The organism is Pedobacter xixiisoli (genome assembly GCF_900215335.1).
In the GTDB taxonomy this organism is placed as follows: domain Bacteria; phylum Bacteroidota; class Bacteroidia; order Sphingobacteriales; family Sphingobacteriaceae; genus Pedobacter; species Pedobacter xixiisoli.
In genome coordinates this window covers 115344-169965 of the sequence record NZ_OCMT01000002.1, presented here as the reverse complement: position 1 = coordinate 169965, position 54622 = coordinate 115344, and the positions used below count along the sequence as shown (strand labels likewise).

General features: G+C 42.1%; 68 protein-coding genes and 2 pseudogenes (2 of these 70 only partly in view). 31 read left to right on the top strand and 39 right to left on the bottom strand.

All coding sequences use genetic code 11. The annotated features are described in order from the left end of the window. The 6 genes from glgX to CRO54_RS06830 form a co-directional block, all read right to left on the bottom strand. Positions 1-806: the 5' portion of a glycogen debranching protein GlgX gene (gene glgX, locus CRO54_RS06855; RefSeq protein ID WP_097130281.1), read on the bottom strand. The gene continues 1258 nt to the left of window position 1, outside the view; 806 of the gene's 2064 nt are visible here — the first part of the coding sequence; the start codon lies at positions 804-806; the stop codon falls past the left edge of the window. A gap of 52 nt (positions 807-858) precedes the next feature. Continuing rightward, positions 859-1083, bottom strand: a complete 225-nt coding sequence (locus tag CRO54_RS06850) for a DUF3606 domain-containing protein (protein WP_171047853.1) — start codon at positions 1081-1083, stop codon at positions 859-861. A 96-nt stretch (positions 1084-1179) separates the two neighbouring features. Beyond that, positions 1180-2106 (bottom strand): NAD(P)/FAD-dependent oxidoreductase, encoded by a 927-nt coding sequence (locus CRO54_RS06845; protein WP_097130276.1) that lies wholly within the window; start codon positions 2104-2106, stop codon positions 1180-1182. 3 nt (positions 2107-2109) lie between these two features. Further along, positions 2110-2604 carry a CinA family protein gene (locus CRO54_RS06840; protein ID WP_097130273.1) on the bottom strand — a complete coding sequence of 165 codons (495 nt, stop codon included), beginning with the start codon at positions 2602-2604 and terminating at the stop codon, positions 2110-2112. 434 nt (positions 2605-3038) lie between these two features. Then, complete coding sequence (locus CRO54_RS06835; RefSeq protein ID WP_097130271.1) at positions 3039-3287, bottom strand: hypothetical protein; 249 nt, start codon at positions 3285-3287, stop codon at positions 3039-3041. A 7-nt stretch (positions 3288-3294) separates the two neighbouring features. Then, a complete protein-coding gene (locus CRO54_RS06830; protein ID WP_097130267.1) occupies positions 3295-4107 on the bottom strand; it encodes an inorganic diphosphatase in 813 nt (270 codons plus the stop codon). 164 nt (positions 4108-4271) lie between these two features. On the opposite strand from CRO54_RS06830, the gene CRO54_RS21155 reads away from it, so the two are divergent. Together CRO54_RS21155 and CRO54_RS21150 are read left to right on the top strand one after the other, a co-directional pair. Beyond that, positions 4272-5021 (top strand): nucleotidyltransferase family protein, encoded by a 750-nt coding sequence (locus CRO54_RS21155; RefSeq protein ID WP_097132297.1) that lies wholly within the window; start codon positions 4272-4274, stop codon positions 5019-5021. Further along, entirely contained in the window at positions 5022-5771 is a 750-nt protein-coding gene (locus CRO54_RS21150; protein WP_097130265.1) for a metallophosphoesterase family protein, read from the top strand. It begins immediately after the preceding gene. A 57-nt stretch (positions 5772-5828) separates the two neighbouring features. On the opposite strand, the gene CRO54_RS06815 is transcribed toward CRO54_RS21150, so the two are convergent. Further along, positions 5829-6296: an ankyrin repeat domain-containing protein gene (locus CRO54_RS06815; RefSeq protein WP_097130263.1), complete on the bottom strand. Its 468-nt coding sequence runs from the start codon at positions 6294-6296 to the stop codon at positions 5829-5831. Positions 6297-6547: 251 nt separating this feature from the next. Between CRO54_RS06815 and CRO54_RS06810 the strand changes: the two genes are divergently transcribed. The 6 genes from CRO54_RS06810 to CRO54_RS06785 all read left to right on the top strand — a co-directional run bounded on the left by CRO54_RS06810 (position 6548) and on the right by CRO54_RS06785 (position 10612). Beyond that, complete coding sequence (locus CRO54_RS06810) at positions 6548-6718, top strand: DUF3606 domain-containing protein (RefSeq protein WP_097130260.1); 171 nt, start codon at positions 6548-6550, stop codon at positions 6716-6718. A gap of 8 nt (positions 6719-6726) precedes the next feature. Continuing rightward, complete coding sequence (gene ligD / locus CRO54_RS06805; protein WP_097130259.1) at positions 6727-9468, top strand: DNA ligase D; 2742 nt, start codon at positions 6727-6729, stop codon at positions 9466-9468. Between the two features lie 17 nt (positions 9469-9485). Continuing rightward, positions 9486-9749, top strand: coding sequence for a DUF3606 domain-containing protein (locus CRO54_RS06800; protein ID WP_097130257.1), 264 nt, complete (start codon positions 9486-9488; stop codon positions 9747-9749). A 145-nt stretch (positions 9750-9894) separates the two neighbouring features. Beyond that, positions 9895-10077: a DUF3606 domain-containing protein gene (locus CRO54_RS06795; protein ID WP_097130255.1), complete on the top strand. Its 183-nt coding sequence runs from the start codon at positions 9895-9897 to the stop codon at positions 10075-10077. Positions 10078-10108: 31 nt separating this feature from the next. After that, complete coding sequence (locus tag CRO54_RS06790; protein WP_097130253.1) at positions 10109-10345, top strand: hypothetical protein; 237 nt, start codon at positions 10109-10111, stop codon at positions 10343-10345. Between the two features lie 18 nt (positions 10346-10363). Further along, positions 10364-10612, top strand: a complete 249-nt coding sequence (locus CRO54_RS06785; protein ID WP_097130251.1) for a hypothetical protein — start codon at positions 10364-10366, stop codon at positions 10610-10612. Between the two features lie 100 nt (positions 10613-10712). Here CRO54_RS06785 and CRO54_RS21475 read toward each other — a convergent pair. Further along, a pseudogene (locus tag CRO54_RS21475) lies at positions 10713-11540 on the bottom strand (manganese catalase family protein). Between the two features lie 81 nt (positions 11541-11621). Next, a complete protein-coding gene (locus tag CRO54_RS06775; protein WP_097132296.1) occupies positions 11622-11870 on the bottom strand; it encodes a hypothetical protein in 249 nt (82 codons plus the stop codon). Between the two features lie 247 nt (positions 11871-12117). Here CRO54_RS06775 and CRO54_RS06770 point away from each other — a divergent pair, with 247 nt between their 5' ends. The 5 genes from CRO54_RS06770 to CRO54_RS06750 all read left to right on the top strand — a co-directional run bounded on the left by CRO54_RS06770 (position 12118) and on the right by CRO54_RS06750 (position 16859). Beyond that, positions 12118-13260 (top strand): zinc-dependent alcohol dehydrogenase, encoded by a 1143-nt coding sequence (locus CRO54_RS06770; RefSeq protein ID WP_244904285.1) that lies wholly within the window; start codon positions 12118-12120, stop codon positions 13258-13260. Positions 13261-13264: 4 nt separating this feature from the next. After that, a complete protein-coding gene (locus tag CRO54_RS06765; protein WP_097130248.1) occupies positions 13265-13747 on the top strand; it encodes a hypothetical protein in 483 nt (160 codons plus the stop codon). 33 nt (positions 13748-13780) lie between these two features. Beyond that, positions 13781-14155: an SPW repeat domain-containing protein gene (locus CRO54_RS06760; protein ID WP_097130246.1), complete on the top strand. Its 375-nt coding sequence runs from the start codon at positions 13781-13783 to the stop codon at positions 14153-14155. A gap of 62 nt (positions 14156-14217) precedes the next feature. Continuing rightward, positions 14218-14400: a hypothetical protein gene (locus CRO54_RS06755; protein ID WP_097130244.1), complete on the top strand. Its 183-nt coding sequence runs from the start codon at positions 14218-14220 to the stop codon at positions 14398-14400. 137 nt (positions 14401-14537) lie between these two features. Beyond that, positions 14538-16859: a mechanosensitive ion channel family protein gene (locus CRO54_RS06750; protein WP_097130242.1), complete on the top strand. Its 2322-nt coding sequence runs from the start codon at positions 14538-14540 to the stop codon at positions 16857-16859. A 28-nt stretch (positions 16860-16887) separates the two neighbouring features. On the opposite strand, the gene CRO54_RS06745 is transcribed toward CRO54_RS06750, so the two are convergent. The 5 genes from CRO54_RS06745 to CRO54_RS06725 form a co-directional block, all read right to left on the bottom strand. Continuing rightward, positions 16888-17556 carry a DUF6766 family protein gene (locus CRO54_RS06745; RefSeq protein WP_097130240.1) on the bottom strand — a complete coding sequence of 223 codons (669 nt, stop codon included), beginning with the start codon at positions 17554-17556 and terminating at the stop codon, positions 16888-16890. Between the two features lie 13 nt (positions 17557-17569). After that, a complete protein-coding gene (locus tag CRO54_RS06740; RefSeq protein WP_097130237.1) occupies positions 17570-19096 on the bottom strand; it encodes an FAD-dependent oxidoreductase in 1527 nt (508 codons plus the stop codon). A 68-nt stretch (positions 19097-19164) separates the two neighbouring features. Continuing rightward, entirely contained in the window at positions 19165-19674 is a 510-nt protein-coding gene (locus CRO54_RS06735) for a ferritin-like domain-containing protein (RefSeq protein WP_097130235.1), read from the bottom strand. A 138-nt stretch (positions 19675-19812) separates the two neighbouring features. Then, positions 19813-22014: a hypothetical protein gene (locus CRO54_RS06730; protein WP_097130233.1), complete on the bottom strand. Its 2202-nt coding sequence runs from the start codon at positions 22012-22014 to the stop codon at positions 19813-19815. Next, complete coding sequence (locus CRO54_RS06725; protein ID WP_097132295.1) at positions 22011-22763, bottom strand: SDR family oxidoreductase; 753 nt, start codon at positions 22761-22763, stop codon at positions 22011-22013. Before CRO54_RS06725 ends, CRO54_RS06730 begins: the two co-directional genes overlap by 4 nt. 208 nt (positions 22764-22971) lie before the next feature. On the opposite strand from CRO54_RS06725, the gene CRO54_RS06720 reads away from it, so the two are divergent. From CRO54_RS06720 to CRO54_RS06710, 3 genes are all read left to right on the top strand, one after another. Then, a complete protein-coding gene (locus CRO54_RS06720) occupies positions 22972-23238 on the top strand; it encodes a hypothetical protein (protein WP_138765775.1) in 267 nt (88 codons plus the stop codon). Between the two features lie 129 nt (positions 23239-23367). Further along, positions 23368-23721 (top strand): hypothetical protein, encoded by a 354-nt coding sequence (locus tag CRO54_RS06715; RefSeq protein WP_097130229.1) that lies wholly within the window; start codon positions 23368-23370, stop codon positions 23719-23721. Positions 23722-23787: 66 nt separating this feature from the next. Continuing rightward, positions 23788-24783 (top strand): SDR family oxidoreductase, encoded by a 996-nt coding sequence (locus CRO54_RS06710; protein ID WP_097130227.1) that lies wholly within the window; start codon positions 23788-23790, stop codon positions 24781-24783. A gap of 87 nt (positions 24784-24870) precedes the next feature. On the opposite strand, the gene CRO54_RS06705 is transcribed toward CRO54_RS06710, so the two are convergent. Further along, entirely contained in the window at positions 24871-25494 is a 624-nt protein-coding gene (locus CRO54_RS06705; RefSeq protein ID WP_097130225.1) for a DUF4142 domain-containing protein, read from the bottom strand. 1230 nt (positions 25495-26724) lie between these two features. On the opposite strand from CRO54_RS06705, the gene CRO54_RS06695 reads away from it, so the two are divergent. Genes CRO54_RS06695 through mobC form a run of 3 tightly spaced genes read left to right on the top strand, consistent with a single transcriptional unit; the run spans position 26725 to position 30453 of the window. Beyond that, positions 26725-27132, top strand: a complete 408-nt coding sequence (locus CRO54_RS06695; RefSeq protein WP_097130220.1) for a plasmid mobilization protein — start codon at positions 26725-26727, stop codon at positions 27130-27132. After that, positions 27117-28373: a relaxase/mobilization nuclease domain-containing protein gene (locus CRO54_RS06690; protein WP_097130218.1), complete on the top strand. Its 1257-nt coding sequence runs from the start codon at positions 27117-27119 to the stop codon at positions 28371-28373. The genes CRO54_RS06695 and CRO54_RS06690 overlap by 16 nt, the downstream gene beginning before the upstream one ends. A 7-nt stretch (positions 28374-28380) precedes the next feature. After that, positions 28381-30453 (top strand): conjugal transfer protein MobC, encoded by a 2073-nt coding sequence (gene mobC, locus CRO54_RS06685; RefSeq protein ID WP_097130216.1) that lies wholly within the window; start codon positions 28381-28383, stop codon positions 30451-30453. A gap of 38 nt (positions 30454-30491) precedes the next feature. Here mobC and CRO54_RS06680 read toward each other — a convergent pair whose 3' ends face one another. Together CRO54_RS06680 and CRO54_RS06675 are read right to left on the bottom strand one after the other, a co-directional pair. Continuing rightward, positions 30492-30929: a hypothetical protein gene (locus tag CRO54_RS06680; protein WP_097130214.1), complete on the bottom strand. Its 438-nt coding sequence runs from the start codon at positions 30927-30929 to the stop codon at positions 30492-30494. Positions 30930-31603: 674 nt separating this feature from the next. After that, on the bottom strand, positions 31604-31837 hold the full coding sequence (locus tag CRO54_RS06675) for a hypothetical protein (protein WP_138765773.1): 234 nt from the start codon (positions 31835-31837) through the stop codon (positions 31604-31606). A 628-nt stretch (positions 31838-32465) separates the two neighbouring features. Here CRO54_RS06675 and CRO54_RS06670 point away from each other — a divergent pair. Next, positions 32466-32933, top strand: a complete 468-nt coding sequence (locus CRO54_RS06670; protein ID WP_097130210.1) for a JAB domain-containing protein — start codon at positions 32466-32468, stop codon at positions 32931-32933. Between the two features lie 42 nt (positions 32934-32975). Here the strand turns inward: CRO54_RS06670 and CRO54_RS06665 are convergent, their stop codons facing one another. After that, positions 32976-33521 (bottom strand): GNAT family N-acetyltransferase, encoded by a 546-nt coding sequence (locus tag CRO54_RS06665; protein WP_097130207.1) that lies wholly within the window; start codon positions 33519-33521, stop codon positions 32976-32978. Between the two features lie 53 nt (positions 33522-33574). Further along, positions 33575-34084 carry a hypothetical protein gene (locus tag CRO54_RS06660; RefSeq protein WP_138765772.1) on the bottom strand — a complete coding sequence of 170 codons (510 nt, stop codon included), beginning with the start codon at positions 34082-34084 and terminating at the stop codon, positions 33575-33577. A 253-nt stretch (positions 34085-34337) separates the two neighbouring features. On the opposite strand from CRO54_RS06660, the gene CRO54_RS06655 reads away from it, so the two are divergent. From CRO54_RS06655 to CRO54_RS06630, 6 genes are all read left to right on the top strand, one after another. Continuing rightward, positions 34338-34808 (top strand): LexA family protein, encoded by a 471-nt coding sequence (locus CRO54_RS06655; RefSeq protein WP_097130201.1) that lies wholly within the window; start codon positions 34338-34340, stop codon positions 34806-34808. Position 34809: 1 nt separating this feature from the next. Further along, a complete protein-coding gene (locus CRO54_RS06650; protein WP_171047852.1) occupies positions 34810-36039 on the top strand; it encodes a Y-family DNA polymerase in 1230 nt (409 codons plus the stop codon). A 33-nt stretch (positions 36040-36072) separates the two neighbouring features. Then, positions 36073-36648, top strand: a complete 576-nt coding sequence (locus tag CRO54_RS06645; RefSeq protein WP_138765771.1) for a hypothetical protein — start codon at positions 36073-36075, stop codon at positions 36646-36648. 194 nt (positions 36649-36842) lie between these two features. After that, a complete protein-coding gene (locus CRO54_RS06640; protein WP_097130193.1) occupies positions 36843-37655 on the top strand; it encodes an SOS response-associated peptidase in 813 nt (270 codons plus the stop codon). Positions 37656-37739: 84 nt separating this feature from the next. Continuing rightward, on the top strand, positions 37740-37970 hold the full coding sequence (locus CRO54_RS06635; protein ID WP_097130191.1) for a hypothetical protein: 231 nt from the start codon (positions 37740-37742) through the stop codon (positions 37968-37970). Between the two features lie 10 nt (positions 37971-37980). After that, positions 37981-38883 carry a DUF72 domain-containing protein gene (locus CRO54_RS06630; RefSeq protein ID WP_097130189.1) on the top strand — a complete coding sequence of 301 codons (903 nt, stop codon included), beginning with the start codon at positions 37981-37983 and terminating at the stop codon, positions 38881-38883. Position 38884: 1 nt separating this feature from the next. Here the strand turns inward: CRO54_RS06630 and CRO54_RS06625 are convergent, their stop codons facing one another. The 10 genes and pseudogenes from CRO54_RS06625 to CRO54_RS06580 all read right to left on the bottom strand — a co-directional run bounded on the left by CRO54_RS06625 (position 38885) and on the right by CRO54_RS06580 (position 43864). Then, positions 38885-39226 carry an MGMT family protein gene (locus CRO54_RS06625; RefSeq protein WP_240775052.1) on the bottom strand — a complete coding sequence of 114 codons (342 nt, stop codon included), beginning with the start codon at positions 39224-39226 and terminating at the stop codon, positions 38885-38887. Positions 39227-39264: 38 nt separating this feature from the next. After that, positions 39265-39498, bottom strand: a complete 234-nt coding sequence (locus tag CRO54_RS06620) for a hypothetical protein (protein ID WP_138765770.1) — start codon at positions 39496-39498, stop codon at positions 39265-39267. 237 nt (positions 39499-39735) lie between these two features. Then, the gene (locus CRO54_RS06615; RefSeq protein WP_097130185.1) at positions 39736-39921 is read right to left on the bottom strand and encodes a DUF3606 domain-containing protein; all 186 of its coding nucleotides are present in this window, start codon (positions 39919-39921) and stop codon (positions 39736-39738) included. Between the two features lie 65 nt (positions 39922-39986). Beyond that, on the bottom strand, positions 39987-40763 hold the full coding sequence (locus CRO54_RS06610) for a DNA-formamidopyrimidine glycosylase family protein (RefSeq protein WP_097130183.1): 777 nt from the start codon (positions 40761-40763) through the stop codon (positions 39987-39989). Positions 40764-40818: 55 nt separating this feature from the next. Beyond that, complete coding sequence (locus tag CRO54_RS06605; RefSeq protein ID WP_144371960.1) at positions 40819-41223, bottom strand: hypothetical protein; 405 nt, start codon at positions 41221-41223, stop codon at positions 40819-40821. Between the two features lie 86 nt (positions 41224-41309). Further along, a complete protein-coding gene (locus CRO54_RS06600; protein WP_097130178.1) occupies positions 41310-41543 on the bottom strand; it encodes a hypothetical protein in 234 nt (77 codons plus the stop codon). A 252-nt stretch (positions 41544-41795) separates the two neighbouring features. Continuing rightward, the gene (locus CRO54_RS21470) at positions 41796-42059 is read right to left on the bottom strand and encodes a DUF3606 domain-containing protein (protein WP_097130176.1); all 264 of its coding nucleotides are present in this window, start codon (positions 42057-42059) and stop codon (positions 41796-41798) included. A 146-nt stretch (positions 42060-42205) separates the two neighbouring features. Further along, positions 42206-42862, bottom strand: a pseudogene (locus tag CRO54_RS21465) (DNA polymerase domain-containing protein); the annotation flags it as partial. After that, positions 42822-43136, bottom strand: a complete 315-nt coding sequence (locus CRO54_RS06585) for a DNA polymerase ligase N-terminal domain-containing protein (RefSeq protein ID WP_097130174.1) — start codon at positions 43134-43136, stop codon at positions 42822-42824. The gene CRO54_RS06585 and the pseudogene CRO54_RS21465, both read right to left, overlap by 41 nt. Before the next feature lie 29 nt (positions 43137-43165). Continuing rightward, positions 43166-43864: a type 1 glutamine amidotransferase domain-containing protein gene (locus CRO54_RS06580; protein WP_205943960.1), complete on the bottom strand. Its 699-nt coding sequence runs from the start codon at positions 43862-43864 to the stop codon at positions 43166-43168. A gap of 400 nt (positions 43865-44264) precedes the next feature. Between CRO54_RS06580 and CRO54_RS06575 the strand changes: the two genes are divergently transcribed. Continuing rightward, positions 44265-44786, top strand: coding sequence for a DUF421 domain-containing protein (locus tag CRO54_RS06575; protein ID WP_097130169.1), 522 nt, complete (start codon positions 44265-44267; stop codon positions 44784-44786). A gap of 632 nt (positions 44787-45418) precedes the next feature. Further along, positions 45419-46057 (top strand): response regulator transcription factor, encoded by a 639-nt coding sequence (locus CRO54_RS06570; RefSeq protein ID WP_097130167.1) that lies wholly within the window; start codon positions 45419-45421, stop codon positions 46055-46057. Positions 46058-46246: 189 nt separating this feature from the next. Here CRO54_RS06570 and CRO54_RS06565 read toward each other — a convergent pair whose 3' ends face one another. After that, complete coding sequence (locus CRO54_RS06565) at positions 46247-46786, bottom strand: YciE/YciF ferroxidase family protein (protein ID WP_097132293.1); 540 nt, start codon at positions 46784-46786, stop codon at positions 46247-46249. A gap of 221 nt (positions 46787-47007) precedes the next feature. Here CRO54_RS06565 and CRO54_RS21140 point away from each other — a divergent pair, with 221 nt between their 5' ends. After that, positions 47008-47175 (top strand): hypothetical protein, encoded by a 168-nt coding sequence (locus CRO54_RS21140; protein WP_171047849.1) that lies wholly within the window; start codon positions 47008-47010, stop codon positions 47173-47175. Between the two features lie 62 nt (positions 47176-47237). Here CRO54_RS21140 and CRO54_RS06560 read toward each other — a convergent pair whose 3' ends face one another. From CRO54_RS06560 to CRO54_RS06540, 5 genes are all read right to left on the bottom strand, one after another. Further along, positions 47238-47498: a SemiSWEET family sugar transporter gene (locus CRO54_RS06560; RefSeq protein WP_097130165.1), complete on the bottom strand. Its 261-nt coding sequence runs from the start codon at positions 47496-47498 to the stop codon at positions 47238-47240. Next, positions 47491-47982, bottom strand: coding sequence for a low affinity iron permease family protein (locus CRO54_RS06555; protein WP_097130164.1), 492 nt, complete (start codon positions 47980-47982; stop codon positions 47491-47493). Before CRO54_RS06555 ends, CRO54_RS06560 begins: the two co-directional genes overlap by 8 nt. A gap of 362 nt (positions 47983-48344) precedes the next feature. Then, on the bottom strand, positions 48345-48953 hold the full coding sequence (locus CRO54_RS06550) for an alpha-ketoglutarate-dependent dioxygenase AlkB family protein (protein ID WP_097130162.1): 609 nt from the start codon (positions 48951-48953) through the stop codon (positions 48345-48347). 240 nt (positions 48954-49193) lie between these two features. Continuing rightward, positions 49194-50057: a DMT family transporter gene (locus tag CRO54_RS06545; RefSeq protein WP_097130159.1), complete on the bottom strand. Its 864-nt coding sequence runs from the start codon at positions 50055-50057 to the stop codon at positions 49194-49196. A 125-nt stretch (positions 50058-50182) separates the two neighbouring features. Next, positions 50183-50536 carry a response regulator transcription factor gene (locus tag CRO54_RS06540; RefSeq protein ID WP_097130154.1) on the bottom strand — a complete coding sequence of 118 codons (354 nt, stop codon included), beginning with the start codon at positions 50534-50536 and terminating at the stop codon, positions 50183-50185. A 301-nt stretch (positions 50537-50837) separates the two neighbouring features. On the opposite strand from CRO54_RS06540, the gene CRO54_RS06535 reads away from it, so the two are divergent. Together CRO54_RS06535 and CRO54_RS06530 are read left to right on the top strand one after the other, a co-directional pair. After that, positions 50838-51341 carry an RNA polymerase sigma factor gene (locus CRO54_RS06535; RefSeq protein WP_097132292.1) on the top strand — a complete coding sequence of 168 codons (504 nt, stop codon included), beginning with the start codon at positions 50838-50840 and terminating at the stop codon, positions 51339-51341. A 130-nt stretch (positions 51342-51471) separates the two neighbouring features. Then, the gene (locus CRO54_RS06530) at positions 51472-51663 is read left to right on the top strand and encodes a cold-shock protein (RefSeq protein WP_097130152.1); all 192 of its coding nucleotides are present in this window, start codon (positions 51472-51474) and stop codon (positions 51661-51663) included. A 556-nt stretch (positions 51664-52219) separates the two neighbouring features. Here the strand turns inward: CRO54_RS06530 and CRO54_RS06525 are convergent. From CRO54_RS06525 to CRO54_RS06510, 4 genes are all read right to left on the bottom strand, one after another. Beyond that, a complete protein-coding gene (locus tag CRO54_RS06525) occupies positions 52220-53326 on the bottom strand; it encodes a PAS domain-containing sensor histidine kinase (protein ID WP_097130150.1) in 1107 nt (368 codons plus the stop codon). Positions 53327-53520: 194 nt separating this feature from the next. Then, entirely contained in the window at positions 53521-53808 is a 288-nt protein-coding gene (locus tag CRO54_RS06520) for an FAD-dependent oxidoreductase (RefSeq protein WP_097130148.1), read from the bottom strand. Between the two features lie 436 nt (positions 53809-54244). Then, positions 54245-54460: a hypothetical protein gene (locus tag CRO54_RS06515; protein WP_097130145.1), complete on the bottom strand. Its 216-nt coding sequence runs from the start codon at positions 54458-54460 to the stop codon at positions 54245-54247. A 54-nt stretch (positions 54461-54514) separates the two neighbouring features. Beyond that, positions 54515-54622: the end of a DUF1810 domain-containing protein gene (locus CRO54_RS06510; protein WP_097130144.1), read on the bottom strand. It continues 312 nt past the right edge of the window; the window shows 108 of its 420 coding nt (coding positions 313-420); the start codon falls outside the window, past its right edge; it ends in the stop codon at positions 54515-54517.

Here is a 54622-nt window from a genome sequence, read left to right as displayed (position 1 = left end):
AAAATGACTTCGATGCCTGCTTTATGCAGTGCTTTCACCATATCTTTAAATTCTTTTACCTGTTCTCCATTTCTACCAGTGGCCGCATACCTGTTATCTGGAGCAAAAAAGCCGATGGTGTTGTAGCCCCAATAGTTTGTTAAGCCTTTTTCAATTAAATGGCGGTCGTTAATGAATTGATGGATAGGCATCAGTTCAATGGCGGTAATTCCTAGCTCTTTTAAGTATTTGATGATAGCTGGATGTGCAATAGCGGCGTAAGTACCACGAATTTCTTCGGGTACCGATGGATGACGGAAAGTTAATCCTTTGACATGCGCTTCGTAAATAACCGTTTCATTGTAGTGCGTTTGGGGTTTTTCTACACCTTCCCAATCGTAAGTTGTATCTACCACTACAGATCTCAACATATAAGGCGCACTGTCCCTTTCATCTTTCACTAGATCATCCTCACCTAAGGTATATCCAAACAGACTATCATCCCATTTGAGATCTCCAGCAATTGCTTTGGCATATGGATCGAGTAGTAATTTTGAAGAATTGTATCTCAGGCCATTGCTTGGATTGTAAGCACCTTGTACGCGATAGGCATAGTGTTGTCCGGGCGTAATGCCTTCGACATAACCATGCCAAATGGAACGAGTTTTCTCCGTTAATTTAATGCTTTTTTTCTCCTTTTGGCTGTCATGATCGAAGAGGCAAAGTTCAACCGCGTCGGCATTAGCAGCAAAAAGGGCAAAGTTCACTCCATTTCCGTCCCAAGTTGCTCCTAGGGGAAAGGGAGAGCCAGATGGATTGTTGTTCATTTCACTTCTTTCGGCTGGTGTAAATTATAAACAGAATTATTAGAAGTTAGTTTTAATGAGTTTGAAGGTGTTTTTGTTGATGTTGCGCTGCTGGTTTATAGCCATTTTTTAGATAGGCTGAAATGCAGGCAATACTATTATTGCAGCAAGCACGAACAGCCGTTTTGATAGCTGCTGGTGTTACCTGAAATATTTCTGCCCAAAAATTAATTTGATCTTCTTGCGAGCAATCCAGTAATAAATCTGGATCGATGGTTTGATAAACTAGCTTTTTCATTTCAATTTGGTTAATATCTGTACCTAAAAGGATTGAGAACAGCAATTGTTTAATAGCGATGAAAAACGGGTAGTTTTGCATTGCTATCTGCGTTGTTTACTTGTCCAGACAACTGGTTTTGTCACCTGCTACTTCTGTCATATACGCTTCGCTAAGGGCTTTGTTAATGATGGCTCCCGCAAGATTACCAGAAGCTACCGCAGAAGCTATACTTCGCATCAAACTGGTACAGTCACCGCAAGCATAGATACCTGCAATACTCGTCTGCTGATTTGAACCAATGTATATCAGGTTTTTATCTGTCATCTTCAGGCCGATGGCTTCGGGTAGATCACTATGTTGTTCGAAGTTAGGATCGGTGTACAACACTTCGATATCCAACCTGTTTCCATTGTCGAAAGTAACCGCACTAAGTTGTCCATTTAGATGATGAATGCTGCTGATCTCTTGATTAATCATTTTCACCTTATCGCCAAATTCAAAATCTTGATCGCCATTTCTACCAATCAATGTTAAGTTTGGATGCATGGGAGAAAGCAAATTGACGAGCTGCCTGGCGCTTTCGCCCACTGCATAAATGGCGGCAGTTTTACCGCTAAATTCGTAACCGTGACAATAAGGGCAATGCACTATGGATATGCCCCAACAGTTGCTATAGCCCGAAATTCTTGGCAAGATATCTCTCACGCCAGTGGCAAACAATACCTTTTTTGCAGAGAAGGAGTGACCGGCTTTAGTGAATACTTCAAAATCGCCATCGGTTCCCTGTAGCTTGATTACCTGATCGTTTCTAAAATTGACACCAGTGTAAGCTAATACTTGCTGCCTAGCGACTTCTAGGATCTTTTTTGGAATATTACCATTTTGAGTTAGGAAATTATACGATTTTGGAGCGGTCTGGTTACATGGATTTCCAGCATCTATGATCATTACTTGTTTAGATAAGCGACCGAGTGAAAGGGCAGCGGATAATCCGGCATAACTGCCACCTATAATGATGGTATCGAATTGAGGTTCTCGCATAATTTATTTTGACAGGAGCTGCATTAGTGATTCTTTAAGCAAAGTAGCTGTGTGTATGGTGGCTTGTCTTACAATCTCTTCCTGATTTCCTTGAAAAACCCTTCTGTCTTCAAAAAGTTTATTTTCGCCAAACATGCCGCAAAAGAACATGGTACCCACGGGCTTTTCTTTCGTTTCGCTACCTCCCGAGCGGGTTAATCCAGTAATACCAATATGTATATCAGCTTTAATAATGGTCATTAAGCCTTTAGTGATTGCAAAAGTAACCTCAGCAGATTCGGGAGTAAACTCTTCCAACAATTTGGCATCTACTTTAAGTAGTTCTTCTTTTACGCAAGCATCATAACAGGCCAGTCCACCTTTTAGAAAATCTCCGGATTGTTCGCTTAAACTGAAATTAGCGGTAAGTTGCCCTGCGGTAGCACTTTCTGCACAGGCAATGGTCAGTTTATTTTTCGCCAATAATTGGCCACATTCTTCGAAAATATTGTGTTCCATAAATTTTGATGAAGGAAATGCCGTGCCTATTGATCCCTGTCAGCTATTGGGTAGGCACGGCAATGATCCTGTGTTTAATGCTCTATAAATGCTTTTGCGCTGTGTGTTGTTTACTAAAATGAGTAAATAGGTATTATTGTGACTGTTGCGAGTATAAAACTCCAGCAGAAGATGGGAATACGTGATCTTTAAATTGTGCTAACTTTCTTAACAAAGGGCTGTTCTAATGGTGTTGGTCAATAAAGACCGTATTTATTTACTAAAATATGTTGTTATGTTATTACCTTTAGTAGTTGGGATTTTTATTGTTGTTTAGCAATTATTCTTTTCGTAGTTAATAATAGGAAGAAACGATAAGGTTATGAATTTGGTTCTGCGCTGAAAGTTACCATGTTGCCTTCTATCTATTGAGGAGCTAGGTGCATTCGGTTTATTTAACTTGCGCTTCCTTTATGATCCCAATGGTCTTTAATGATTTTTCCAGTGTGATCCGTTGCTAATCTTCTAGCATATCGTTCACCTTTAATTTTTCCGTTCTCCATTTTCTTGCCGATAAAAAGCAACACCGGACGACCTATTTCATCTGTTCTAAAATCAATATCATAATGACCAAATTTCAATGAAATAAAAGTATTTGCTTCATAGGTTTTATTCAAAATCTTTAATAAAGTTGGTTTAATCATAGCTGTATTATTTAACTTGCTTAGATGGACCGTAGGTAATCATTACTTCGGTCTGGTTAAATTTCTTCTCCAGATTTGCCTTCAGCTGTTGCCAATATGGATGGTCTATACAAGCGAGCATTAGCTGGTAAACTACTACAGTCTGTTGTACCGTCGCATCCTTAGTTTTCCAAAAGCCCTCTGCAGGTAGGCGAGAGTACACTGTTAAACCATTAAATTTTTTAATCAATTCACGGTTTAATTCCTCAAAAAGGATTTTATCGAAAGGCTTGCCACTACTGTCTGTCTGTGGTAAAACAAGCTCTAATTTAAATTTGATTTCTTGCTCGGTACTGGCCTCGTTAACGAATTTCATAGCTTCGGTGTGATCTAGCTTTCCCGTAAACTTTAATTTTTTACCAGTAGTGGCATGATCGTTAATTAAGAAAGATTTGAGATTTTCTAACACGATGCTTGGAAGTTCAGAAAGATTTCTGATTTGTTGCACACCGTCAGCTATGGGCAAGACTAAAAAATGTTGTATCGTTATCGATGTTCCGTCTTCTTCTATTTGCGTAGAAAGTAAACCACCAACTACACGACAACGGATTTTACAGCCTACGAAAGTATGGCAATCGCCAATTATGATAGCAGAAAGTGGGTCCCCATTGGTTCCTGTAGTACTTCGGATATACCCAAAATCACAAGGGAAAGACATTCCTTTTGGCATTACCCTCTCCAAGTAGAAATTATCTAATTCATGATCATTTCTATACACGTTACAACTTCCTTTTGGGTTTTCTACAACTACAGTAATCGTTGGCTGCTTTTTCATATTCATTCGTTGTTCGTTTAATATTTAAACATTGACGTTTGTTTGGCAACGTAGCATAAACGGGTGTTAATCGAAAAATGGTAGGTATATCGCTCTGTGCAAACACGTATTGGCCACCAAACCTTTGGCCATTTGTTTTGGTTAGCTTAAAGCAATTAGGATACGAAAAGATGAGACTACTAGATAAATATACCATGGATGATGAAGCTGCATTTTTTTATAGTGAAGCTGTGCAACTGTTAGATAAGAGCGAAAAGCCGTTTCTGTTAGGCGGCGGAATGGCGGTGGTTAATCACACAGGAATGGAACGTTGTAGTAAAGACTTGGACATTTTTATCAAACCTTCGGATTACATGTCGATTTTACAATTGTTCTCTGAAAACGGTTTCGAAGTTCAGGTTTACGATGTAAGATGGTTGGCCAAGATATTTAGAGGCGGTTACTACATCGACCTCATTTTTTCTTCGGTTAACAACATTTGTAGGGTAGACGACAGTTGGTTTACCAGGGCAGCTAAAGGTAAGTTTGGGGATGAGGAAGTACTTTTTCTATCAGCTGAAGATCTGATTTGGTGCAAAAGTTATATCTGGAATAGAGAACGTTTCGACGGTGCCGATATCAATCACTTATTATTATCGGTAGGTGAACAACTAGATTGGAAATACCTTTTAGAACGCTTAGATCCGCACTGGCATTTGTTATTAGCAGAAATCTTACTCTTCCAATTTGTTTATCCTAACGATTACCGAAGGATTATTCCTCAGTGGTTGTTTGATGAATTAATGATCAGGGCCAATCAACAATACCAACTACCGGCACCTTTACAAAAGGTTTGCCGTGGTCCGTTAATTGACAACACGCAATACAGCATCGATATCAAACAACTGGATTATAAATCTTGTACTATAATGACGATCTAAATGGAAAATCAAATAAGAATTGCGGCATTGGCCGATATACACGTTACACAAAATGATAAGGGAAAATGGGATGCTAGTTTTGCAGAAATCTCTGAAAATGCAGATATCATAGTGATAGCTGGCGATCTTACTGATACAGGAGATGAACACGAAGCAGAAATATTAGCAGAATCGCTTCGCGGATGTCATATTCCCGTAGTTGCGGTATTAGGGAACCACGATTACGAAAAAGGAAAGCAAAAGGAAATTAGAGCAATACTCCAGAAAGCCGGTATACATTTGTTGGATGGTGAGGCTGTGGTAATAAAGGGAGTTGGATTTGCCGGCGTAAAAGGCTTTGGTGGTGGTTTTGGAAAGTTTATGTTATCTATGTTCGGCGAACCAGCTATGAAAGCTTTTGTGCAAGAAACTGTAGATGAGGTATTGAAATTAGACAGAGCGTTAGCGGCGTTAGATAAAAACGAAGACCCAATTCCGAAGATTGCGTTAATGCATTATTCGCCATTGGCTGAAACTATTGCAGGAGAGCCCACTGAAATATTTCCTTTTTTAGGATCATCTAGGTTGGCAGAACCCCTATCTCGGAGGCAGGTAGATGCGGTTTTTCATGGACATGCCCACTGTGGAGTGCTTACTGGAACTTTAGACAAAGTAAGTGTTTATAATGTTGCGTATCCAGTTTTGAAGAAGCAGGGTTACACCAAAGGTTATCTCATATTAGAGGTACCAATTAAAACTGTAGAAGCATAATTTAACAAATTTTTTAGGCATACTGAAGCGTCTTACCCAGTTTAAGGTACAATAAGGTTAAGCTTCCAATAGCGCTAACACTTCAGTATTGCCTTGTTGTTGTGCTAAATCAAGTGCTCTTAATCCTAATCCATTGCAAACTTCAGTATCTGCTCCAGCAACGAGCAGTAGTTTAACCAAATCACTTTGTCCAGCCATAATTGCCAACATCAGGGCAGTCGCACCATCAGCACGTTGCTGATTTAAATTTGCGTTATTTTTAATCAGTGGTTCTGCAATAGCTACATTTCCCGTAAATGCTGCCCACATCAAAGCGCTGTTTCCTTCATCATCTGCTTCGTTCACGTTTGCACCTTTCTCAATTAATAGCTTTACCATATCTGGTTGATGATATTTGCTCGCTAAAATCAAAGCAGTATCGCCTTTGCTATCTTTTTGATTGAAATCAACATCCGATAGTTCTTCTAAAACATGCGTACTGCCCGAACGAGCAGCGTGCATCAGCATTTCAACTTCTAATTCCATATAAAATGATTTAATTGTTGTGTTCTCGTTTTAGAAACAATGATGGTCATACTTAGTTTGCTCGATGATTATTGAAGTTTTTAACCAAGTAGTTTGCTAAAACTTTCGCTGTTTTATACCTGAATTTTTCGACAAATACCTATTCATTGCCTAGTCAGCAGTAGCAGCCTTAAGAATGTAAACTTTTTTTAAGTGCCAATGTTTCTTCTCTGTATCAATTAACATCATTTGAAAAACAGAATTATTCCAATATGAACAACGAAAATAGTGTACAAAATAATCAGATCTGCGTTGATGTTGCCAAACCTTATGAACTGTGGGATTGGGCGGATAAACTTAAAGTAAGTGCACACAGTTTAAAACAAGCCGTGTTAGAAGTTGGCGGTTCTCTGAACAAAGTAAGAGCGTATCTAAAAAAATAAAATTGTCTATGGGATTGGATAAATATGCGAAGAAGCGAGATTTTACTAAAACAGCCGAACCAAAATCTGGAAAAAGTACGGATAAGGATAAGCTGATTTTCGTCATTCAAAAGCATGATGCGTCTCGTTTGCATTACGATTTCCGCTTGGAAATGGAAGGTATACTTAAAAGTTGGGCAGTGCCGAAAGGCCCAAGTCTAGATCCCAAAACCAAAAGATTGGCGATGATGGTGGAAGATCATCCATTTGATTATAGAACTTTTGAAGGTATCATCCCTAAAGGAGAATACGGCGGTGGGACTGTGATTGTTTGGGACCAAGGTTGGTACGAACCTTTAGAAACCATTAAAGGCAAAAAAGCCCAAGAAAAGCATCTACTTTCTCAACTGAAAGATGGTTCGGTAAAAGTAAAATTACACGGGGAGAAGCTCAACGGCGAATTTGCCTTAGTTCGAACCAATGGAATGGGCGAAAACTCGTGGTTATTGATTAAGCACGACGATGATTATGCCGCCAAAAAGGATGTGACTAAATTGGATACATCTGTGCTATCGGGTAAAACCATTGCAGAAATGGAAAAATCTGCCGGTGCTGTTTGGACCGACAAAGGCGAGCAAAAAATCGAAGCAAAACAGCCTAAGCCTTCCAAAAAATCGACCAAGAAAATTAGTGTAGAAAAAGATGCGGAAGTTGGCAATGCCTCTGCAAAGTTGGATAGTGCTAAAATTCTGAAATCGGCTCCTAAAGGTGCAATACCGAAAGCAATTAAACCCATGTTGGCAACTTTAGTTGACGAACCATTTGACAACGAAGAATGGCAGTACGAAGTAAAATGGGATGGTTACCGTGCGCTGGCCACACTCAATAAAGGCAAGGTCGAACTGCTGTCTCGCAATAACAAATCATTCAACGATCGTTTTTATCCAATTTACAAGCTGCTGCAAAATTGGAACATCAATGCGGTGATTGACGGTGAGCTACTGGTGCTAAATGAAAAGGGGATTTCGAATTTCGGTACGTTGCAAAATTGGCGTAGCGAAGCTGATGGTGAACTTGTTTTCTATGTGTTCGATATCCTTTGGTACGAAGGTAAAAACCTTACTGGACTAACTTTGGTAGAAAGACAAGCGATTTTAAATGAAGTGCTGCCTACAGACGATGACCGCATACGGATTTCGAAAGTATTTGATACCAGCGGTATTGATTTTTTTGATGCAGCTGATCGTATTGGACTGGAAGGGATCATGGCTAAAAGCAAATCGAGTACTTATTTGGTGAACAAACGAAGTAAAGATTGGTTAAAGATTAAGGTTTCTAAACGTCAGGAAGTAATTATTGCAGGTTTTACCCGTAACGAAGACACGTCTAAATTATTTAGCTCCTTGATTTTGGCAGTGTGGGAAAATAAACAGTTGACCTACGTTGGTAAAGTGGGTACAGGTTTCTCAGATGCTGATCAGAAAAAAATGATGGCGCAGTTTGAACCGTACATTGTTAAGAAAAGCCCTTTCACAGTAGCACCCGATATCAATAAACTATCCCGATTCCAGCATAGACAACTCAATGCAAAAGCAACTTGGATGAAACCTGAACTGGTTTGTGAAGTTGCTTTTACCGAAGTTACAGATGATGGCGTATTTCGCCACCCTTCTTTCCAAGGTATGCGCAGTGATAAAGATGCTAAGGAAGTGATCCGTGAAAACGCAGCCGATACCGAAGAAATTGTAGCGCCAACTAAAGAAAAATCCAATGGAGAAAAAGGAACGTCTAAAAATATTGATACTGAACTTGTACGTCCTCCAAAGGAGACTGTCCCGAAAACTTTACTCAACCCAAAAGAGCAAACCCAAGTTAGAAAAGTAAAGGGCAAGGAGTTGAAATTCAATAATCTGGCTAAGCTTTATTGGCCAGAAGATGGCGTAAGTAAAAGAGATATGTTCAATTACTATTACGCCATGGCAGATTTTATCCTGCCTTATCTCAAAGATCGACCTTTGTCGCTCAATCGCTTTCCTGGCGGTATTCATGGCAAAAGCTTTTACCAAAAGGATGTGAAAGGCAAAGCACCAGATTGGGCGAAAACCTTTCCTTACTCTACTAGTGATGGCGAAGCAAAAGAATATTTAGTTGGCGATGACATTGCTACCTTGCTATGGACAAATACATTGGGCTGTATTGAAGTTAACCCTTGGTTTTCGAGAGTTCAGTCGCCAGATCATCCAGATTACTGTGTGATAGATCTCGATCCCGACAAACATCACTTTGACAAGGTAATTGAGGCTGCAAATGTAGTTAAGAAAGTATTAGACGCGATTGATGTGCCGTGTTACGCCAAAACTTCAGGTTCTACCGGTATCCATATCTATATCCCTTTGGGTGGTAAATACGATTACGATCAGAGCCAGCTTTTTGCAAAAATTATTGTCACTATTGTGAATAAGCAAATTCCAAGTTTCACCTCTTTAGAAAGGATGATTGCTGCACGTAAGGGAAAAATGTATCTCGATTTTTTACAGAACAGACCTGGAGCTACCATTGCTGGTCCTTACTCGCTCAGACCAAAACCACGTGCAACAGTTTCTATGCCTTTAGATTGGGATGAACTTAAGCCCGGTTTAAAAATGACCGATTTTACCATTTTCAACGCTTTTGAACGAGTGCAGCAGAAGGGCGATATCTTCAAAGGTGTGCTAGGTAAAGGAATTGATTTGGAAAAAGCCATATTGAAAGCGAAAGAAATTTATCCTTAAACATAAAGCTAGAAAAGATGATAGATGAGCAAAAACAATTTGATGGAGAGGAAGATATTCCTGATCCAGACGAGTTTAAATACCTGCATCCTATTGAAGATGATAGCGATACTTTAGAACCACTTCCAGATGAAAGTGAATTTAGAGAGATCAATGCCGATGATCCAGATGATTTAAAATATTGGGCAGATCAATTTCAAATTAGTGTAGAAGAACTCAAAGCTGCAATTGTAATGAACGGTACTGCAGTGCGTGAAATTAAAAGCTACTTGAGTGTATAGTTTTTAATAATCAATAACCAAATAATCAATATCCAATAATTGAGTGACCAAGCTATTAAAATCATCAATAATCAATAAAAAAAATAATCGAACGAACTGGCAATTAACCATTAATCATTAACAATTAACCATTATTTATTATATCATGGCAAAGCAAGGTAGAAGTACAGATAAGAAAAAAGTAAACTCATCACAAGATTATGAACTTTCTCATGTGGCAGAAAAAATGGGGGTGAGCATTCAGCAAGTTGTTGGTGCTAAACGTGCTACAGGTTCAAACGATCGTAAAATGATTGAAAAATACATCACTGATAAGAAGAAAAGTTAGTCGTTGGAGTATCAATATAAAAAACAGCGAAATGGAAAATGAGAAGAAAAAGGGCAGTATTAATGAAGCGATTAAGGCTGTAGATGAAAATAAGCATCAAGATTTAATTAAGGAAAACTTAGGAAATGAACCTGAAGAACAAACTGAAGGACAGGATAACAAGTATAAACTCGAAGGCTACGAGGACAAACGACCAGAAGATCCTTCAATTAAAAAAGGTTGGACAGTAGACTCCAATACGAGTAGAGGACCTCAAGATATAGATTAGATAATTTTATTAAAGTTTATGGCAAAGGCAAATGATAGATACATTTTAGAACAAACTTATGACGGGAAGGGGTGGATTGCCGCTAACATCAATGGTGACATGATCATTTCTTGGAATAACATGAACTTTATGAAAACTATTCATGTCATGTTTTCCAGTACGCCAGACGATGAAAATGAAAAAGAACAGCATCTAAAAGAAATGGAGGTTTTAGTGAAGTGGTTAAGTCAACACCATTTTGAAAAGCTTTACAAGGAATTCGAGTAGCTAATGTTATAATTGAAAAGAGCCGTGATAATATAAATCACGGCTCTTTTTATTATTAGAGTTTTTGGTTGTAATTACTCCATTGCGCTTCGCCTTCAGGTTAGCAGGAAATCACCTCTTCACTTTTAAGTTTGCTCATTTTAACGTCGAGTTCTTTGGTTCTTTCCAATTCACCTTCTTTCGAATCTGGTAGCTCGCTTAAGCCCTCGGTATCTTGAACATAAGCGATTGGGTCTGGTACATATTCCCAGTCTTTGCCCATACCAGGCATTTCGCCTTCATTCCAAGGTCCTCTTGCGCCTTCAGTTGGCGACATGTTGAAATACTGCTGCGTAAACCTTGGGTCTGGCTGCAATACCCCTGGCGGAAAATTAGGTGCTATGGTTGATAATGCCCCTTCGAACATCTTGTAATGCGCAATTTCCCTCGTCATCAAGAAAGAAAGTGTATCCTTCACATAAGGATCGTCTGTAAACTTCATCAAGTGCTCATAAACTAACTTTGCTCTAGATTCCGATGCTAGATTGCTTCTCAAATCTACGGTCAAATCTCCGTTAGAATGTATGTACGAAGCGCACCAAGAAATTCCTTGACTATTGGTTAATCTCGGCGCACCACCACTTAATATGTCAAATTACGGGTTGGCTTTTAGTGCCTGATGAATGAGCGACTCTCTAGCATCGCTGCCTTCCATGGCTTGCATAATCTCAGATTGATCTGCGGCATCTTTCAGCTCGCCATTAACTCCCTTTAGCAGCATTTGGATAGTTGCACCCACAATTTCTAAGTGACTTAATTCCTCGGTTGCAATATCCATCAACATATCATACTTATCAGGATGTGGCATTTTAGCTGCAAAAGCTTGTGTGAAATATTGCATTGCAGCGGCTAGCTCGCCATTTTCCCCACCAAATTGCTCTAGTAAGATATTCGCAAAGCGAGGATCTGGCCTAGAAACCCTCGCATTAAATTGTAAAATCTTTTACGTGATAAAACATAAGATTTTGAATTAAGGTTGGTCATATTGATCGTGACCTTGAGTTTTAACAATCTTGTTATACACACCAAATAGTAGAAATGGGGCAGCCCATTGTCCGATAAATAGTGCCAAATGCTTTTTACCACAACATTTTAAGGCAAGCGAAACACCCATTGCCGCAATAGCAGCTCCTAAATAAGCATCTGATGGTAGTTTGGAGGTGTAGTGTTCTATCTCCTTGGTCATTTGTCCCTCTTGGGAATTGTTCGTCGTTTCCATGTTTTGAGTTTTATTGATAACTAATAGGACTAAAAGACTAAGTGCAACGTCTTTGTTTCTCTTTTTACCAAAACACGTATCGGCCTTCGATTTTTCGCTTTTTGCGTGCAAAATACGCTTGGTAATTGCGGTGTTTGCGGGTTTTACCAATAGACTACGGCTTCAAGAAACAAATCTGCTAAGCTGTTGTATGAAAGAGGAGTAAGTTGTAAACAATCTTAACCTAAAAAGATAAAATATGCTAGCAATGGAATATCGCGGACCTTACAGGGTTCGCACTGTTGAAAAACCAATGCCTCAAATACTTCATCCAGAAGATGCCATTATCAGAGTAACTCGTAGTTGTATCTGTGGATCTGATCTTCACTTGTACCATGGTATGGTACCCGATACTAGAGTGGGGTCTACCTTCGGACATGAGTTTGTAGGTGTGGTGGAAGAAATTGGACCATTGGTTCAAAAATTGAAAGTTGGCGATCAGGTTTTAGTGCCATTTAACATCGCCTGTGGCAAATGTAATTTCTGTAAACAAGGCTTGTTTGGTAATTGCCATGAATCTAACCCTATGGCTACTGCGGTTGGAGGAATATTTGGCTATTCGCATACTGCTGGTGGCTACGATGGCGGACAGGCAGAATACGTGCGAGTGCCTTATGCAGATGTAGGTCCAACGGTTATTCCGCCAGATATGGATCCAGATGATGCCGTTTTACTTACGGATGTGGTGCCTACTGGCTACCAAGCAGCAGAAATGGGTGGTATTAAAGAAGGAGATACGGTAGTAATTTTTGGAGCTGGCCCAATTGGAATTATGGCCGCCAGGTGTGCTTGGTTCTTTGGTCCTTCACGAGTAATCATCATCGATCACGTGGATTATCGCTTGGAGTTCGCCAAAAATTATGCTTACTGCGAAGCTTACAATTTCAAGGATATGGAAGATCCAGTGGTGTTCTTAAAAAAGACAACTGACTGGTACGGTGCCGATGTATGTATCGACTGCGTAGGCTGCGAGGCCGAGGGAAATTCTTTACAGACTTTTAGCGGTAAAGTAACACTGATGCAAGCCGGTACAGCTACTGCGCTACAATGGGCCATCAACTCCGTTAAGAAAGGCGGTATTGTCTCTATAGTTGGAGTTTACGGACCACCATTTAATTTGATCCCTATTGGGAACGTGCTGAACAAAGGTCTAACTATTCGAGCAAATCAAGCTTCTGTAAAACGGTTGCTGCCTAAACTGATTGCCCATGTACAGGAGGGAAGGTTAAATCCTAAAGGTTTAATTACCCACAGAGTGCCGTTGGAAGAAGTGGCAGATGCATATCGTTTGTTTTCGTCAAAATTAGATAACTGTATTAAAACCGTGCTGATCCCATCGGCCAAATCCTAAGATAATGAAAAAGCAACATCAAGACTATAAAAATATTCCGGGTTGGGGCATGGATGCCGATCCGGAAAACGAACCAAATTATCCCATGAAAAATTACACGGGAGACGATCATCACCGATCGGATTATAAACGCTCTGCACCGCAACCAAAAGATGTAGAAATCCTGATGTCGAACGAGCGACCTAAAATAAGCGCTGTGTTTGGAAATTCAGTTCCACCTTCGGGGTTAAGCGGGATGATCCGTAGGTATGCATTTAAGCACAGCGAAGATCGTTATCGCCATTGGTTGCCTTTAATATTTGCCGATAGGATAAATATGTTTGAAGGTGTGGTCGATGATTTACGCAAAGGTTATTTTCCCAATATCATTGCTGAGAGAGGATGGAAGATGGAAGTGAAACATAATCCAAAAGGTTTTGCTGTAAAAATAGCTACGGCGGCAGCGGTAGGTTACATGATTTTTTTGATGTTGAAGAAAAAGAAATGAGGCAGATACTAAAAGTCGCAAATAACAGATAATATGAAATTAATAAGTAGAACTTTTCACGCTTGGCTAGATTATATGGCTTGTGCTGTGTTATTAGCTGCGCCCTGGGCATTTAAATTTAGCGACTCTGAGGCTGCAATGGCGGTAGCTGTTGGAGCAGGATCAATGATATTTTTCGTTTCTGTAATGACCCGTTATGAGGGTGGTGTATTTCGAATGATCCCAATGTCTATGCACCTCACTTTAGATGTACTGCTGGGTATTTTCCTCATTGCTTCGCCCTGGCTGTTTGCATTCCACGAGAAAGTAAAGTGGCCGCATCTATTGTTCGGCGTCATAGCCATCCTTGCTGGATTAATGACGGTACGTAAATCAACTAATGAAGCCTCTGCCGTGGAAAACATTTAAATGAATTCATAACTCCTTAGAGTGATATGTAAATAAAAATTAAATAGCTCAAAAATACAGAAATGATAAAGGAACCAATTCAACGGGAAATTTCCCAACTGCAACAAGACAAGCCTGCTGATCAAAATCAACTGGTTAACAAGGAAATCAATGTAGCACCTAAAGTTAAAAGGCCAAAACTTATTGATGAAAACACAAAGCCGTTCTTTCTCTATCCTCGGGATGGTCTTTATGGACTACTTTAGTTGAGCGGCCGGCATACAAGGTCGCTGATTACGATTTCGCCAAACAATAATTAGTTTAAATAGGTTAAATATAATGGGTCTAGAGCCACTTCTTTTAGGAGTGGTTTTTGACTTTTAAAGCGATAAAATTCAATTTCATGCATAGATACTTCAGCAAATACTTTCCATTGTTTTTCTTTTTGTTGCTAGCAGGCTTTACCTCAAACGCACAAACGATAGATTCTAGCAAGACCATTCCAGACACTTTACTTTTTCGGATCCAGAAAGCACAATCTGTAATTACAGAAGTAAATGCAGCCAATAAAAAAGGGTATCAGCTTGAATTATACAGGAACAGTATCAATGAAGTAAAACAAACCATCAGCCCGCTACAACAAGATTTTAAAAGAAAAGGCAAAGAAATAGACCAGAAAAATCTTCAGAGCTACGAGTTGATTTTAAAGGATGCTACAGATCGATTGAGTCGGTTAAGGAATAACTTAATCAAAAATAGCAATGAGTTACAACGGATGTCGGGGCAGATCGTAGCTTTAAGTAACGATACAGTACTGCGTGTAGCTAATACTGGCGATGCCGAAAAACTTTTATACCAACAACAGCTGAGCGAAATTAAATTGAGGTTACAGCAAACTGGAGAAGCTACGGGTAAAAACCTTGATGAAGTTGGACGTTTGTTGGCTGATGTATCTGCACTGGATATCGTCGTAAATGATCTAAAAGCCCAAGTTACAGAGCGACTTCAACTATCTGGCAAAGTTGCGCTAGGCAGAGAAGTGCCTTACATTTGGGATACCTCTTGGCTATCAAAAACGGATGGTGGGTTTTGGGCCAACCTTAGCTCTTCTTACCTAGGGCAAAAACAAATCTTAACCTACTTTATCGACTCCACTTGGGATAAACGACTGCTGTCCATATTATTTTCCGTTGCATTTTTTATTTGGGTGCATAGAAACTTCAAACTGTCGCAACGAGCTGCGGTAAGGAGAAAAATTGGCGTGTTAACTTTCAGTTATCTTAAACCGTTTCCGGTACTGGCTATGGTGATTGTAGCGCTAAATATCATCCCATTGTTTGAAACTGGTGCACCATCCTTATACATCGAATTACTTCAGTTATTCTTACTATTAGCGATTACCATACATCTGCGCAAAGTTTTACCGAGTAAACAACTATTTTCTTGGCTAAAATTGGTAATTGCCTATGCATTATTGGTTGTCATTAGCAGCATAAGTGCCGATGGTTTAATTTTAAGGCTTGCGCTACTTGGGCTAAATATTTACTTCATTTACATGGGTATAAGGTTGCTGCCAAAAATAAGATTACAGCAATTTCCGAAAAAATATACCAAATTGGTTTTGTTGATATTCATTAGCTTCAACGCTTTGGCGCTGCTGCTAAATGTATTTGGTAGGTTAAGCCTAGCAAAATCCTTTGCACTTACTGGAGTGGTGGGATTGGTACAGTTGGTCGGGCTTGCGGTATTCGTACAGCTGATTTTGGATGCACTAGAACTGCAAATAAGAATTAGTTCGTGTAGCAAAGGTTTCTTTTCGAGAGTAGAACACAATCACACACGAGCATCTAGTAAGAAAGTGTTGTGGTGGTTAGCTGCTGTGATTTGGGTTATCGTGTTTCTAATTAACATGAACCTAACTTCTGGTACCTTGGTATTCTTTGAGACAATGTTGACAAAGCAACGTACGTTCGGCAGTATTCATTTTACGCTTGGCAACATTCTGTTCTTTCTACTGATTATTTATTTAGCTAATAAACTCCAAAAGAATGTGCCCGTGATATTTGGCGAAGGCAATTTAAGCTACGAGGGACAAGTGGAGCAGAAAAGTTCTAAAGTGGCTTTAATTCGGTTGATCATCATTGTGTTAGCCTTCTTATTAGCAATTACTGCTTCAGGTTTACCGATGGATCGGGTTACGGTAGTGTTGGGCGCACTTGGAGTGGGTATTGGTTTGGGAATGCAGAACATCGTTAACAACTTCGTATCTGGTATCATTTTAATTTTTGAACGCCCGTTTCGTATTGGCGATTTTGTGGAGCTGGCAGATAAGAAAGGCAGGGTGAAAGACATTGGCATACGTTCGAGTAAGCTACTGACACAGCAGGGTTCTGAGGTTATTATTCCTAACGGCGATTTACTGTCCGGGAGATTGGTGAATTGGACATTGAACCACGATTACGTAAAAACCGAATTGATTTTTAAAGTTAATGCTGAGACAGATCTAGATTTGCTGAATAAAATCATCAAAGATCAAATAGGAAAAGCGAATCACGTTATGGAACGATTGCAAACCGAAATTTTGGTAAATGCTATACTCGCTAATGCCATAGAAATTAAAGTGCTGACTTGGGTAGAAAGTATTTATGTGGAGCCAGCCTTTAAGAGCGAATTGATGATGTCTTTATTGAAACGTTTTAAGGAAGAAGGAATTACCATAATGTAGCGAGGGATGATGCTATGGCTCACTTAAATTAACCTTTGCCAGTCTCCAGATGTGGCGCATCTACTGGTTTAGATTCTGGAGAACCTTTTTGTCGTAGATAGATAGAAAGAAATACAATTCCCAACACGGAAAGGAATTCACTTTGCCAGTTTTGGAATGTTTCGAACCAAAAACGTGGTTCGGTAAGAAAGGTGCCTAAGCTTACCAAAGGTTGATGTTTGACTAGGTTTTCTGCATTTTGATCTCGCCAACTACCAAAAAGGTGGATAATCCAACTGGCTAAAAATAAAATAGCGAAGGCAATGGACAGCGAATTGCTGTAAAGTTTCAATATCCAGCCACCTTTTTTAACTGGCCACGGTGCGTCTGGACTAGCTTTGGGTTCTCGATCTACTTCTTCTTTTTGATCTAGAGATTTCGATTCGGCAGAACCGATTTGCCTTAGACTGATCGTCAGCAGCACATACAAAGTCATTTGTAAAAACTCGCTTTCGAAGTTTTCAAAAGTAGCGGATACAAAATGTCCAGATCCTAAATAAGCACTGAAGCTAATCTCTTTGGCGTTTTCTTCTACTAATTGCTGATTGTATTCTTTCCATCCTGTAAAAGCTTGTGCCATAATTGCGATAACAAAAAAGAACAGAAACACTAGAGATAAACTATTTCTGCGCCAGAAGGAATGCGATTGAACTGACATCTGTTATTAGATTTTATTTACCTATACTTATCTGTTTCAGGTTGGCTTGCGGAGGTCCACAAAGCACCTTGCCTTCTAAATCGAAACGACCGCCATGACAAGGGCAATCCCAACTTTTTTCTTCGCTATTAAAGGAGACAGTACAGCCTGCATGCGTACAAACCGGGCTTAGCGCTGTAATAATGCCGGTTTTGTCTTTGTAGATAGCAAGCTGATTGCCTTCATAATCTACTACTTTACCCTCTTCTTTAGCTAGTTCCTTGAATGTCTCTAGCTCACCTGCTTTAAAACGATCCACTACAAAGTGGTAAGCAACATCTGTATTTTCCTTCACGAATTCGGTAAAGCCAGCGATAGGCTTCACTCTGCAAGGATCAAATAACTCTGCAAATTTGTTCTCTTTAGCGAGAATTAAATCGGTAATGATATGCCCAGCAATAGTGCCCCAAGTCATGCCATTGCCATTGTAACCTGTAGCTACGAAAATATGATCATCCGCATTGTTCATTCTTCCAATGTAAGGCAAGCCATCTGTGGGTACGTAGTACTGAGAGGACCAATGATAGGGGATATCCTTAATCACAAAACGCTGACTAGCGTAGTTTTCCAAGTCTTCAAAAGCCTGTTGCGGATCATCATGCCCTGTTTTATGATCTGCTCCGCCAAGAATTAATATTTTTTCGCCGTCCACTTCGTGTGTTCTAAAGTAGTGGTAAGGTTCCTGCATATCATAGGCTAGGTTTTCTGGATATTGTTCATCATCGTTTAAACGGATGCCCAATACGTAACTACGGTAGGGTGCACAACGAAAACTAAACTTGTTGATACCTGGCGGAATGTGTGTAGCATATACTATGTCGTACGCGGTAAAGATTTCGTCGTCTGAGATTGCGGTGCAATGATTTTCTTCTTGTTTTACATCGTTGATGAATACATTTTCTTTGATTGTTCCACCTAAGGTTATAAATGCTTTAGCTAGTCCCTGTAAATATTTCAAGGGATGAAATTGTGCCTGATCTTCGAACTTAATAGATTGAAGGAAAGAAATGGGTAGGCCATTCGTGGTACTGCGATCTACCTCGACACCAGCACGCTTAGCAGATTCTAAAATCTCACTAAGTTGTTCGGCTTCTTTTTCCGTTTCTGCGTAGAGGTAACCTACTTTGGTTTCCAAGTCACAGTCAATTTGATAGGTTTGAGTAAAATCACTGATCATTTCGATAGCCAGTTTACCTGCATCGGCTACTAATTTAGCGGCATCTTTACTGAATTTGCTTTCTATTTCTGGATAGGTGCTGTCAAAAAAAGTATTGATATGTGCTGTAGTGCCGCCGGTAGTGCCAAAGCCTAAATTTCCGGCATCTAAAACCAAGCAATTTTTACCAGCTTTTTGAAATAATAGCGCAGTGGTAATGCCACTAATACCTGCACCAATAATCACCACATCGTAAGCGGCTTTTGCAGTATCTAAGTAAGTAGGATTAGCTTGTGGAATTTGTTGCCAAGGGCTTTGGGTACGGCTATCTCTTTTTAACATCATGGTTAGGTATTTGATAATCTTGGATTAAAAAAAAACGCAGCCTTATTGCTGAGGCTGCGTTGATTTCTTTATGCAGATACATTTGCTTCAGACATCGCGATGTCCGTTAATTTTACATCGGTTTCTTTTTCCTGTGCAAGGGTCATTTCTAACAACTCTTGTGCTTCAGTGTGTTCCATTAAAGAAGCATAGGTTACTAAACAACCGTAGCTGGCAATTTCGTAGTGCTCTACTTTTTGTGCCGCCGAAATCAGTGCAGCGTCTAAAGCTGGATCGCCCTCAAATTCTTCGATGATTTCTTCGGCCTCCTCTAAAAGACCTTCCATTGCTTTACATTTCTTCGCCCTAGCAGCAATACCCAAGCTTGAAAATACTTGTTTCAAACGCTCAATTTGTTCCTCCGTTTCTGCACGGTGAGCAGTAAAAGCTTCTTTTAGTGTAGTGCTTGAAGCACTATCAGCCATTTTTTTTAAGCCTTTTAATAATTGCTTCTCCGCACCTAAAATATCTTTTAGCTCGTCTACAAAAAGTTCATGTAAATGCCCGTTCGGCATATTTTCTGTGTTTTGCTTTTTCATCTTGTTAAATTTTGTCTTTTGGTAATGATTAAATTGTTATCTAAAAAGCGATGCCGCAGCTTAATTGTTTATGGCTTGCGCAAATCCCGTAGTTAGGTACACACTTGCGAATTTTATACTTCTAATACCCTAGGTATTTTACTTGGTTTTGCTCCATTTGAAGATGAAATTTTGACTTCCATTTACCCTAAACTCCTGGCGCTTACGATTAATGCTAACAATTTTCAACTGCTCGCCATTAGCGTTAGTTGCAGTGCAATTGTAGTTGTGCTCGTTACTGATTTCAATGACTACTCGACAGCTTAAGCGTGCATCGCCACCTATTTTAAATTCGGCTGCCGATCCTTTCTTTTTGTACTTTTCAACAGGATAACCAATGAAAATGGTGAGATCCGAATTCAGTTTAAAGTACTGTCGAGGTACGATGCCAAACGCCACACCCGCACCATAGACTTCTTGTCCAACCTGTCCCGATGGTTCCTTCCCATCTTGCAAGTCTTCGATAGCCACCCACAGGTTGGGATCTATTTCTCCAGTTTTAGGTTCTTCGCTTAGCATTTCTTTAGGTAAAAGAGGTGGGTAATACGCTTGGATACGAGAAGGAATGTACTTAATGAATTCTGCAATAAGCAATCTCACCGCAGGCAAAATGTTTAGGCCTTGAGCTTCGATCATGTACTCGCTCAATGCGGCATAAACTTCCTGTTCTTCGTAAGCGGCGGTGTATGGTGCATCCTTTAGCGGGAAAACAGAAAAGAAAGTACTGAAGTTTTTACCATGACCATAATCCATTTCCCAAAGCTGAATATTATTGAAAATGCCAGCTAAGCTTACGTAGCTCATTTTTAGGTATTTTTTGTCTCCTGTGTTTTTAAATAATTTAAGTAGGGCCAAAGCTCCATAAGCGGTATTGTTAGCCTGGTAAAAGGTCTTAAAGCCTAAACCTTCCAGTTGTTTCACAGCTCTTTTCGCTTCGGTAAGGTATTTTCTTTCTTTAGTGATCTCCCACATTTTAATCATCAAATCTGCATAGGAACCTGGCACATCTAGTTCGCCTCCTTCACCTTCGGCAGTTTCTGCTTTAATGATTTTTAAAGTTTCCATCTGATAGAACACTGGCCATTGGTAGTCGAAAGCTCGAGCGACTTTGATGGCATAATCAATCGATTTCAGCAATAAGTCTTTGGCATCTTTGTCGCCCTTTTGGGTTAACCTTGCCAAATTCATTAAAGGATGATAGAGGTACCACGAGTCCATGACATTGGGCTTTTTCTGTTCCTCCGAGTGATCTAATTGTTTCTCTAGCTTTGGCAACCACCTCACCATAGTTCCCATGTCTTTTCTATAGAAAGCAGGTAAACCAGCCTTTAGCCTTTCGATCATTTCATTGCTCTTCTCGCCACTCCATTCTGCATATTCTATCAGCGGCAACAATACGGCCAATTGCACCATAATTTCTGGTGGCGTATCGTAGTCGCTCACGTAGGCATTGAGGTAATGATTGCCATCGGCGAAAGTCCAACAACCGGCATGGTTAGCCAAACCCGTTAAGCCTTTGTCTGAAATATCAAGCCAGTTGTGGTAAACAGGTTCTTCTCTCTTGATGGCCGGATAAATATTGGCCAGCTGTGTCAGATAATGCTCACAAACCTCACGATCTGTTTTAAGGGTATCGGTAGAAAATGAGACGATAGCGTCCGAAATCACATAAGGTTTGTTCGGTGTTAAAGCTTGTGTGTCGGTTGGTGGCAATGAAAATCCAATTTCTGGCCAATTACCACCTACCAAATCTCCGCCGGTGGTTTCAGTATCTTCAAAGTAGGCGTTGAGCGAACTTAAATTTTGAAAGTAGAACACATTGCCTGTAGCGGGCTTGGTTAAACTATAAAATAATATCCCAGATCGATTACCTACCTGCTGCGTATGTAGTTTTCCCGTAGCTAAAGGTTTCCAATATGAAGTGAAATTTAAAATGTCTTTTGGCGCAAAAGGAACTAACAAAGGAACTTTGCAGGTCAGCGTGGTGGTCCATCGTAAAAAAGGTTCATTGGTAGTTGGTGGTATCATCAGTAGATGATAAGTTGCCTCTAACGAAGATAAGATGATTGTTATTTTATCTTTTTCTTGCTTGATCTGACTTGGTATCAAATCTCCTACGGCAGAAAAGAACGTACTAAAGGCGGTCTTTATCCCGTTGGGCCAGTGGTACACTATCCATAAACCATGTTTCCCTAATCTCGCTTCGAGATCAAAGTCCATGTTTTTAGTGATTGCAACGGCTTCAAGTGTGGGCAGTTCGCCAACTGCCTGTACTGCCCAAGCGGATAAAGACGGGGTCATATGATTTGCTTTAAAGGTTTGATCTTCAATTCAACTATTGAAGTCCTTTCGTGTTGAGATAGCACATAGACCACACTTTCTACAATATCGTCTGCCATCAACATTTCCATCGCCTCAATTTTTTGCTCTTTTTCTTCTTTTGGTTGTTCTTGCATATCGGTATCAACTGCACCGGGATCAATCAGCGTTACGTTAATACCTTTAGGATTGACTTCTTTTCTTAGTGATTCCGAAAAGCCCTGTAGTCCAGATTTAGTAGCTACGTAAACAGAACTACCGTCTCCGCGTTCATCAGCGCTCATAGAACCAATATGGATAATGTGGCCTTTCTTGTTTGGAAGCATTACTTTAATGGCGTAATTGCTGCAAGCCATGTAGCCAACTAAGTTGGTTTTCACGATATATTCCCAGTCGCTGTATCCGCCTTCCATCACGCTGCCATAAGCTAAACCAGCATTGTTAATTAAAATATCCAGACCGCCTAACTCTTCATCTACGGTTAGAAATATTCGGTCAATGTCTTCTTGAAGCGAAACGTCTGCCACGACGCCCAGTACCTGCGTTTGAGAATCATCGTGACTAATTGCTTCCAAAGTTTCCTGTATTACATCTTGATGGCGGCCCACAATTACAATGTTAGCACCCAACACAGCCAGCCTAATTGCCAATGCTCTTCCTATACCGGTTGTGCCGCCAGTAATGAGCACTCGTTTACCAGTTATTCTCCCGATATCAAATAGTTTTTCCATAATCTTCTTTTTTTGTTCAATAAAAACCACAGCTTTAGAGGTATAGTTTGGCAACTAAATACCTCTTTAACAAGGTGAAATACCTAAACTTGACAACGTATGTTGTGTTATTGGCGCTTAAGCGAACTATGTGTGAAACTGTTAGCCAACTTCACACTACGAGGCACATCCTTTGCGGCAGCTTGGTTTCACTATGAAATTTAAAACAATGGAAATTCAGACACCACAGCAGGAAAACGATCCAAGAGATCCACAAAATAATCCTGATCATGACGGGACAAATGAAACCAATGATAAGCCGCAAAGCCCTGATGATGGCTTTTCGGATCAAGGTAGCACTGCCGAAGAATGGAATGAAGACGAACAAGGCACAAGCAATGCCAATGAAAGCGATATTCCTGAGCTTAACCCAGATCGTAACGATGTAGAAGGTCAGGAGCCTACACCTTTTGATATCGACGAAAGCACGGGTTAAGTCATTCATCTATCTACGTATATCTACTTTATAAAGTCGACAGAATACGCGTTTTTTTGCTAGTCAAAACATTTGTTGCTTTTAGTCCTTGTGTGATAGGGATAACCCTAAAACTTAAAACGATTGACGATGAACTATCAAGAAAACGAGCAACTAGAAGGCGGACAAGGTTCGACTCAGCAAAATCAAAATCCAACAGGACAGCCTAAAAGTGGTGGCACTGGTGGTACATTAGATGAAAATAACGGTTTGGAAGAGGATTGGTCTGATGATGAGCCAATGGCCGATGAGGAAGAGAACATCGAGAGTGCTATTGTAGAAGAAGATGGCGATGAATTTGAAGACGATGCTCAGGAAGATGGCTTAACCGACCATTACGATCAAGATGAAGTAGGCGATAGCACTTACGCTCGCGATGAAAATGGCACTGGGTTAGATGAGGATGACGATGACGATGAAGTACGCAACCAAATTATGATCTAAAAAAGAATCAAGACCAGATCCAACATGATGGATCTGGTTTTTTGTTTTTAATTATTAGGAAATTATATGAAGATCAATCACAAAATTAGTAGGAGGACAATGGTGGGTGGTTTCGGAGCGGGAATGCTTTCCATCGGCATTCCACCATTATTTGCGAATATCACTATCACAGATAAAGTAGAAGGGCTGGAAGATCCGAGGGAGAAATATCCAAAGCCGCCATTTAAAGGACAAAAACAACCGTGGCCAGGTTTGGCGTCAAAAATGGAACCTCGTCCTGATCATGGCGAAGAGAGTTACAAAGGATCTGGAAGGTTGAGTGGTAGAAAAGCACTCATTACAGGCGGCGATTCTGGAATGGGAAGAGCAGCTGCGATTGCTTACGCTCGAGAAGGTGCGGATGTTGCCATTAATTACCTTCCAAATGAAGAAGAAGATGCCAAAGAAGTAATCGCTTTGATTAAAGCGGCCGGACGTAAAGCCATTGCAATTCCAGGCGATTTAAGGACCGAGGCTTTTTGTCAGCAATTGATTACTCGAGCAGTGGCCGAGTTGGGAGGTTTAGATATTTTAGTAAATAATGCAGCCCGGCAGCAGACTTACCCTTCGGTTTTGGATTTGCCAAGCGAAGAGTTCGATGCGACTATGAAAACAAATATTTATGCTCCGTTTTGGACCATCAAAGCTGCTTTACCACATTTAAAACCAGGTTCGGTAATCATTGGTACAACATCGGTACAAGCTACCGATCCGTCAGAAGACTTGTATGATTATGCACAAACCAAAGCGGCAACTACGAGTTATATTCGTTCCTTGGCAAAGCAATTAGGACCAAAGGGTATCCGTGTAAATGGCGTGGCACCTGGTCCAATTTGGACACCTTTACAAGTAAGCGGTGGAGCTACGCAAGAAAAACTAAAGAATTTTGGCGGTAATACGCCGATGGGCAGACCTGGGCAACCAGCAGAGTTAGCTTCTATTTATGTACAATTAGCTGCTGAAGATGCAAGTTACGCAACTGGGCAAATCTACGGCGCTGCGGGAGGTGGAGGGCAACCTTAACCTTTCACGAAATTACGTGTGTTTTTAAAAATAAAAAGTCGAAGCTGAATTTCTCAACTTCGACTTTTTGCTTAACGGAAATGATGTTTAAGGTTTGCTTTCTCTGTCTTTGCTAATTTTAAGCGGGTAGTCTCCTTTATCACCACGAATTGCCTGCATCATTTTCCATACATTTTTAGCTTCCATCAAATGATGTTCTAAAGTAGGTAGCTTGCTTTTTGCAAATTGAGCTAATTTAGGATCGGCTTCGCCATTACTGGCTTCTTTAAATAATTTTACCGCTTCTTCGTGTTCTTTAACCATCAGCTCCGCGTAATAATGATTGCGTTCATCTTCTTTTAGAGAATCTAATTTAACTAGTATGGCCTGTTTTTCGTTTGGCAGAGATTGAGGTAAGCTCATGTTTCCGTTCAACGCAATCGACTTTAACTCTTTTTGAGCCATCGTATGATCTTTAACCATAATGGTCGCCAGGTTTTGAATATCCCTGTTTTCTGTTCGCTTGATCATCAATGCACTACTCTCAATTTCCATCATACTGCCTATGGCTGCGTTGGCAGCAAAAGTATTGACTTTGCCATCTGCTAAAGCCGTATCTAATTTTTCTTCTTTAATTTGATTTAAGTCGTTTTGGCTTGATGGGTTGGGACTTTGTCTACAAGCAGTTAATACAATACCAGCCGACATTACAAATAATAGTATCTTTTTCATTGTTCTTTTTGAGTTGATTATATATCCAACACTAGGGTTTAGTTTTAGTTTAATAGATAGGTATTTTGGGTATAAGCTGCGACGGGTTGGTGTTAAATACTTGGATAGATGCTAGGTAAATACGTTTTTTCTTCATTGTCGAGAACATTTCCTCATTGTGTGATTCCTTAACAAGCAGGCGACCTCAACTTTCCAGATCAAGTGTATTGGCAAATACGTCTATGCTGAAGAACATGGTAGAAATGAACAGGCTAAAAACTTATAATTTAAGAACTATAGATAATATCCGTAACATGCTAGTGGGCTGGTCGGACATGCTTGGTTTTTCTTATTATAATTGAAATCTCTGATTAGCGGAACTTTGGTCGATCCGGTTTAGTCTTTTTATAGATCAACTGTCTTAGTGGTACTAAAAGCGATTCAGGAAAATATAGATCTGGAGAAGGAAAATAATTTCTAACGAAAAGTTTGCTCGATTGGTAGAGCAACAATTGGCCTAGTTTAACTGGATAGTTTGGAAGGAAATGATTGGCTATTTTTGCCGAAATACACAATTTAATAGTAAAATCAATATTCAGCCTTTGGTCGAAATATTTAATCAGATGATAATATGTTAGCCTATTCCTATAGATTTCTTTTTTATTTGCGTTAAAAAAGTCTTGAACCTTTGGATATTTTACATTATACACAACCATCATTTGGTATAAATTTAAGAGTTACCCATCATTTAATTACACTTGTAACCACAATGTATCACCCGGAATTTGATACCACTAACATTGTACACCCTCGTATTTTTTATTATAAACTTGTCTCTACTAGTGACAAACTGATTTGCTATCCCTTCAACTTTGTTTCGAATTAATTTTTACAATGATGATCAATCGAAACAAGAACCCAAATATCCAGGGACGCAGGTATAATGGCAGTCCCTACCTTAAGATGCGAAAAGCGAAATCTTTCTCCAGAACGTGGTTAAGGCACCAGGTACGAAAGTCGGTAATGCAGGCTGCCGCCGAAGTCGACTTAAGTCGTATTTCTAGACCGTAAACAGAACCATTCAAAATTTCATCAACCACTGTTTTCAGCACTGGCTCGGGAGCTTTGTTGGGTAGCCCGCTTGGTCTAGGCAAAGATGTATTTTTGCATGCGCAAAAAATCTTTGCCGTCCTTTAGGCCGGGGCACCACTCGGAACTCGTGCTGCTGGAAGCGTCTAATCCATACACCGTATGTCACGAAAGAAATTAGCAGATACTGAAGAGCTGCTCAGCCATAATATCATCATCAGGGTAACGGAGACCATGTTCAAAAAGCTGGAGCAAATGAAGCGGGAAAGTTATAGTCCTTCCGTTGCAGAGGTCTGCAGAAAAATACTCGGAAACCAGAAAATAAAGCTATACCAACAGGACGTTTCGATGAACCCGGTGATGGAGGAACTGGCGGGTATTCGAAGGGAACTGAAAGCGATAGGGGTAAACATCAATCAGGTCACTAGGAAGTTTAATGGGGCAAATAATGAAAATAAACGTAGCTACTACGCCCTACAGACTGCCGATATGTACCGGATGATCGATGGTAAGGTTGACCGTCTACTTTCCGTGGTATCCAAACTGGCAGAAAAATGGTTGCAAGGATAACGGCTTCCAAAAGTATGCGGGCGATACTTTATTACAACGAGAATAAGGTAGATCAGGCCAAGGCCCGAATGATCTTGGCCAGTGGTTTTGCGGGATATGCACAGAAGCTGGATAGGCAGCAGAAACTGAACAGGTTTTCGCACCTGTTAAGGCTCAAGCCCAACGTGAAGACCAATGCTGTCCATATCACCTTAAACTTTCATTCCAAAGAGAAATTAGCTGATGGTAAGCTGCAACAGATCGGGATGGAATATATGGAAAGAATAGGTTTTGGTGAGCAACCCTTTCTGGTCTACCGCCATTTGGATGCTGCCCATACCCACATGCATATCGTGACCACCAATATTACCCCGCAAGGTCAGCGTATGGACCTGCACAATATAGGGGCAGAAAAGTCCGAAGCCGCAAGGAAGGGAATCGAAATAGAATTTGATCTGGTCAGGGCTGAAAATAAGAAGGAGCATGTTTCTCCGAAGATCAAAAAGGCTGAATTCAAAAAGGTTAAGTACGGTCACCTGCCGACCAAAAGGGCGATCAGCAATGTGCTCACTTCGGTTAACCGTGATTATAAGTTTACTTCCTTGGCAGAGTACAATGCAGCGTTGGGATGCTTTAACGTCATGGCGATCAGGGGTGAACCTGAAAGTGCGATGTTCGAAAGGAAAGGATTGATGTATTCGGTCATTGATGCCAAGGGAAGGCAGGTCGGTGTGCCGATCAAGGCCAGTGCGTTCTATATCAAGCCTACGCTGCGGAATCTGGAGAAAAGGTTTGCTGGGCACAATGAAAAAAGGAAGGCCTACAAGCCGGACCTTAAAAAACGTATCGATAAGCTATTTACTCCCTATAGATCGGTTACCAGGAAAAGGTTCATTAACGACGCGGAAAAGCAAGGCATAGCTGTGATGTTTAGGCAGAATGAAAATGGGCAAGTTTTCGGTGTTACCTATGTCGATCATAAACAAAAGTGTGTATTCAATGGATCTGATCTTGGGAAGTATTATAGCGCTAAGGCGATAATGGAAAGATTAGCTAGTCAAACTAAGCCAGCGAGTCTTTTACAGCCACTTCTACGTGCTGCTAAACGCATAGGTCCGATAGAGGCTAATTTATCAGCTAGCCCTTCCACTAGTCAGCCAAGTTTATTGGAAGATTTATTGGCTCCAGCGCAACAAGATCCATCTGGTGGAATACCTAAACGCAAGAAGAAAAAGAAAAGACAGCAACAGGTTACTATTTAAGAAAGTTATGCAGACAGGAGAAGATACCCAGGGACTACGCAAGATCATTGATCTGACCAGGCTCATCAGCATATTTATACTCGCCATCCATTTTTATATGCTCTGCTACCGGGCGTTCCGAGAAATGGGCTGGACGGCCGAAATTACCGATCGTATCGTTACTAATATTGCAGGGTTAGGTCTGTTTAATGGCCTATTCAGTGCAAAGGCTGCGGCACTGCTTTGTCTGTTGATAAGTTTGATGGGGGCAAAGGGAAGAAAAGATGAAAAGGCAGATCGCAAAAGCATTTTGCTTGGCATTGCAGCTGGGCTATTGATCTACTGGCTAGCCTTTCTTTCGCTCTACATGAGGGTTGCTGATCTGCAGGTTGCATGTCTGTATATCGGTCTGACCATAATTGGATATTTGTTGATCCTAAATGGAGGGGTGAGGCTGACCCGATTGATCAAGGGAGATCTCAACGATGATATTTTCAATTCAGAGAATGAAACCTTTCCGCAGGAGGAGCGGTTGTTGGAAAATGAATTCAGCATCAACCTACCGGCGAAGTATCATCTCAGGAAAGAGGAAAGGGATAGCTGGATCAATATCATCAATCCCTTTCGTGGACTCTTGGTGGCAGGGACACCGGGGGCTGGTAAATCCTATTTTGTGATCCGCCACATTATCGATCAACATATCCGGAAAGGTTTTACGATGTTCCTGTATGATTTCAAGTTTGATGACCTTTCCAAGATTGCCTATAACAAACTACTACAGTACTGCGGCAATTATCAAGTGAAACCCAAGTTTTATGTCATCAATTTTGATGATCTGGATCGTACGCATCGCTGTAATCCTTTGGATCCATTGAGCATGGGTGACCTGACTGATGCCACCGAGGCAAGTCGTACCATCATGATGGGGCTGAACAGGGACTGGATCAAAAAGCAGGGGGATTTCTTTGTGGAAAGTCCGATCAATTTTCTCACAGCGATTATCTGGTATCTGCGTTGCTATGATGATGGAAAATATTGTACACTTCCACATGTGATCGAACTGATGCAGGTAGATTACGACCGATTATTCACAGTGCTTAGTGAGCAACCAGAAATCCAGGTGCTAATCAATCCATTCATCTCCGCTTGGCGGAACAATGCCAGCGCCCAATTGGAGGGACAGATTGCCAGTGCAAAGATCGGATTGGCCAGACTTTCTTCAGCTTCGCTATACTATGTGCTGTCGGGAAATGATTTTACCTTGGATGTAAACAATCCGAAAGAGCCAAAGATCATCTGTGTAGGAAATAACCCGCAAAAGCTACAGACTTACGGTGCCGTACTCTCACTTTATATTTCTAGGATGATCAAACTGGTGAACAGGAAAGGGCAACAGAAAAGTAGTCTAGTATTTGATGAATTTCCTACTATCTATTTCAACAATATGGATAGTCTGATCGCTACGGCAAGGAGCAACAAGGTGGCAACGACTTTGGCCGTGCAGGATTTCAGTCAACTCAAAAAGGACTATGGCGCCGAACAGGCCGAGGTGATTACGGGCATTGTAGGGAATGTAATTAGTGGTCAGGTGACGGGTGATACGGCAAAGAAACTTTCGGAAACCTTTGGAAAGATTTCACAGCAAAAGGAGAGTAGGAATATCAGTAGTTCCGATGTTTCTATTTCCCAATCTAGCCAAATGGATTATGCCGTTCCGGCCAGTAAGATTGCCGCTTTGTCTTCGGGAGAGTTTGTGGGTTTTGTAGCGGATAATCCCGAACAGAAGATTGGTCTGAAGATGTTCCATAGCGAGATTCAGAATGACCATGTAGCTTTGGCCAGAGAGGAAAAGGCTTATGTGGATATTCCATTCATTTCAAAGGTTTCCAAGGAAGAGATAGCGGAGAACTATGATCGGATCAAAAAACAGGTTATCGTATTGGTGAGTAGGGAAATTGAATTGATTTCAAATAGGAATAAACCAGTGCAAGATGCTGAAAGTGTAAAGCAAGAACGGCCAAACAAGAAAGCTCGAACAATGAATAAAAAAGATAAAAACAAGGCTCGGGTAAATGCAAAGAATAAACCTATGTCAATGTGAGTAGATGTATATAATTAAAGTCATTCTGGCATGTAAGTTTACTGTCTTTTGTCGGCCATAAAAATCATTATGATAATAATACCGATCAACATCAGTATCTGCAATCGTAGATCCTCTATTAAATAGATAAATGGCAACAGTAAAAGAATGACCAATAGCCCTATTACAAGTGCAAGTCTATTGCAGTTCAATAGCATTCTGATGATAGCTGAAATCCGATCGGCTGTGCTGTTATTCTCTTTGGCGTCATGCAATGCCAGGTACATAATGATAAAGCCCACGATCAGGGCTAACATGCCTGCGCTACCGGTTTCTATTTTCCCTTTGATAAGAGTGGTTGTGAAATCGACTGTTCCTTTGGCGGAAGTTCCGATATATAAAAGATAAATGCCCGAGAATAATAGTAATATCCCTGCGATTAGTGTAATTGTTTTTCTAAATTCCTTTTGGGAATTATAGTTTGACGGTTCTTGCATATCCAAATTGTATGATGAAATTGAATAAAAGAATACCGATGGATTTTTAACTTTAAGTTAAATTTTGGATGTAAATGCCCTCTCTTGAAGCGGCGTGCAAATACACGATTTTTTTTTTTAATAATCCAATAGGTATTTTTTTTTTGCTAAGGCTAATTTTTTCGTGTCTTAGGCAAAATGCAACCTCGTATTTTGAGTAACCATGCTGGGATAAAGCAGGACGAAAGGTTGTTTTCGTTTTGATTATATATTCAATATAGTAAGTTTTTTGTAGAGGACAAATTTTATTTTGAAAAATATTCTGCTTAAAACAGACAAATGTTCAATTTTCTTGTATAAAAACAAGCTGATTTGTGATGTGGTGAATTAACTAATAGTTGATGTTTTTCCAATGTGAAAATCTCTTTAATTCGATGTTGTTTTTACAGAAATATCCGCATTTCATTAAAAACATAAATCAATTTTGATTTGGAAATTCTGCATCCGTGCTTTCTGGTCGGACTAGTCCTGCCAGCCGCTTTACGCTCCCCGATGAAAATCGGGGCTCATGTTCGCTGCTGTCAGGTTTATTTAACAATAGGTAATGCCTCTAATTACATGATGAAATCTCTTGATGTAACAGATAGAAACGGTCTGTATCCCCTTCGAGCTGCTGATAACTGAGGGTTGCGGTTTTATCTTAGCCGGTAACGTAGTGCCACGTTACGGGCGATTTCCTTTAGCAAGCCGTGTTCATCTTCAATCGTACGCTCCAAAATATCCCATTCGCCCAAAGTATTACGGGATATTGTCAGTTCCTCGCCATTAAGTTCAATCTTAATTTCTGAGGTGTCCCTTTCAATCTTTTTGCTTAATATGGTGTAGCTGTAATCTTGACCATTAAAGGTTATGCGCAGTGGTAGACTCATTTGAGCAAAGATAAAGTTTGCCATTGAATGTAATTAACGATATGCAATGTTACTAGTATTGCCTTAGTCAAATCAATTGATTTGCGGTTTCTGTTTGCAATGGTTTTTGTTTGCCAGTATAGCTTTGCTATTTATTGGATTTTTATTGTTCATTATAGTCAATTGGATGTAAGAGCTGACCTGCTTAACGATTCTACCTTCAGGTAAAATATTGAATCTCCAAAAATGGGCTGTCCCCACCCTTACACTAAGGATCCAAAAACGAGCGCGATCTTGCCAAATTCAGAAAATATATGGGCAGATTATCAAGGTCAGTATGATGCTTTTCGCATAGAGCTGAACAGGCGTTGGTATAATCCGAGGCCAGATATTCCCGATATTTGATTTTGAAACAGTTATATGTCAGGAAATAAAACCTTTGAACAGCGCTTTGAAGCTGTTTGTCATATTGTTTATTCACAAAAATAGCTAGCATATTCCATACAGGTTCGCTTCGCCAAGGTAGTCCCAAAAAAAGGGGTATCCCCTCGGGAGCCTCCACATTTTTTTGGCCTCCACCTTGCCCTTGATGGAATATGCTGGCTACAGGGCTCCATAATCAATTTTTATTCATTTAAAATTAAGGATCATGGAAGTATTAAACAGGGAACAATTGAGTATAGTAGCAGAGGTTACATTGAGCTATCGTCCGAAAATCAGACCCAGCCAAAGACCGACAGTAGAGACTTCATCAGACGTTTACGATATTTTAGTTGGTTTTTGGAATATGGATCAGATAGAGCTAAGGGAAACTTTCTGCGTGATACTGCTGAATACCAAAAATAGGGTATTGGGTATTGTAGAACTCTCCAATGGTGGTTTTTCATCAACGGTAGCAGATATTAGGATGGTTTTTTCGGTAGCCTTGAAAGCTTGTGCAAGGTCTATTATTGTTGCCCACAACCATCCAAGTGGTAATCTGAAACCGAGTAATGCCGATATCGATTTGACGAGAAAGCTAGTAGCGGCGGGCAAGATTTTGGAACTACCGGTGCATGACCATTTGATTCTATCTAGCGAGGGGTATTTTTCATTGGCAGATGAGGGATATATGTAGATCTAATGTTTAGGCTTTCTTAATTGGATAATTCCTGTTGCCTCAGTTGTGATAAACATCTTGGACAATATCAAAGCTTGTCCTCTTGAACAGCCCAGCTTTATGTAAAACCCTTATGGCAGAATGGTTTTTAGGATGTGCAACCGCGCCTATTTTCTTAATGCCTCTCCGCTTCAGCTTATCGATAAGCTTGGGAAGGAGTATGCTCATAATACCTTTTCCGGTATGATCATCAGATAGGCAGAATTCTATGAAGTAGGGATATTGTGTCAAGTTATAATGCATTTGCGCTCCTTTTGGACTGATTAGTTCTATCATACCAATCGTTTTGTTCGTCGATTTCTCCGTGATAAAGTACAGCTGGCTCATGCCGTTATATTGATTTAGCAAACCTGTCTGTAGTAAAACTTCGGCTTGAACAATATCAATAAGGTATTTATGGGGAAGAAATAAAGTTGTCTTCTCTTGGTTGAAAACTTGGAAGATATCCTTAATTAAACTGGAAAATCTCTTCAGTTCATTTGCTCCGAAAGGATGTAGGATGTGTTCTTCAGAATCAATTAGTATCGGGTCGTTTGAGGGAGGCATTTGTTGATGGTTTAGTTAGGGAAACGAAATTTATCCTAAAAAGTTTATGTGTTTTAAAAATTAACCGAAAAACTATATTTCTGATTTCCATAATAGTCAGTCAATCTAAAGTAGGTAGCTGCATGTACGATGTAATCTGGATTGTATCGATTATAGTTGTGGACAGCCTGTTCAACCTTGGTCTCTAGTCTTATGTCCATATTTCTGGTACTATCGGCATAGGATTTTACCTGCATGGTAATTTCGTTGTTCCCATCCACTCCAATAATAAAATTATCAAATTTCTTGACCAAGAAGTTGCTCAGTTCGTCCCTGTATCGATTGAGGTTAATGTGTTTGATCACCTGTGTATTATTGTAAGAGAAGACGAATCCGAACTGGGGTTGCTTGTAGGCAAGACCCATCGCCTTTCCACAAAACCGCATAAAGGATTGGTAGTATTTTTCGGGATTTGGCTCTATGAATTTCTCGCTGTAGGATAGATTGACCTGTTCCAGGTTGACCACTACATATTCATTTTTCAGATAGACAAATTTAGGAATTTCGCCAATCGAAGAAGCCATCCTGCTATGAGTTAGGTGCTCCCTTAGGATCTTTACAAATTTTTCCATTTCTGTCATATTGCAAATTTGCTAAATAATTTAGTTAATTTCAAAAATCGTATTTCATATCATTTGCCTTTTAACAGTAGCTTAGAAACGGTTTACCGCATTATTTTGGCATTGTGCGATTTTAAAGAACAAAAAATGTTAGTCAAATGTTAATAAATTACTAAAAATATTAGTATAAATTTGTGGTGTTGATTTATTGAGGATTATGAAAGAGATAACACTTTACCAGAAGGGGAGCGCGACGATACTCATCCCGCTTTTCACAGAGCGCATACATGCAGGGTTTGAAAGTCCTGCCGCTGATTACGAAGAGGCCAGTATTGACCTGAACGATTACGTTTCCAAATATCCTGAAGCGACTTTTTTTGCCAGGGTGGAAGGGGACTGTATGATCGGTTCGGGGATACTTCCCGATGATCTTTTGGTGGTCGATAGGTCTTTGGTGCAGCAAAATGGCGATGTAGTCGTGGGTGAATACAATGGGGAGTTTATTCTTCGCAGTTATTATAAAAAGGGGTCAAGAGTTTTTCTGATGCCGGACAATAAGATGTATAAGCCCATCGAATTGACCGATGGTATGGTGTTCAATATTTGGGGTGTGGTGCCCCATACCATTTACAATCAGCGAAGGAGGAACGGTGGTCGTGTTAATCGATTCGAACAACTTTTACGTTAGTGTGGAAAGGGCTTTTCAACCTTATCTCAAAAATGTGGCAGGCTGCGTGATGAGCAACGGAGATGGCTGTGCGATCGCACTTTCCAATGAGGCAAAGCAGCTGGGCATCAAACGGGGCACTCCTTTTTTTGAGCTGAGGGACATGCTCAACCAGGGAAAGGTGTGGTGGCGTTCTTCCAATTATACGCTCTATCAGGATATGATGCGAAGGATCACCAAGATCATCAAACGTAGTTTTCCCGATCAGGAAATCTATTCGATAGACGAATGTTTCTGTGATGTGTCCGGACATAGATATGAAAACCTGGAGGACAAGGGCGTGGAGCTTCGTGCTAGGATATTAAAGTGGGTAGGGGTTCCAGTGGGGATTGGCATTGCGCCGAACAGGACGCTGGCCAAGATTGCCAATAAGCTTTCCAAGAACACCGAAACAGGTGTGTTCATGATGGATACGCCTGCGAAGATAGAGGAAGGTCTAAAGGCCACGGAAATCGATGACGTCTGGGGCATTGGCCCACGCTATGCCATCAAGTTGATACAGGAAGGAGTTTACACCGCTTGGGATTTTATCCAATTGCCCGAAGACTATGTACTCAAACTGATGACGATACAGGGACGAAGAACGTACAGGGAGCTAAAAGGTGAAAAATGTATGCCGATGGAATATGACAGGCCAGATAAGCAGGCGATTGCTACTGCCAGATCGTTTAGGGGATTCGAAAGGGAGCTGCCGCCAATGGAAGAGGCGCTGGCCAATTACGTGGCCAATGCCGCTTTAAAGCTCCGTTCGCAAAGATCGGTCTGCGCCAAGATTTTTGTCTATGCCCATACCTCAAGGTTTGCGGTGATCACTGATCGTTATTCAGCTGGACAGGAAATTAAGCTGGAGGTAGCTACCAATGATACGGCCCTGCTGATCAAGGAGGCGGTCCGGGCATTGAGGATGATCTTTGTCAAGGGTTATCGTTACCAAAAGGTAGGGATTGAGCTGAAGGAGCTGAAACCTGAAAATCAGGTGCAATCTTCCTTGTTTGATAGGGTAGATGCGGGCAAGAATGAAAAAATGCAAAAGGCACTGCGTGCGATCGATGGGATGAATGCGGTCTATGGAAAGGATACCGTCCGTTATGCGGTAATGGGCTATGAGAAGAAATGGTTCATGAAGCAGGAATATCTATCGAGAAAATTCACGACTAGGCTAGAGGATATAATTGTCGTAAAGGCGGTTTAGAACAATTTGATTTACTGAATGTTAAATGAATGTATGAATAGGGATAATATAGTTATTGGAGGTATGGACCAATTGTCCACCCACCTAAAAAATAGGTTCGTACAAATCAGTGCGATTACCGAATCTTCGGATGGCACCTATTTTATGCTTGATTTTGCTCCTGATACGGCAAAACTCAACCTTTTGATCAAGCAGATGGATGCCTTTATCAAGGGGTATATTGCCGTAAATGGAGATCCGGCTCAAGCTTATGGATTCAATGTCAACTGTGGACGAAAGCTAATCAATAACATCTGGTACAATGATCCAGAGTTTGGACATCGTATAGAGATGCAAATAAACGGGCGTCATCAGAAACTGTTTGTCGTAGATGTAATGGGAGGGACCGGCGACTATAGTGTGTTCAACCAAGATTTCGAATACCTGGGAGAGATTTATATGTTCGCCAATGAAGATGAGGAGGATTACGGGATATTCGCAGAGCCAGATTGGAGCAGCCCAAATAAATGGAGGGCCTCTACAAAGTTGTTGAAGCCATATTTAAAAAGAATTATAGAATTGGTAAACGGTTCCCTTAAGCAGGGGGTTGAACTAATCCCAACGGTATAAAAAAGATATATTACGTTAGATGGTGGAGATCCTGATTGATTATTAAAAAGAAATTTGTCCAAGTATATGTATGAGCGACGAAGGAGCTCGGTAGGCTGACCCTATCGGGCTTTTTTTTATATCAATGGGGGTAATGTCAAACCAGTTCATTTCCCAGCTGTTAATACTTAACTTTAATCACAAATCAAATCAATATGTGCGCACGGTATACTTTGACGGCAGAAGAGAAAGAACTGATCAAAAAGCAGGGCTACACGCTTCGCGGTGAATACCAGCCAGATCCTAACATTGCCATCACCGATGTTGGGTTTATCGTGACCTCAGATGAGCCCGATATTGTTCAGCGCATGCACTTTGGGATCGTGCCACCTGATGCCGATAGTAAAAAGGTAGATTTTTCCTCCTTCAATATCCGTAGTGAGGAGGTATTGGAAAAGCCAACGTTTGAGCCACTGTTGAGACAGCGGAAGACCTGTTTGGTATTGGCAGACGGGTTTTATGAGACGGAAAAGCTGGGAGAAGACAAAAGGCCCTGGCGTTTTGTCACCGAAAGAAAAATCTTCGCCTTTGCCGGAATGTGGTCGGAATGGATCGATGAGAACGGCGAACCCTACCGCACCTATGCAATCTTTACCTGCAAGGCCAATAAGACGGTTGGGGAAATCCATGACAAGGGAAGGATGCCAGTCATCCTGCACAAGATCGATGAGAAGAAGTGGCTGAACAAAAAGATTTCCTTGGACGAGCTGCTATCGCTGTGCGAGCCCTATCCCGATAACAAGATGAACCGGTATCGCGTGAGCAAAAAGGCGCTTGCAGTTTCCACCAAGGCCAAGCCCAACAAGGGCATGGACCTGCTGGAGGAAGTGAAGGATGAGCCAAGACAGGAAAACCTGTTCGGACTGGAGGAACCAAAAACAATCCCGCAGGAAAATAAGGCGCCCGCTAAAAAGAAACAGCCAAAGAACAAAAGGCCACTGCCGCCGACAGGAAATCTGTTTGATTAATGATCTGCACATTTGGCGATAAATTTTGTGATGCCTAAACAAATTCATTTCTTTGGCTGTAGTATCAATAGCAAAATTTAGCAGATGGAACCTTTTGAGATCAGTGCCCTGGTGGGAAATAAGATGGAGCGGCTCACGGTCGTGCCGCAGAATGATGCGCAGGAACAGAGCGAATATGATGTTTATCTGGGCAGCAGAAAGGCTAGGATATGGACCGATTTTTCTATCATGGGCTTAGAGTGGCATTCTGCCGATCTGATTGCAGAGGATACCCTAAGGAATATCGGGCTTGCCATCGAGGGTTATGATGCCTAATTGAACAACTATGGAATTTGGAAGACCTGAAAAGGATATTTTATTGATTGATCATACTTTGCCAGCTGATGGCAGGGTCACGGCGCAGGTGCTGTCTGCTGGCGCTGCCGAACGGACAAAATTCCATGTGGGCTGTGCCAAGTGGGGAAGGAAGGAATGGGTTGGACATCTCTATCCCGATAAGACGCCGGAAAAAGAATTCCTGACAGAATATGGGAAGCGTTTTGATACGATCGAATTCGCAGCCTCTTTTTTTACAAGACCAGATAGGGAAAGTATGGTCAGATGGCTGGATCGGGTGAAGCTTGCCGGGAATGATGATTTTATGTTCATTCCCAAGGTTTCCAAGGAGATATCCCATATCTCCAGACTTGAAAATACCGGTGAACTTTTAAAGGACTTTATCTCGGCTGTAGAAGGTTTTGGTCCGCATCTTGGTCCAATGCTGTTGCAGCTGAGCGATAGTTTCGGTACTAAATATTTCGAACGTATGAAGAATTTTGTGGAGCAATTGCCCAAGGAGCACCGCTTTTTTATCGAGCTGAGGCACGAGAACTGGTTTTCGGACGAGACGTCCCGCCGGAAAGTCTTTGAGCTGTTCCGTGAATATGGGGTGGGTACTGTCATTACCGATACGAGTGGCCGTAGGGATTGCCTGCATATGGAGCTGACCACACCAGACCTATATGTGCGGTTCAACGGCAATGGCGAAGAGCATCAGGCGCATGACCGGCAACGTGTCGATGATTGGGCACACCGGATAGCAGATTGGAAAGGCCGTGGCTTGAAAAATGTCTATTTTATCCTGTCGCAGACCAAGGAACTTGATACCCCTGCGCTTGCGGCCTACGCCATCGAAAGGTTCAATGAGCAGTTGGGCGCTGGCCTTAAATCTGTAGTTTGGAATCCGTAGTTTAGATTTCCTTTAACGGGTCCCAGAAAACTTCCTTAAAATGCTGCACTTGGTCAGTGATGACCTTGATACCCTCCGCTTCGAGCAGTTCCTGCATGCTGGGATGGCTGTAATGGTTTTTTCCGGTCAAAAGCCCATTTCGGTTAACTACTCTATGTATGGGCAATTGAAGATTTGGACGGTGTGCAGCTATCAGTGCCGTACCGACTAGACGGGATGATTTTCCTGCGCCAAGCGCCTTCGCAATGGCGCCATACGTGGTGATCCGTCCTTTGGGAATCAGTTTCACAAGTTCATAGACCTGCTCATAGAATGTTGGTGCGTCATGTTCGGGCATTTCCATGAGCTAAAGATACGAAACGGTTTTTTTGCAAAACTAGGCTAGGCGGCACTTTTATGTTGGCCGTGGCGTCCCCTGGTCAATAGATGAAGGGTGTGGATCGCCATGGCACGTTTGCTCCTGATTTCTTCGGCCAGCAGCTGTTTGGCCAGCGCTTTATAAAGTGCCTTGGTCTGGCCATTGGTCTCCGCAATACCTGGTACCGAGCTGATGGCAAGTGCCAAGGCACAGTCGAAAAGTTGCGGAAGTTTTTTGATGATCAGTGTAGTTCTCATGATAGCAGCAATCATACAATAGCTGTGCCCAAAGTATCTGGTTCAGAAAATTTAATAAAATTTTGAGCTGACAGCTCACCGGCCTTGCTGATGAGCAGATTGAAATAATTGCATTTTCGACTAGTGTACGATAAAACGTTCAGGGAAAGCGACCAATGTACTGCCCCGGCTACATTGTTCAAAAATACAAAGCCTGCTCGTTGAGGCAGGCTTTGTATGAAAATAGGTTGTGAAGAATTAACTGCTTTTCTTTTTGTCGGAGATGTACTTCTCAATAACCTTTCGGTCGTTAGAGCCGGTCGCCCGTTTGGCGCCGGTCACCTGCTGGATGCTGACTCCCATTTTCTCTGCCACGTGGTAGAGTTCATAGTCTTGTGAAGAGTTTACTTTCTTCCTGTCTGTTGCCGTTCCCTTTATTGCCATAATGTTATGATTTAGGTTAATAATGTTTCTTGCTTTATTAACAAATTGGTCCGCCGATTAGTTTATCAATTGAACAATTTCTGCTCATCGGTATAATAGGCCGTTCTTCCGTTGAGCTTTTCCGATTTGATAGGTTTTCCGGTCGGTGATTTTTCGATATTGGCCCCATGGATTTTCATCACATCGCGCAGCTCGCCCCGGAGTTCGTTGCCATTGAGTTCAGCAATGGTTTCGATTGCTTCTTCCAATACCTGTTTCATCAAATCGTAAAGTCGGATGGCCTGTTTTTCGGGAATGGCCTTGGCCGAAGAAAAGGGTGATATCCTAGCTTCCCACAGCAGTTCATCGGCATAGGAGTTGCCGATACCTCGGATTTGTTTCTGGTCCATCAACAGGGTCTTGATCGGTGTGGTTTTTTTGAAGAGCATTTTCAGAAAATCCTCCCTGCCAATGGAAAGAGCGTCGGGCGCCTTTACCGGTGCGGGATTGAGCGTGGGCTTGGCCTGTTTGAGGATGTCGGTGACGGCGAATGAGCCATGTCTACCGAAATCGAAGCGGAGGATTTCGTATTTTGGACTTGGATTTTCTTTGCCCAGGAGTGTCAGTTCGCCCCTGAGCATCAGGTGCAGGCCAAGGATATTGCCGCCAGAGAAGTGGAATTCTAGGGTCTTGCCCTCCCGTTGCACCAGTTCGAGTTTTTTCCCCTCGAGTTTTTTCCTGAGCTCATCTACCGTTACGTTCAGTTTTTTTGCTACGGTGACTTCGACTTCCTTCAGGGGATGTCCCTTGAAATAATGGTTTAGGGTCTTAGCGAAAACGCTTAGGTCTGGTAGTTCTGCCATAATAGGATCGGTTAGGGTTGAATATAGCTTTTGAATAGTTGGCTGTTAGGGTGCATCAGCTTTTTTTGCCTGACTTTTGAGGTGCCTTCTTTTTACTGGGCAGTGCTTTTGATTTTTGAAGTCGCGTGGAAAGGAGCGATTTCCGTAGGGCCCATTGTTGTGTAGGCCCTTGATCGGGTATTGGAAGGCCATCGCCATCGAGCAGACCGAGCGCCTGAGCCAGCGCCCTGCTGCTGTCTATTTTCTCCTGGTTGTTCTCCATCCAGTCCCGTTGCGCTTCAATGTTTGCCTCCATGTAGGCAGTGATGGCTTTTCCAAGGAGCTCAAGTTCTTTTTCAGGCTTTTTGAGTTTTCGCAGAATGACCATCTGTCGGTGCCAAGCGTCTGTATGTAAAGGGTCGCTATTGGTCACCCTGGCATATTGAACCAGGGCAGCGGTGAGCTTTCCCTGTTTTTCCATTGCTAGCGCGGTTTGGAATTTGCTGTAGTTATAGGATTTCCTTGCCATCGAACAAGCCTTTTGATACTGATCGGTTCTAAGTCCGTTTACTCCTCCGGGTGGTCATCATCCTTTTGCGTCTCCTGTTGGTCCTGGTCAAAGGCGTCCGCAAGTTTGGTACCCTTGCCATCTGCGAACTCCATCTCATCTTTTGTATACTCGACTTCTTTTTCCTCACCATGCGCTCCCTTGTTAGTAGGTGCTGCATCCTGTCTATCAACATTCAGCTTTTCTGGATGGTGGATTTTTTGTTCTGCCTGTCTTTTATCGTGATTTTCCATCGTAATTGTTTTTGGTGATAATCTAACAACTTGACGGATATATAGTTTTCTAAAATCCGACCGAAAAAACGCATTCTGCCTTACGGTAGTAATCTGTTAACCTAATATAACTGGGCGCATGGACAAGAGAGCTCGGGTTGTAGCGGTTATAATCATACACAACACGTTCCACTTTGCTTTCTAGCCCCAATTTGTTCCAGTTGTTACGGTAGGTTTTCAGGTGAATATCTATCTCGTTGTCCCTTGTAAGGTTTACCCGCTTAAGAATCGTTTAATGTCACGTACTGAAGTGCCATTGATGGTAATGGCCATTTTCAGTTCCTCCCCTGATATCTGGAACTGTTGGGCCCAGTGTAACATATCCGCAGGATCCTCTGCGTTGATCTGACGGTTTTCTGTTTCATCATCGAAGGGTTCCAGTGTGTCGCCGTCATCCTCGATGGGATGGAGGTAACGAAATTCTTCAGGATCTGGCACCTCATCCTTCTTGTTATATTCATTTTCTTCCTGTAGCATAATCTTCTAACAATTGGTTTAGGGATAAAGTTCTTTCGCTTTTTTGATGGCCTTTTCCAGGCCATGCCCTTGCCCAGCACCCCCTTAAAAATATCGCCTTTTTCACTCACCCGTGCAATGGCATTATGGATGGTGAAATCCTGCATTTTCAGTCCTGGTTTAACTTCCTCCCATTCCAGCGGCATGGAAACGGTCGCTCCCGGTTTTGGTCTTAGCGTATAGGGACCTGCGATAGTGTCGCCCGGTCGGTTCTGTAGAAAATCAAGGTACATCTTGCCCTTGCGGTTGGAAATGATCCTTTCGATGGTGGTGAACCTTGGAATCTGTTTTTTGACGATGCCCACGATGATCCTGGCACAGAGCTAGCTCTGGTCATAATCGTATTTTCCGTCCAAGGGGATATAGATATGGATACCGGTGGAGCCCGAAGTTTTTGGGAAGCTCGGCACGCCGATGGATTCCAGTATTTCCCGACAGACATTGGCTGCTTCGATGACCTTATCAAAATGGTGTTTATCAGGATCTAGGTCGATCACGCAGTAATCCGGGTTATCGGGATGCTCGACCCTAGAGAACCAAGGGTTAACTTCGATGCAGCCCAAGGTGTTGGTCCATAACAGGGTGGCGATATCGTTTCCAACAAGATATTCTTTTGCCTCGCCATCACTGGTCTGGTAGGGGAAGGTCTTTGCCCAGTCGGAGGCGTTGTCCTTCACGTCCTTCTGGTAAAAGCTCTTGCCATGGATGCCGCCAGGAAAGCGGTTAAGTGACAGCGGCCTGTCCCGTTCCCCCGCCGTATTCACTTTTGGGAATAATGCCTTCAAAATCTTTATAATCAAACGGGTGGTCTTCAACCATCATCGCAAGTCGCTTGTCCTTAGGTTTTAGGCTTGGTCCTTTGGGCACCGCCCAGCTTCTGAGCACCCCGGCCATTTCCCAGCGGAAATCATAATGTAATCTGGAGGCGTCGTGTTTTTGAATCACGAAGTTCAGGCGGTCCTTATTGGTGCTTTTGCCCGATCGGGGTTCGTGTGTCTCACTAAAGTCCCTTTTCTGATTGTGTTTTTCCAGTCCCATGGTGTTGATTTTAGTAGCATGTCCTGAGGTTAAGATTGGTCTTTGCCTAGACCTAGCATTTCGATGAGGGCCTTGGCCGTAGGTCCCGCGGAAAGTGGGTTTTGCCCAGTAACCAACAGCCCATCGATTTCCACATGTGGGGTCATGGGGATCAGTGCGGAATGGAAATCAGCACCCAGCTCCTTCAACCTTGTTTCCAAGTGATAGGGGATATTCCCACTTCTCATCACCAGCGCCTCCTCTGTATTGGTAAAGCCAGTTACACGTTTACCTTCCAGGAAACCCAGCTTAGCCTTTGCCGCTGAGATCAGGGCGGCAGGTCCATGACATACCGCTGCTACTGGTTTGCCAGCGTTCATCATCTCCACGATAATCCTGCCTGCATCGGGATTACTGGCAAGGTCCCATAATGGGCCATGCCCGCCCGGAAAGAATACGGCATCAAATTCTGCTGGGTCAATGCTTGCCAGTTTATAGGTATGTGCGAAATCGGCTATCAGTCCTACATCTGCCTGGAACCTGCGGTTCGATTCGGTGATGTGCTCGGTCAGTTTGCTCATGGGATCAATGGGTGGTTGGCCGCCGGCTGGACTTGCCAAGGTGATCCTACAGCCGTGGTCCAAAAGCTCATAATACGGATCCGTAAATTCGCCCAGCCAGACTCCCGTTTTGCTGTCGGTATGCTCCATGCCTTCGTGCGAGGTCAGGATCATCAGTATCTTTTTCATATTAAATTTATTATTGGTTCATTGGTCGGAAAGACTCCAAGGATAAACAGTTTTCGAAAGTCTTTGTTTACTTCGGCGTATTTGGAAAATACTTGTTTCAACTGCGAGCACTACCTAATCTTTGATTTGCCCCTGCGAGAAAATGATATCGTTGAGAACAAAACATTTTTATGTTTAAATTATTAGCGGGCTAACATTTAGGAACATGAACCGAGTTCCCAAAAATGGACATTTTTATGAGAGCCCTACCATTGGCTGATCGAGCGGGCCAGCTGATCTTTCTGGCGGTACTGATCGGTAGTATTGCTGTGGCGTCAGACATGGGACTCCCGGGAACCCTGCAGACGGGCTAATTCCTGTCTATAGAGAAACATTTAAAGCAAAGCAATGTTAGTCTAGTATGGAAACATTACTATTTAAAGATTGGGAGAGTAGCCTAAACGTATTGATATGCGCCTCCATATCTTTTCTAACGGCATTTCTGTTCATACGTATTTCGGGAAAACGCACCTTGGCCAAGCTTACCGCCTTTGATTTCGTAGTCACGGTTACCTTAGGTTCTACTTTGTCATCCATGATCCTTGGAAAAACAGTTTTAATCGATGGGGCTATTGCGTTAATTATTATCATCAGCTTGCAGTATGCATTGGCATTTTTTGCACAGCGATCGAAAACTATGGAACAGGTGATCAATACTAAGCCGACGCTAATGTTTTACGATGGCCAATTCCTCGAAAAAAACATGGAAAAGGAATTTGTGACTAAGGAAGAGGTGTATGCCGCAATTCGGGAATTTCGTTTGTATAGGATGGAAGATGTACTTGCGGTAGTGATGGAATTGAACGGGCAACTTTCTGTAGTTAAACGGAGTTTGTTGCCAACCGAACAGCATTCTCTGTCAGATATTGATGAATTAGATTAAAACATGACCGAAATTAATCCGTTAATGGATTGATAGCTCGCAATACAACTACTTGTTGATAAAGTGCAGCACTGGACTGGCTAAAGACGCTGAAATTAACATATCTTTTTTGGTTGTTAGAAATTTATGATACAATCTGAGTAAAATTAAGAGATAGTAGTACTGGCTGTGGCACGGTGTTTCTGTGCACAGAAGATATCTTTTAATTCATCTACGAAAATTCTTGGAATTTTGAACCTTCCATTTTGCCGATCTCGACGGTGGTTTCTTTGTTTTAGTTCTGCTATGTTTTTGATTGAATAGTTCTATTCTAACAGGGGCAACTTAAACGCTTTTCCATAATTGACTTGCGCACCTACATGATATGCTCTTTCAAGCAGGCATTCTTTACATAGGCTAAATTCTATGTCCGCCTTTTCGCACTGAGCTTTAGGTAAAGGCTAAAGACAATTTTTTGTTTTCAATTAACTCACCAAGGCGTTTTATTGACATATGGTCCATATATTGGTTATCTGTGTATTTCAAAACAATGGGATATAATTTTTGTTTTAAGCTTGGTATAGCTAGCTATACCAAGCTTGCATTCATGCCGGCAAAACGCTCACCCCAAATTAATTTTTTTAGGAAAAGATATGGTAAATATAATTTTAGCAGATCAACAGCAGTTAGTTCGCAGTGGCCTGAAAACATTATTGCTTGGAACCTCAGATGACACGCATGTCATCGAAACCAGTACGTTTGAAGAGGCGCTAGATTTGTTGCCCCAAACAAATGCACAGTTCCTCATTACTGACATGTCGGCTGAAAATGGCCCGGAAATTATCCAACGGGCACTCGGCATTGTACCGTCACTAAAGGTATTGGTGCTCTCGGACCAGTTTGATCTGGGGCTTGTTCATCGGACTTTTGCCCATGGGGCAAGTGCGTTCCTGCTCAAGGAATGCTTATATGAAGAACTGTTAGTGGCCATGAAATGTGCCAGTGCCGGAAGGCAGTATCTGTGCTCGGGCATTTCTTCCAGGCTGTTGGAATCGTCAAGGGACTGCACAGATATAAAGGCTCCGCCGATCGATAGAAAAATTTTTACCGAACGGGAACTGGAGATACTGGCACTGATTGCCGAAGGCAGGACAAACCTGGAAATGTCGGAGCAGCTGTTCCTGAGCAAGCGGACGGTGGAAGGTCACCGTCAAAGTTTATTGGATAAGACTAAGAGCCGGAACACCGCACAGTTGATCACTTTTGCCGTACGTAACCATATCATTTACTAACGGTTCAGGCTTTGGGCAAGTAGTCTTCGGACTTTTTTGTGATAGTCAACTCCAGGGTCCTTAGCTGTTAACCCGTGGAAAGGTAAGGGAGAACAATCACTTCTTGTAGGTTCCATTGATGTGATTCCCATCAATGGAAAGAGCTACACTATTACGTAGCTCTATTCCTTGTTTTAACCTATCCTTATCCTATTCGCTTGCGGCCTGTTCGTTCACAAAGCCTTCGGCAATGCTCGTCAGGGCAACATCTGTTGCCTTTTCGTTTTCCAGGGTCTGGGCAAGCAGGTCCATAACTTCTGTATGGCCCATGTTCTCTGCAAATACCCTCAGTGTGCCGTAGGTGGCAATTTCGTAATGTTCCACTTTCTGGGCAGCTAGGATCAGCCCTGCGTCACGGATCATCGTACACTTATCGGTATCTTCTATGATCCCGTTAGCCTCTTCCAAAAGGCCGGCCATCGCGTCACATTTCTTGGCCGTCGCCTTTTCACCCAAAAGCTCAAATACCTGTTCCAAAGTAGCAATATGCTGTTTGGTTTCCTCGGCATGCTTTTCGAAAGCAGCGGCAAGTTCGGTGCTGGTAGCTGCCTTTTTCATTTTTGGCAATGCCGTGGCCAGGTGTTTCTCTGCCCAGTAGATATCTTTCAGTTCGTCTACGAAAAATTCATGGAATTCTGAATCTTCCATTTTGCCGGTCTTGCCGGTTGGTTTTTTTGTTTTAGTCGCCATGTTGTTTATATGTTGATTTGACATAAGAGTCAGCTAGGTAACATCAAATCAGTCGCTTGGTTTACGATGGACATAGAACAGGTATATTGCACGTTCGTTGTTAAAAAATACCTGCTGTTCCTCAGGGTATCGGGCGGATTGCTTTGGAATGATTCACCGGAAAATTATCCATAGTAGGAGTTTTGGAATCTATTTTTTAAATTGCATAAAATCATTTTCGTATGGAGCCTACAGCATCGAAAGACCGGGATATAAAAAAGCAGACGGAAAACTTGCTTGAAAAATCAAAGGCATTAAAGGAACGCGCCAAATCGACCATTAAAAAACTGGATGAAGTGAAGGAGCAGATAGAGGAGTTCAAACATAGGGAGGATGTCGACCAGCCATAGGCATGGACAATCTAGCCTTATCATTGCCGATGGAACTGTGCTGACCATTTATCGGAGAATACCTATTTTTTGGAGTATCGGTAATTGAGGATGATCATCAGCATATCGCAGACCACAGAAAAGGCATTGGTGACAATGATCGGTAGTTCGTCCAATAATAGTCCGTAGTAGCACCAGAGTGCATTTCCCGCCAACAATACAAAATACATGACTGGGGAAACGTCCTGTGCCTTTTTGTCCCTGATCAATTTGATGATCTGGGGAATTGTGGAAATGGCCGTCAGTACGCCGGCGGCAAAGCCTATCAATAGCGTGTTATCCATGTTTTGCTTTTTTATCCGTTTTCGACTTTGTCCTTGCCATGTTCTTTTCTGCCTGTACCCTTTTGGCCGCATCGATGGAGTGGGAGGTATGGATGTCCTCATCCTCTTCGGCCCTATCGGACAGTAGCTGATAGTAGCGTCGGAGCACGTCCAGTTCATCTTCGGTGAGGTCTTCGATATCCACCATCCGGTTGCTGGCATGTCTACTGGCGGCGATGAGCTCGTTCAGTTTGAGCTGTATGGCCTTGCCATCCTTGTTCTGAGATTTCTGGATAAGAAATACCATCAGAAACGTGACGATGGTGGTGCCGGTATTGATCACCAGTTGCCAGGTATCCGAAAAATGGAACAGCGGACCCGATAGCGCCCAGAACAGGACGATGGCAAATGCGGTAAGGAAAGCTGCCGAGCTTCCCGTCCAGCAGGTAATCGCATTGGCCGAACGGTCGAAAAAATTATCCTGTCTGTCTTTAGCCTTTTTCATTGTAATGGTTCTATGATGTAACGCTCCGTTAGTTTTACAGGATAGAAATGCAGTGTTTTACTTGGCGCAGGCTCAAGCTTATGCAAATGTGTGGTATATCCCGATGGCTGATAACGTTTTCAAGAGGGGATTGTTTTTAAGCGATATGGATTGGGTAGGAAAAGAAGAAGGTGCTGTAGCCAGCTATCCTCGCTGATCATTAAGTTAAAAAGTGCCTGGAGTGCTTCTTTAGTTTCCTGATGCATAAAATTTGATACGATTGAAAACATTTTTAGACCCTATGGTTAATATTTAAAGGACTCGATGACGAAGGGAACAGTCCTAATGCAGTATTTCGTTACCCGTGTCACGGCTGGTATGTGCTAAATCACGACCCTAAAAGTAAGGTTCAGTCTTGGTTTCATGGGTTTTGTTGCTTTGGCGATACGATGTTCCCATTTGGATTGTAAGTCACCTTTCATCAGCAGCAGCGAACAATGCTCTAGGCGCACCGAATAGGTCTCCTGATGTTCTGCTTTTTTGCGGATATCAAATGAGCGTACCTGGCCAAATGTGACCGAGGCAATGGTCGGATGGGAGCCAAGTGCCGTCTCGTTGTCGCTGTGCCAAGCTACCGAATCCCTGCCATCGCGGTAATAATTCAGCAGGACACTGTTGAAGCTTACTTCTGCGATCGGTTCTACCATCGCTTTGATTTTCAGCAATGCTGGTGTCCATAAGTTTGGCGCGGATTTTCTGAGCGAGGTATAGTCGTAGGTTTCTGCATCGGCATACCATGCCGAAAGGCGTGGTGTGATAACCTGTTTGTCGTACATCCTAACTACTTTTTGAGTCCAGGGTGTTTCGCTAACTAGGCGGTTCATGATCTGATAGCCTTCTTCGGCCTTAAATAGGCCTGGCAGGTATACCAGTAATTCACTGGGAAGGCCTTTGGACTGTCCATATTCAGGGAAAAAAGCCAACTGTTCCATTCGTTTTTCAGTTTTATAGTCCTTTCATGGGGAACAGGAATATACCTCACTCCCTATCATTCCAGTTTAAGTGGAATGCCCTCGAAAATAAAGCTTCCAAGCAGGGTAGATCTTTTGGTACGTCGCCTGTCCATTAAGGACCTCTTATTTTTTTGTAAAATTACTAAAAATATTAGTAATATATAAAAAAAGACAATAGGAAATTAGGTAATTACCAGCTTGGTGGTTTTGCTCACGAGATTAGTTCAGGCTGAGCAAGACGATGCCGGCTAGGATGAGCACACTTGCGACCAGTCTTCGCCTACCATCTCTTTCCTTCAAAATCCCCGCGCCCATGAATACACCGAACAGGATACTGGTTTCCCGTGCTGGGGCGACGACGGTAAGGGGGGCATATTTCAGGGCCTCAAGGACCAAGATGTAGGCCGCGGGACTCATTAGGCCAATGGCCAAAATGCTCCACTTGTGGGTGTTGATCTCCTGTTTAACTTCCCTCATTTCTGAGATGGCAAACGGAAGGAGCAGGAAGGTACAGAAAACGTTGGAAACAAAGGTCAGGACGATGGGGGATATGGTGAAGCTTTTGATGGCAAGGGCATCGTTGAAGGTATATAGGGCGATAAAAAGGCCGGTCAGTATGCCCCAGAAAACTCCGGACAATACTTTTGAATTATTTTTTCTGCTGAAACTTATCCCGGTGATCACCAGTACCCCGGCCAGTATCAATGCCAGCCCTAAACTTGCTTTCGACTTCAGGGGCTCACTGAGGAAAAGTATGGCGGCCATGCAGGAGAAAAGCGGTCCCGTTCCACGGGCCAATGGATAGACAATGGACAGGTCGCTGCTACGGTATCCTTTCTGCAGGACGAGAAAATAGCCGATATGGAGGATGGCACTGGTGATGGATAGCCATAGGATGGGCTGGGAAATAAGGGTTTCTCCCTGGTTTAGGCTATAGAGTAGTATGGGCAGGTACAATAGTGAGCTGGCAATATACATCAGCCATACAAAGGGTATCCTTCCGTTGGTCTTTTTGGACAGCAGGTTCCAAAAGGCGTGGAGCAGTGCGGCCGTCAGCACCATCGCCAGGACTTTAAAGCTCATTCAAGTTGTTTTTACGAAGATAACACTTTATAGCTTACCCTTTATTGGTCATAAAAAATTGCGGTGATTGCATTAAGTTGTCGCGGAATTACAGCCATCACCTTAAATGGATAACTTGCTGTGCCCTATTTAATCAGTTTGTCAACATGGTACAACAAAAGATTGATATCAAAAGGTTTTTCTAGAAATTCCTCAGCTTTGCAGCTTTTGATCATGTTTACTTTTTCCAGGTGTGCGGACATCATGATAACGGGTATTGAGGCATAGCCAAGATCAGCCTTTAGGTTTTTGCATACGTCAAGTCCGCTGCCATCCGGCAACATCACATCCAATAAAAAAATGTCGGGATGGCTCTGGTGGTCTTCAAAGGCCGAGACGCTTCCAAATGCGTTTACCTTATAGCCTTCGCTCGTGAACAGATAGGTGAAAATTTCCCTGATATCTTGGTCGTCTTCCAGAATGGTGATTTCTCTTTTCATATTACTTACATATACGGTAGCCGGCCCAAAGCGGTTGCCACTTTAGTGAAACGTTGGTAAATCAGGTATTTAGATTTAGGCGAAGGTAGTTGTATAATAGTGTCGGGAGAGATGACTTGATTGGTTAAAGACAATATCAGCAGTGTTCGAGAAAATCTACAATTGGCCTAAAAATCTAACGATTGATAAAGCTCGCCTTGTCCAAAATTGTCCATACAGGCTTAAAATATGCTGATACACAAAATGGGAATAATTGTTGTTATAGAGGAGATTACCAAAACTAAAACCGAAAGATATGCAAATGGATACCAATTTCAGCCAGCAATTGCTGAGCAGCCAGAGTATGTTAAAGCAGTTCGCCTATAAGTTTACCAATGACTTAGAGACCGCTGATGACCTTACACAGGACACTTTGGTCAAAGCCATGAAATACCATGAACAATACAAAGAGGGAACGAACATGAGGGGCTGGCTATTTACGATCATGCGAAATACCTTTATCAATGGCTATCGTTCCAATACTCGTAAAACGGCGCTGATTACTACCGAAGAGGAAATTTCTTCTTCGCAGTTGGCCGTTAGTGCAGTAGCCAATCGTGGGGATGCAAAGTTCGCCATGGAGGATATCAATAAGGCACTTTCTATCGTGCCCGACTGTTATACCATTCCCTTTCTTCGCCATTTCGAGGGATATAAATATCATGAAATTGCCGAGGAACTGGACTTGCCATTGGGAACCGTTAAAACCAGGATCCACATGGCCCGTCAGTTGTTACAAAAACAGTTGAAGGCCTATAAAAAATAATAGCTCGTTTACACTCGATAGCATAACGGTGTTTCGGAGTTTGGATGGACAGGGGAGAAAACAATTTTAATTACATCATTGTTAGCTATCCGTCGGGCATATCCGGCGAACAGAATTTATTTAAAATACAATGCAACAGGGAACAGTAAAATTTTTCAATGAAACCAAAGGTTTTGGTTTTATTACGCCAGCTAATGGGGGCAGTGAGGTATTTGTCCATATTTCAGGACTGATTGATCAAGTGCAGCAAAATGACCAAGTCACTTATGAGGTGGAAAATGGGAAAAGGGGACTAAATGCGGTCAACGTCAAAGTAGTGTAATTGGCATTTGAAAATGTTTGTAGGGCATCCAGCTTTTGCTAGGATGCTTTTTTTTGGCTACGTACCAGACCTTAAATTGTATGGGTTCTCCATGGATTGTCGATTAGCAGGAGCTGGTTGACCTTGGCAGAAAGATGGTGGATATGGATAGGTTTTGGCATAAAGTCGTCTGCACTGCAGCGTTCCATAATGGATTTAAAACCAGCATGGGCCGACATCATAAGTATCGATACTTGTACTAAGGTCGGTATGACCCTAGTAGTCTGACAAAGGTAGATTCCCTTCCATCGGGAGGCATGACGTCCACCAGAAAGAGGTCCGCTTTAGCATTTGTCAAATCCAGCGCATTGTTAAAACTGGTGGCATCACTGAAGAGGGTGATGTCATGGATATCTTCGGTGAGCACCAGCAAATCAATTCACCGATATCGGATCGTCCTCTACGATCCGTACTTTTTTCTCATCAACAATTAAATAATTTGTTCAATGCCTTAACGTAATACTCTTTTTGGATATTTAGGTGTAGTTGGTTTAGAATACCTGGCAAACATGCTGCGCTAATTATTTTTGATGCGGTCAAGTTCGAAAAAGAAGGTAGATCCTTCATTTTCCCTGCTCTCAACCCTGATCTGGCTATTGTGCTGGCGAAGGATTTCTGATACGAGATATAGGCCTATACCAAAGCCCGAAACATGCCTGATCTTTTCGTTGTCCGACCTGTAAAATCTTTGGAAAAGCCGTTGTTGCTCGACCGGACTGATGCCCATGCCCTGGTCACTCACATAAATCCTTACCTTGTCCATCTCGTTTTGGCAACCGATAGTTATCGGTCCGCCGTTGGGAGAATATTTGACCGCATTGCTGACCAGATTGATCAGTACCTGTCCAATTTTGTCACGATCGGCATAGAGGCTAATTCCTGCAAAGTTATTCAGCTCAAGGGTGTGGATAGAAGTGAGCAGCTGCGCATCGGCTGCAATCTCTTCTACTAAGGGCTGTAAATCGAATTGCTGCCTGTGCAACTGTATCTTGCCGTGCTCAATACGTGCCAAGTTCAGGAAATCATGTACCATAGCGATCATTTTCTTGGTCTGCGCCTGGATTCTTAACATGATGGCCAAGCGATTGTCACCAGTCTTTTCCACGTAATTTTTGAGCAATAGCTGGACATAGGAATTGATAGCTGTCAATGGGGTTTTGAGTTCATGGCTGACCATGGAAACAAAATCATTCTTCCGCTGGTCCTCGAGCATTTTTCCAGTGACATCCCTGGTGAAGCACCTGGTGTGGATGAATTCCCCATTCTTCCGCAGTACATTGGAATTGATCAGTACATGTTTGATTGACCCATCTTTGCATTTGAGTCTAGCGGCGTAGTCATAAAGGGTCTCGTTGTTGGTGAGGCGGGTGAGGATGTCCTGTATGGTTGCAGGATCTGCATGAAAGTCGCTAATCGGAAATCCGATATATTCAGTTCTGCTATAGCCCAGTGCATCCAATTCGGCCTGGTTCGCCCAAATGATGATCCCTTTTGCGTCTACCCAATGCAAGGGGACAGCGGCATTTTCGAAGAAGTCGGACAGTTCATCCACCCTCTGCCTAAGTTCGTTGTTTTCCTGCTGGTAGTAGTCAAGCTGTTGTTGAAGTTCTGCCGTATCTTTCATGAGCTTAGCGTTAAAAATTGGCTAATTTTAAATGAAGTTAGCAATAAGAAAACATTTTGGCAATTCCGTATGGGATTTCCGGGACAACCACTTTATTTTAACTAGGAAACAGTTTACTTTAGCGGGTATTGGATGCCTCAAACAAAATGACTAACTACTTTATTCGTACAGGTTTTCCGACAATGCTTTGCTGATCATGGCCCCGTCAGATTGCCGGAAGCTACTGCTGCAGCGATGCTGCGCATTAGGCTGGTACAATCGCCACAGGCATAAACACCCAGAATGCTGGTCTGCTGGTCCGGAGTGATAGATATACGTTTCTTATCGGTGAGCTTGCAGCCGATGGAGGATGGAAGGGAAGTGTGTTCTTTAAAAATGGGGTCGGCATACAGTACATCGATTGCTATACTGCTACCATCTTGAAAGGAGACTGTCCTGAGTTGGCCGTTGTCATGGTGGATATTGGCAATATCCTGATCCATGATATCAAGATCATTGTATTTCGTGGTTTCATCTCTGTTCTAATTGATCAAGATCAATTTTTTGTGAAGTGCTGTGGCACATTTATGGACTGAAGGAATTGGCGCAGGTGCTTGGCGAAAAGTTGGAGCGTCATCCGAGATTTTTAAATGATGAATTTAGGGTGGAATATTTGGAGTAAGAAAGCATTGGAAGAGTGGGATTTGCCAGCTCGTATATCAGACGGTAGCTTCCAGCATACTCCAGAAAGGACGAACTAGAACTGCCCACACACCAGATTAATTTGAGTTAATGATATTGAGGGACTGCATATTTTCACTCTTTTTATGGATCAGTAGTGCCGGTGAAATTGCCTGGGTATGGATTGTAATTCACGTTGGTACTCCTAATGGTAAGTAACATCCTGTATGAGCCTAATTGATGGCAATTTCTATCTTGTCATTTATTCCAAAGCTGCACAGGTGGATATCCAGGTGCTGGCGGAAACTTCTTGTCAAGGATGTCATCACAGATTTCGGCCATGACCTGATCCAATGGTAGAAAAGGTTTTACCATGAGCAGTAATGTTTCATTATCCTTAAAATCAGCAAGTAATAAATATTCTGGAAAATTATTAAGCAGCTGCAGTCGGAAATATTCAAATTGTTCGGCCATGATTGTTGTTTGGGATGTATAACGGGGGCGCCTTAAAATTTGTTTTTGCAAGAATTAGGTTTCCAGCAGCTCCAGTGTAATAGAATCTGGTTTGCCGTCGAAATATTTGTCGATGATCCGCCTGAAGATGGGATGGGTGTCGCTGACCTGGGCAAATAGGGT

Bases quoted from the DNA above. Each gene is read 5' to 3' on its own strand.
- CRO54_RS06850 (WP_171047853.1), bottom strand. From the start codon at position 1,083: ATGAAAAAGCTAGTTTATCAAACCATCGATCCAGATTTATTACTGGAT.
- CRO54_RS06845 (WP_097130276.1), bottom strand. From the start codon at position 2,106: ATGCGAGAACCTCAATTCGATACCATCATTATAGGTGGCAGTTATGCC.
- CRO54_RS06840 (WP_097130273.1), bottom strand. From the start codon at position 2,604: ATGGAACACAATATTTTCGAAGAATGTGGCCAATTATTGGCGAAAAAT.
- CRO54_RS06835 (WP_097130271.1), bottom strand. From the start codon at position 3,287: ATGATTAAACCAACTTTATTAAAGATTTTGAATAAAACCTATGAAGCA.
- CRO54_RS06830 (WP_097130267.1), bottom strand. From the start codon at position 4,107: ATGAATATGAAAAAGCAGCCAACGATTACTGTAGTTGTAGAAAACCCA.
- CRO54_RS21155 (WP_097132297.1), top strand. From the start codon at position 4,272: ATGAGACTACTAGATAAATATACCATGGATGATGAAGCTGCATTTTTT.
- CRO54_RS21150 (WP_097130265.1), top strand. From the start codon at position 5,022: ATGGAAAATCAAATAAGAATTGCGGCATTGGCCGATATACACGTTACA.
- CRO54_RS06815 (WP_097130263.1), bottom strand. From the start codon at position 6,296: ATGGAATTAGAAGTTGAAATGCTGATGCACGCTGCTCGTTCGGGCAGT.
- CRO54_RS06810 (WP_097130260.1), top strand. From the start codon at position 6,548: ATGAACAACGAAAATAGTGTACAAAATAATCAGATCTGCGTTGATGTT.
- ligD (WP_097130259.1), top strand. From the start codon at position 6,727: ATGGGATTGGATAAATATGCGAAGAAGCGAGATTTTACTAAAACAGCC.
- CRO54_RS06800 (WP_097130257.1), top strand. From the start codon at position 9,486: ATGATAGATGAGCAAAAACAATTTGATGGAGAGGAAGATATTCCTGAT.
- CRO54_RS06795 (WP_097130255.1), top strand. From the start codon at position 9,895: ATGGCAAAGCAAGGTAGAAGTACAGATAAGAAAAAAGTAAACTCATCA.
- CRO54_RS06790 (WP_097130253.1), top strand. From the start codon at position 10,109: ATGGAAAATGAGAAGAAAAAGGGCAGTATTAATGAAGCGATTAAGGCT.
- CRO54_RS06785 (WP_097130251.1), top strand. From the start codon at position 10,364: ATGGCAAAGGCAAATGATAGATACATTTTAGAACAAACTTATGACGGG.
- CRO54_RS06775 (WP_097132296.1), bottom strand. From the start codon at position 11,870: ATGGAAACGACGAACAATTCCCAAGAGGGACAAATGACCAAGGAGATA.
- CRO54_RS06770 (WP_244904285.1), top strand. From the start codon at position 12,118: ATGGAATATCGCGGACCTTACAGGGTTCGCACTGTTGAAAAACCAATG.
- CRO54_RS06765 (WP_097130248.1), top strand. From the start codon at position 13,265: ATGAAAAAGCAACATCAAGACTATAAAAATATTCCGGGTTGGGGCATG.
- CRO54_RS06760 (WP_097130246.1), top strand. From the start codon at position 13,781: ATGAAATTAATAAGTAGAACTTTTCACGCTTGGCTAGATTATATGGCT.
- CRO54_RS06755 (WP_097130244.1), top strand. From the start codon at position 14,218: ATGATAAAGGAACCAATTCAACGGGAAATTTCCCAACTGCAACAAGAC.
- CRO54_RS06750 (WP_097130242.1), top strand. From the start codon at position 14,538: ATGCATAGATACTTCAGCAAATACTTTCCATTGTTTTTCTTTTTGTTG.
- CRO54_RS06745 (WP_097130240.1), bottom strand. From the start codon at position 17,556: ATGTCAGTTCAATCGCATTCCTTCTGGCGCAGAAATAGTTTATCTCTA.
- CRO54_RS06740 (WP_097130237.1), bottom strand. From the start codon at position 19,096: ATGATGTTAAAAAGAGATAGCCGTACCCAAAGCCCTTGGCAACAAATT.
- CRO54_RS06735 (WP_097130235.1), bottom strand. From the start codon at position 19,674: ATGAAAAAGCAAAACACAGAAAATATGCCGAACGGGCATTTACATGAA.
- CRO54_RS06730 (WP_097130233.1), bottom strand. From the start codon at position 22,014: ATGACCCCGTCTTTATCCGCTTGGGCAGTACAGGCAGTTGGCGAACTG.
- CRO54_RS06725 (WP_097132295.1), bottom strand. From the start codon at position 22,763: ATGGAAAAACTATTTGATATCGGGAGAATAACTGGTAAACGAGTGCTC.
- CRO54_RS06720 (WP_138765775.1), top strand. From the start codon at position 22,972: ATGGAAATTCAGACACCACAGCAGGAAAACGATCCAAGAGATCCACAA.
- CRO54_RS06715 (WP_097130229.1), top strand. From the start codon at position 23,368: ATGAACTATCAAGAAAACGAGCAACTAGAAGGCGGACAAGGTTCGACT.
- CRO54_RS06710 (WP_097130227.1), top strand. From the start codon at position 23,788: ATGAAGATCAATCACAAAATTAGTAGGAGGACAATGGTGGGTGGTTTC.
- CRO54_RS06705 (WP_097130225.1), bottom strand. From the start codon at position 25,494: ATGAAAAAGATACTATTATTTGTAATGTCGGCTGGTATTGTATTAACT.
- CRO54_RS06695 (WP_097130220.1), top strand. From the start codon at position 26,725: ATGTCACGAAAGAAATTAGCAGATACTGAAGAGCTGCTCAGCCATAAT.
- CRO54_RS06690 (WP_097130218.1), top strand. From the start codon at position 27,117: ATGGTTGCAAGGATAACGGCTTCCAAAAGTATGCGGGCGATACTTTAT.
- mobC (WP_097130216.1), top strand. From the start codon at position 28,381: ATGCAGACAGGAGAAGATACCCAGGGACTACGCAAGATCATTGATCTG.
- CRO54_RS06680 (WP_097130214.1), bottom strand. From the start codon at position 30,929: ATGCAAGAACCGTCAAACTATAATTCCCAAAAGGAATTTAGAAAAACA.
- CRO54_RS06675 (WP_138765773.1), bottom strand. From the start codon at position 31,837: ATGAGTCTACCACTGCGCATAACCTTTAATGGTCAAGATTACAGCTAC.
- CRO54_RS06670 (WP_097130210.1), top strand. From the start codon at position 32,466: ATGGAAGTATTAAACAGGGAACAATTGAGTATAGTAGCAGAGGTTACA.
- CRO54_RS06665 (WP_097130207.1), bottom strand. From the start codon at position 33,521: ATGCCTCCCTCAAACGACCCGATACTAATTGATTCTGAAGAACACATC.
- CRO54_RS06660 (WP_138765772.1), bottom strand. From the start codon at position 34,084: ATGGCTTCTTCGATTGGCGAAATTCCTAAATTTGTCTATCTGAAAAAT.
- CRO54_RS06655 (WP_097130201.1), top strand. From the start codon at position 34,338: ATGAAAGAGATAACACTTTACCAGAAGGGGAGCGCGACGATACTCATC.
- CRO54_RS06645 (WP_138765771.1), top strand. From the start codon at position 36,073: ATGAATAGGGATAATATAGTTATTGGAGGTATGGACCAATTGTCCACC.
- CRO54_RS06640 (WP_097130193.1), top strand. From the start codon at position 36,843: ATGTGCGCACGGTATACTTTGACGGCAGAAGAGAAAGAACTGATCAAA.
- CRO54_RS06635 (WP_097130191.1), top strand. From the start codon at position 37,740: ATGGAACCTTTTGAGATCAGTGCCCTGGTGGGAAATAAGATGGAGCGG.
- CRO54_RS06630 (WP_097130189.1), top strand. From the start codon at position 37,981: ATGGAATTTGGAAGACCTGAAAAGGATATTTTATTGATTGATCATACT.
- CRO54_RS06625 (WP_240775052.1), bottom strand. From the start codon at position 39,226: ATGGAAATGCCCGAACATGACGCACCAACATTCTATGAGCAGGTCTAT.
- CRO54_RS06620 (WP_138765770.1), bottom strand. From the start codon at position 39,498: ATGAGAACTACACTGATCATCAAAAAACTTCCGCAACTTTTCGACTGT.
- CRO54_RS06615 (WP_097130185.1), bottom strand. From the start codon at position 39,921: ATGGCAATAAAGGGAACGGCAACAGACAGGAAGAAAGTAAACTCTTCA.
- CRO54_RS06610 (WP_097130183.1), bottom strand. From the start codon at position 40,763: ATGGCAGAACTACCAGACCTAAGCGTTTTCGCTAAGACCCTAAACCAT.
- CRO54_RS06605 (WP_144371960.1), bottom strand. From the start codon at position 41,223: ATGGAAAAACAGGGAAAGCTCACCGCTGCCCTGGTTCAATATGCCAGG.
- CRO54_RS06600 (WP_097130178.1), bottom strand. From the start codon at position 41,543: ATGGAAAATCACGATAAAAGACAGGCAGAACAAAAAATCCACCATCCA.
- CRO54_RS21470 (WP_097130176.1), bottom strand. From the start codon at position 42,059: ATGCTACAGGAAGAAAATGAATATAACAAGAAGGATGAGGTGCCAGAT.
- CRO54_RS06585 (WP_097130174.1), bottom strand. From the start codon at position 43,136: ATGGGACTGGAAAAACACAATCAGAAAAGGGACTTTAGTGAGACACAC.
- CRO54_RS06580 (WP_205943960.1), bottom strand. From the start codon at position 43,864: ATGAAAAAGATACTGATGATCCTGACCTCGCACGAAGGCATGGAGCAT.
- CRO54_RS06575 (WP_097130169.1), top strand. From the start codon at position 44,265: ATGGAAACATTACTATTTAAAGATTGGGAGAGTAGCCTAAACGTATTG.
- CRO54_RS06570 (WP_097130167.1), top strand. From the start codon at position 45,419: ATGGTAAATATAATTTTAGCAGATCAACAGCAGTTAGTTCGCAGTGGC.
- CRO54_RS06565 (WP_097132293.1), bottom strand. From the start codon at position 46,786: ATGGCGACTAAAACAAAAAAACCAACCGGCAAGACCGGCAAAATGGAA.
- CRO54_RS21140 (WP_171047849.1), top strand. From the start codon at position 47,008: ATGGAGCCTACAGCATCGAAAGACCGGGATATAAAAAAGCAGACGGAA.
- CRO54_RS06560 (WP_097130165.1), bottom strand. From the start codon at position 47,498: ATGGATAACACGCTATTGATAGGCTTTGCCGCCGGCGTACTGACGGCC.
- CRO54_RS06555 (WP_097130164.1), bottom strand. From the start codon at position 47,982: ATGAAAAAGGCTAAAGACAGACAGGATAATTTTTTCGACCGTTCGGCC.
- CRO54_RS06550 (WP_097130162.1), bottom strand. From the start codon at position 48,953: ATGGAACAGTTGGCTTTTTTCCCTGAATATGGACAGTCCAAAGGCCTT.
- CRO54_RS06545 (WP_097130159.1), bottom strand. From the start codon at position 50,057: ATGAGCTTTAAAGTCCTGGCGATGGTGCTGACGGCCGCACTGCTCCAC.
- CRO54_RS06540 (WP_097130154.1), bottom strand. From the start codon at position 50,536: ATGAAAAGAGAAATCACCATTCTGGAAGACGACCAAGATATCAGGGAA.
- CRO54_RS06535 (WP_097132292.1), top strand. From the start codon at position 50,838: ATGGATACCAATTTCAGCCAGCAATTGCTGAGCAGCCAGAGTATGTTA.
- CRO54_RS06530 (WP_097130152.1), top strand. From the start codon at position 51,472: ATGCAACAGGGAACAGTAAAATTTTTCAATGAAACCAAAGGTTTTGGT.
- CRO54_RS06525 (WP_097130150.1), bottom strand. From the start codon at position 53,326: ATGAAAGATACGGCAGAACTTCAACAACAGCTTGACTACTACCAGCAG.
- CRO54_RS06520 (WP_097130148.1), bottom strand. From the start codon at position 53,808: ATGGATCAGGATATTGCCAATATCCACCATGACAACGGCCAACTCAGG.
- CRO54_RS06515 (WP_097130145.1), bottom strand. From the start codon at position 54,460: ATGGCCGAACAATTTGAATATTTCCGACTGCAGCTGCTTAATAATTTT.